Source organism: Pseudoalteromonas sp. RB2-MNA-CIBAN-0110 (assembly GCF_040309305.1).
In the GTDB taxonomy this organism is placed as follows: domain Bacteria; phylum Pseudomonadota; class Gammaproteobacteria; order Enterobacterales; family Alteromonadaceae; genus Pseudoalteromonas; species Pseudoalteromonas arctica.
Map to the genome: position 1 here is coordinate 1 of NZ_JBEOOQ010000017.1, position 57,671 is coordinate 57,671.

At 40.1% G+C, this 57,671-nt stretch carries 44 protein-coding genes (1 of these 44 running past the window's edge); 21 read left to right on the forward strand and 23 right to left on the reverse strand.

Annotation, left to right across the window (positions count from 1 at the left end):
• Nucleotides 1-5,829 (reverse strand): beta strand repeat-containing protein (locus AAEY68_RS10120; protein WP_350585882.1); only part of this gene is annotated, 5,829 nt, incomplete at its 3' end.
• A gap of 359 nt (nt 5,830-6,188) precedes the next feature.
• Here AAEY68_RS10120 and AAEY68_RS10125 point away from each other — a divergent pair.
• Complete coding sequence (locus tag AAEY68_RS10125; RefSeq protein WP_024594096.1) at nt 6,189-7,439, forward strand: TMEM143 family protein; 1,251 nt, start codon at nt 6,189-6,191, stop codon at nt 7,437-7,439.
• Nucleotides 7,440-7,519: 80 nt separating this feature from the next.
• Here the strand turns inward: AAEY68_RS10125 and AAEY68_RS10130 are convergent, their stop codons facing one another.
• The 5 genes from AAEY68_RS10130 to AAEY68_RS10150 all read right to left on the reverse strand — a co-directional run bounded on the left by AAEY68_RS10130 (nt 7,520) and on the right by AAEY68_RS10150 (nt 14,541).
• On the reverse strand, nt 7,520-10,666 hold the full coding sequence (locus tag AAEY68_RS10130) for an efflux RND transporter permease subunit (protein ID WP_024594097.1): 3,147 nt from the start codon (nt 10,664-10,666) through the stop codon (nt 7,520-7,522).
• 8 nt (nt 10,667-10,674) lie between these two features.
• Nucleotides 10,675-11,922, reverse strand: coding sequence for an efflux RND transporter periplasmic adaptor subunit (locus AAEY68_RS10135; protein WP_350585883.1), 1,248 nt, complete (start codon nt 11,920-11,922; stop codon nt 10,675-10,677).
• The gene (locus AAEY68_RS10140; protein WP_350585884.1) at nt 11,919-13,172 is read right to left on the reverse strand and encodes a TolC family protein; all 1,254 of its coding nucleotides are present in this window, start codon (nt 13,170-13,172) and stop codon (nt 11,919-11,921) included. The genes AAEY68_RS10135 and AAEY68_RS10140 overlap by 4 nt, the downstream gene beginning before the upstream one ends.
• Before the next feature lie 149 nt (nt 13,173-13,321).
• Nucleotides 13,322-13,642: a hypothetical protein gene (locus AAEY68_RS10145; RefSeq protein ID WP_008135125.1), complete on the reverse strand. Its 321-nt coding sequence runs from the start codon at nt 13,640-13,642 to the stop codon at nt 13,322-13,324.
• 80 nt (nt 13,643-13,722) lie between these two features.
• A complete protein-coding gene (locus AAEY68_RS10150; protein ID WP_024594100.1) occupies nt 13,723-14,541 on the reverse strand; it encodes an AraC family transcriptional regulator in 819 nt (272 codons plus the stop codon).
• Nucleotides 14,542-14,653: 112 nt separating this feature from the next.
• Here AAEY68_RS10150 and AAEY68_RS10155 point away from each other — a divergent pair, with 112 nt between their 5' ends.
• Complete coding sequence (locus AAEY68_RS10155; RefSeq protein ID WP_350585886.1) at nt 14,654-17,740, forward strand: beta-galactosidase; 3,087 nt, start codon at nt 14,654-14,656, stop codon at nt 17,738-17,740.
• A 61-nt stretch (nt 17,741-17,801) separates the two neighbouring features.
• On the opposite strand, the gene AAEY68_RS10160 is transcribed toward AAEY68_RS10155, so the two are convergent.
• Together AAEY68_RS10160 and AAEY68_RS10165 are read right to left on the reverse strand one after the other, a co-directional pair.
• Nucleotides 17,802-18,248 carry a DoxX family protein gene (locus AAEY68_RS10160; RefSeq protein WP_350585887.1) on the reverse strand — a complete coding sequence of 149 codons (447 nt, stop codon included), beginning with the start codon at nt 18,246-18,248 and terminating at the stop codon, nt 17,802-17,804.
• Nucleotides 18,249-18,465: 217 nt separating this feature from the next.
• Nucleotides 18,466-19,611 (reverse strand): iron-containing alcohol dehydrogenase, encoded by a 1,146-nt coding sequence (locus tag AAEY68_RS10165; RefSeq protein ID WP_007587207.1) that lies wholly within the window; start codon nt 19,609-19,611, stop codon nt 18,466-18,468.
• Nucleotides 19,612-19,795: 184 nt separating this feature from the next.
• On the opposite strand from AAEY68_RS10165, the gene AAEY68_RS10170 reads away from it, so the two are divergent.
• Nucleotides 19,796-20,680 (forward strand): AraC family transcriptional regulator, encoded by an 885-nt coding sequence (locus AAEY68_RS10170; protein ID WP_024589735.1) that lies wholly within the window; start codon nt 19,796-19,798, stop codon nt 20,678-20,680.
• Nucleotides 20,681-20,711: 31 nt separating this feature from the next.
• On the opposite strand, the gene AAEY68_RS10175 is transcribed toward AAEY68_RS10170, so the two are convergent.
• A complete protein-coding gene (locus tag AAEY68_RS10175; protein ID WP_350585888.1) occupies nt 20,712-21,521 on the reverse strand; it encodes a hypothetical protein in 810 nt (269 codons plus the stop codon).
• Nucleotides 21,522-21,715: 194 nt separating this feature from the next.
• Complete coding sequence (locus AAEY68_RS10180; protein WP_010554617.1) at nt 21,716-22,135, reverse strand: VOC family protein; 420 nt, start codon at nt 22,133-22,135, stop codon at nt 21,716-21,718.
• A 273-nt stretch (nt 22,136-22,408) separates the two neighbouring features.
• On the opposite strand from AAEY68_RS10180, the gene AAEY68_RS10185 reads away from it, so the two are divergent.
• The 4 genes from AAEY68_RS10185 (at nt 22,409) to AAEY68_RS10200 (ending at nt 25,670) form a co-directional block, all read left to right on the forward strand.
• Complete coding sequence (locus tag AAEY68_RS10185) at nt 22,409-22,714, forward strand: hypothetical protein (RefSeq protein WP_024594103.1); 306 nt, start codon at nt 22,409-22,411, stop codon at nt 22,712-22,714.
• Nucleotides 22,711-23,100 (forward strand): hypothetical protein, encoded by a 390-nt coding sequence (locus AAEY68_RS10190; protein ID WP_007587227.1) that lies wholly within the window; start codon nt 22,711-22,713, stop codon nt 23,098-23,100. Before AAEY68_RS10185 ends, AAEY68_RS10190 begins: the two co-directional genes overlap by 4 nt.
• 169 nt (nt 23,101-23,269) lie before the next feature.
• Entirely contained in the window at nt 23,270-23,752 is a 483-nt protein-coding gene (locus AAEY68_RS10195; RefSeq protein ID WP_024589733.1) for a DUF3015 domain-containing protein, read from the forward strand.
• 79 nt (nt 23,753-23,831) lie between these two features.
• Nucleotides 23,832-25,670, forward strand: coding sequence for an Lnb N-terminal periplasmic domain-containing protein (locus AAEY68_RS10200; protein WP_024594104.1), 1,839 nt, complete (start codon nt 23,832-23,834; stop codon nt 25,668-25,670).
• An 11-nt stretch (nt 25,671-25,681) separates the two neighbouring features.
• On the opposite strand, the gene AAEY68_RS10205 is transcribed toward AAEY68_RS10200, so the two are convergent.
• Both AAEY68_RS10205 and AAEY68_RS10210 read right to left on the reverse strand, forming a co-directional pair.
• Nucleotides 25,682-26,503, reverse strand: coding sequence for a sterol desaturase family protein (locus AAEY68_RS10205; RefSeq protein ID WP_024594105.1), 822 nt, complete (start codon nt 26,501-26,503; stop codon nt 25,682-25,684).
• Entirely contained in the window at nt 26,500-26,946 is a 447-nt protein-coding gene (locus AAEY68_RS10210; RefSeq protein WP_024594106.1) for an SRPBCC family protein, read from the reverse strand. The genes AAEY68_RS10205 and AAEY68_RS10210 overlap by 4 nt, the downstream gene beginning before the upstream one ends.
• A 97-nt stretch (nt 26,947-27,043) precedes the next feature.
• Here AAEY68_RS10210 and AAEY68_RS10215 point away from each other — a divergent pair, with 97 nt between their 5' ends.
• The 3 genes from AAEY68_RS10215 (at nt 27,044) to AAEY68_RS10225 (ending at nt 30,377) form a co-directional block, all read left to right on the forward strand.
• The gene (locus AAEY68_RS10215; protein WP_024594107.1) at nt 27,044-28,057 is read left to right on the forward strand and encodes an AraC family transcriptional regulator; all 1,014 of its coding nucleotides are present in this window, start codon (nt 27,044-27,046) and stop codon (nt 28,055-28,057) included.
• A gap of 92 nt (nt 28,058-28,149) precedes the next feature.
• Nucleotides 28,150-28,923, forward strand: coding sequence for a substrate-binding periplasmic protein (locus AAEY68_RS10220; RefSeq protein WP_024589728.1), 774 nt, complete (start codon nt 28,150-28,152; stop codon nt 28,921-28,923).
• A gap of 356 nt (nt 28,924-29,279) precedes the next feature.
• On the forward strand, nt 29,280-30,377 hold the full coding sequence (locus AAEY68_RS10225) for a polysaccharide lyase family 7 protein (protein WP_024594108.1): 1,098 nt from the start codon (nt 29,280-29,282) through the stop codon (nt 30,375-30,377).
• A gap of 9 nt (nt 30,378-30,386) precedes the next feature.
• Here AAEY68_RS10225 and AAEY68_RS10230 read toward each other — a convergent pair whose 3' ends face one another.
• On the reverse strand, nt 30,387-30,782 hold the full coding sequence (locus tag AAEY68_RS10230; RefSeq protein WP_024594109.1) for a nucleotide triphosphate diphosphatase NUDT15: 396 nt from the start codon (nt 30,780-30,782) through the stop codon (nt 30,387-30,389).
• 186 nt (nt 30,783-30,968) lie between these two features.
• On the opposite strand from AAEY68_RS10230, the gene AAEY68_RS10235 reads away from it, so the two are divergent.
• From AAEY68_RS10235 to AAEY68_RS10245, 3 genes are all read left to right on the forward strand, one after another.
• Complete coding sequence (locus tag AAEY68_RS10235; RefSeq protein WP_350585889.1) at nt 30,969-32,852, forward strand: propionyl-CoA synthetase; 1,884 nt, start codon at nt 30,969-30,971, stop codon at nt 32,850-32,852.
• Nucleotides 32,853-33,066: 214 nt separating this feature from the next.
• Nucleotides 33,067-33,924 carry an MBL fold metallo-hydrolase gene (locus tag AAEY68_RS10240; protein ID WP_024592263.1) on the forward strand — a complete coding sequence of 286 codons (858 nt, stop codon included), beginning with the start codon at nt 33,067-33,069 and terminating at the stop codon, nt 33,922-33,924.
• A gap of 483 nt (nt 33,925-34,407) precedes the next feature.
• Nucleotides 34,408-34,641: a hypothetical protein gene (locus AAEY68_RS10245; protein ID WP_024592262.1), complete on the forward strand. Its 234-nt coding sequence runs from the start codon at nt 34,408-34,410 to the stop codon at nt 34,639-34,641.
• A gap of 93 nt (nt 34,642-34,734) precedes the next feature.
• Here AAEY68_RS10245 and AAEY68_RS10250 read toward each other — a convergent pair whose 3' ends face one another.
• The 7 genes from AAEY68_RS10250 to AAEY68_RS10280 all read right to left on the reverse strand — a co-directional run bounded on the left by AAEY68_RS10250 (nt 34,735) and on the right by AAEY68_RS10280 (nt 44,687).
• A complete protein-coding gene (locus tag AAEY68_RS10250) occupies nt 34,735-35,718 on the reverse strand; it encodes a hypothetical protein (protein WP_024592261.1) in 984 nt (327 codons plus the stop codon).
• A gap of 254 nt (nt 35,719-35,972) precedes the next feature.
• A complete protein-coding gene (locus AAEY68_RS10255; RefSeq protein WP_024592260.1) occupies nt 35,973-37,265 on the reverse strand; it encodes a sensor histidine kinase in 1,293 nt (430 codons plus the stop codon).
• On the reverse strand, nt 37,262-37,942 hold the full coding sequence (locus AAEY68_RS10260) for a response regulator transcription factor (protein WP_024592259.1): 681 nt from the start codon (nt 37,940-37,942) through the stop codon (nt 37,262-37,264). Before AAEY68_RS10260 ends, AAEY68_RS10255 begins: the two co-directional genes overlap by 4 nt.
• 2 nt (nt 37,943-37,944) lie before the next feature.
• Nucleotides 37,945-41,133 carry an efflux RND transporter permease subunit gene (locus tag AAEY68_RS10265; RefSeq protein WP_350585890.1) on the reverse strand — a complete coding sequence of 1,063 codons (3,189 nt, stop codon included), beginning with the start codon at nt 41,131-41,133 and terminating at the stop codon, nt 37,945-37,947.
• Nucleotides 41,133-42,278, reverse strand: coding sequence for an efflux RND transporter periplasmic adaptor subunit (locus tag AAEY68_RS10270; protein WP_024592257.1), 1,146 nt, complete (start codon nt 42,276-42,278; stop codon nt 41,133-41,135). Before AAEY68_RS10270 ends, AAEY68_RS10265 begins: the two co-directional genes overlap by 1 nt.
• Nucleotides 42,275-43,636, reverse strand: coding sequence for a TolC family protein (locus AAEY68_RS10275; protein ID WP_024592256.1), 1,362 nt, complete (start codon nt 43,634-43,636; stop codon nt 42,275-42,277). Before AAEY68_RS10275 ends, AAEY68_RS10270 begins: the two co-directional genes overlap by 4 nt.
• 133 nt (nt 43,637-43,769) lie before the next feature.
• The gene (locus AAEY68_RS10280) at nt 43,770-44,687 is read right to left on the reverse strand and encodes a LysR family transcriptional regulator (RefSeq protein ID WP_024592255.1); all 918 of its coding nucleotides are present in this window, start codon (nt 44,685-44,687) and stop codon (nt 43,770-43,772) included.
• Nucleotides 44,688-44,767: 80 nt separating this feature from the next.
• Between AAEY68_RS10280 and AAEY68_RS10285 the strand changes: the two genes are divergently transcribed.
• The 4 genes from AAEY68_RS10285 to AAEY68_RS10300 all read left to right on the forward strand — a co-directional run bounded on the left by AAEY68_RS10285 (nt 44,768) and on the right by AAEY68_RS10300 (nt 48,367).
• Nucleotides 44,768-45,907, forward strand: a complete 1,140-nt coding sequence (locus AAEY68_RS10285; protein WP_165727268.1) for an alkene reductase — start codon at nt 44,768-44,770, stop codon at nt 45,905-45,907.
• A gap of 386 nt (nt 45,908-46,293) precedes the next feature.
• Nucleotides 46,294-46,551: a hypothetical protein gene (locus tag AAEY68_RS10290; RefSeq protein ID WP_024592254.1), complete on the forward strand. Its 258-nt coding sequence runs from the start codon at nt 46,294-46,296 to the stop codon at nt 46,549-46,551.
• Nucleotides 46,552-46,930: 379 nt separating this feature from the next.
• On the forward strand, nt 46,931-47,695 hold the full coding sequence (locus AAEY68_RS10295) for a DUF6515 family protein (RefSeq protein WP_024592253.1): 765 nt from the start codon (nt 46,931-46,933) through the stop codon (nt 47,693-47,695).
• Between the two features lie 171 nt (nt 47,696-47,866).
• Nucleotides 47,867-48,367: an RDD family protein gene (locus AAEY68_RS10300; RefSeq protein WP_024592252.1), complete on the forward strand. Its 501-nt coding sequence runs from the start codon at nt 47,867-47,869 to the stop codon at nt 48,365-48,367.
• 103 nt (nt 48,368-48,470) lie between these two features.
• Here the strand turns inward: AAEY68_RS10300 and lptG are convergent, their stop codons facing one another.
• Together lptG and lptF are read right to left on the reverse strand one after the other, a co-directional pair.
• Nucleotides 48,471-49,538 (reverse strand): LPS export ABC transporter permease LptG, encoded by a 1,068-nt coding sequence (lptG, locus tag AAEY68_RS10305; RefSeq protein WP_024592251.1) that lies wholly within the window; start codon nt 49,536-49,538, stop codon nt 48,471-48,473.
• Nucleotides 49,535-50,647, reverse strand: a complete 1,113-nt coding sequence (gene lptF, locus AAEY68_RS10310) for an LPS export ABC transporter permease LptF (protein ID WP_002962016.1) — start codon at nt 50,645-50,647, stop codon at nt 49,535-49,537. The genes lptG and lptF overlap by 4 nt, the downstream gene beginning before the upstream one ends.
• A gap of 309 nt (nt 50,648-50,956) precedes the next feature.
• Between lptF and pepA the strand changes: the two genes are divergently transcribed.
• From pepA to AAEY68_RS10325, 3 genes are all read left to right on the forward strand, one after another.
• Complete coding sequence (gene pepA / locus AAEY68_RS10315) at nt 50,957-52,468, forward strand: leucyl aminopeptidase (RefSeq protein ID WP_007587283.1); 1,512 nt, start codon at nt 50,957-50,959, stop codon at nt 52,466-52,468.
• A 150-nt stretch (nt 52,469-52,618) separates the two neighbouring features.
• Nucleotides 52,619-53,065, forward strand: a complete 447-nt coding sequence (locus AAEY68_RS10320) for a DNA polymerase III subunit chi (protein WP_007587285.1) — start codon at nt 52,619-52,621, stop codon at nt 53,063-53,065.
• A gap of 53 nt (nt 53,066-53,118) precedes the next feature.
• Complete coding sequence (locus tag AAEY68_RS10325) at nt 53,119-55,974, forward strand: valine--tRNA ligase (protein WP_024592250.1); 2,856 nt, start codon at nt 53,119-53,121, stop codon at nt 55,972-55,974.
• Between the two features lie 113 nt (nt 55,975-56,087).
• On the opposite strand, the gene AAEY68_RS10330 is transcribed toward AAEY68_RS10325, so the two are convergent.
• Nucleotides 56,088-57,338: an outer membrane protein transport protein gene (locus AAEY68_RS10330; RefSeq protein WP_024592249.1), complete on the reverse strand. Its 1,251-nt coding sequence runs from the start codon at nt 57,336-57,338 to the stop codon at nt 56,088-56,090.
• A gap of 283 nt (nt 57,339-57,621) precedes the next feature.
• Here AAEY68_RS10330 and AAEY68_RS10335 point away from each other — a divergent pair, with 283 nt between their 5' ends.
• Nucleotides 57,622-57,671, forward strand: partial view of a hypothetical protein gene (locus AAEY68_RS10335; RefSeq protein ID WP_033012404.1) — the 5' end (the start) only. 274 nt of this gene lie beyond the right edge of the window; only the first 50 of its 324 coding nucleotides appear in the window; the start codon lies at nt 57,622-57,624; its stop codon lies off the right edge, out of view.

Sequence of the window (57,671 nt, forward strand, 5' to 3'; positions counted from 1 at the left end):
TGTTAATGTGCCGTCGTTTAGGCTGCTTGCATCAATTGGATCGGTGACATATTCACCGTTTTGAACGGTTGCCTGTACTTCAACGGGCGGGTTAACGCCATCGCTAATTGTTACAGTAACCGTTTGACCGTCTTCAACGTCAGTAACCGTACCGCGCACTACTATTGCAGCGCTTTCGCCGTTACCATTAATAACTGAGTCGGCTGTTTTATCTATAGTTGTGGTGATGGCTGTTGTATTATCAAGCTCCACTGAATCTTGTGCTGTTACAGGATTTCCTGCTAAATCAGACGCTGTTGCAGTGGCTATTAATGTGCCGTCGTTCAAACCGCTTGCATCAATTGGATCTGTTACATATTCACCGTTTTGAACGGTTGCTTGTACTTCAACAGGTGGGTTAACGCCGTCGCTGATTGTTACAGTAACTGTTTGACCGTCTTCAACGTCAGTAACCGTACCGCGCACTACTATTGCGGCACTTTCGCCGTTACCGTTAATTACGCTATCCGCTGTTTTATCAATACTGGTGGTGATGGCTGCGGTGTTATCAAGCTCAACCGTATCTTGTGCCGTTACAGGATTGCCTGCTAAATCAGACGCCGTTGCTGTGGCTGTTAATGTGCCATCATTTAGGCTACTTGCATCAATTGGATCGGTTACGTATTCGCCATTAATTACGGTTGCTTGTACTTCAACAGGTGGGTTGACGCCGTCGTTAATAGTCACCGTTACGGTTTGACCATCTTCAACGTCGGTAACCGTACCACGTACAACCACGGCGGCGCTTTCACCATTACCGTTAATAACACCGTCGTCGGTTTTATCAATGCTTGTGGTGATAGCGGCGGTATTATCTAGCTCGACACTATCCTCTGCGCTAACAGGGTTTCCTGCTAAATCAGACGCTGTTGCAGTGGCGGTTAATGTGCCGTCGTTTAATGCGCTTGCATCAATTAGATCTGTTACATATTCGCCACTTTGAACGGTTGCTTGTACTTCAATTGGAGGATTAACGCCGTCGTTAATAGTCACCGTTACGGTTTGACCATCTTCAACATCAGTAACCGTACCGCGTACTATAATTGCGGCGCTTTCGCCGTTGCCGTTAATAACACCGTCGGCTGTTTTATCAATGCTGGTAGTGATGGCTGCCGTGTTATCAAGCTCAACAGTATCTTGCGCTGTTACCGGGTTGCCTGCAGCATCTGATGCCGTTGCTGTGGCTGTTAATGTGCCGTCGTTTAATGCACTTGCATCAATAGGATCGGTGACGTATTCGCCGTTTTGCACGATTGCTTGTACTTCAACGGGCGGATTTATTCCATCGCTCAATACGACAGTAACGGTTTGACCATCTTCAATATCCGTAACTGTGCCGCGTATCACCATGGCTGCGCTTTCGCCATTGCCATTAATGACACCGTCGGCTGTTTTATCAATGCTGGTGGTAATGGCTGCCGTGTTATCAAGCTCGACTGAATCCACAGCGCTAACAGGGTTGCCTGCTAAATCAGACGCCGTTGCTGTTGCTGTTAATGTGCCATCGTTCAATGCGCTTGCATCAATTGGATCTGTTACATATTCGCCATTAATTACGGTTGCTTGTACTTCAACTGGAGGATTAACGCCGTCGTTAATAGTCACCGTTACGGTTTGACCGTCTTCAACATCAGTAACTGTTCCGCGCACTACTATTGCGGCACTTTCGCCGTTACCGTTAATAACTGAGTCGGCTGTTTTATCAATACTGGTGGTAATGGCTGCGGTGTTATCAAGCTCAACTGAATCCTCAGCGCTTACAGGGTTGCCTGCTACATCTGATGCAATTGCTGTGGAGGTTAATGTGCCGTCATTTAGTGCGCTTGCATCAATTGGATCTGTTACATATTCGCCGTTAATTACGGTTGCTTGTACTTCAATTGGAGGATTAACGCCGTCGCTGATGGTTACAGTAACGGTTTGACCATCTTCAACGTCAGTAACCGTACCGCGTACAACGATCTCTGTACTTTCGCCATTACCGTTAATTACTGAATCCGCTGTTTTATCAATGCTTGTGGTTATTGCAGCGGTATTATCAAGCTCAACCGTATCTTGTGCTGTTACAGGATTACCTGCCACATCTGATGCAGTTGCTGTGGCGGTTAATGTGCCATCGTTTAATGCGCTTGCATCAATTGGATCTGTTACGTATTCGCCGTTAATTACGGTTGCTTGTACTTCAACTGGCGGATTAACGCCGTCGCTGATTGTTACAGTAACGGTTTGACCATCTTCAACGTCAGTAACTGTACCGCGTACAACAATTGCGGCACTTTCGCCGTTGCCGTTAATAACACCGTCGGCTGTTTTATCAATGCTGGTAGTGATGGCTGCGGTGTTATCTAGCTCGACAGAATCCACAGCGCTAACAGGGTTGCCTGCTAAATCAGACGCCGTTGCAGTAGCGGTTAATGTGCCATCATTCAATGCGCTGGCATCAATCGGATCGGTTACGTATTCGCCATTTTGAACAATTGCTTGTACTTCAACTGGCGGGTTAACGCCATCGCTGATAGTGACATTAACCGTTTGACCATCTTCAACATCAGTAACTGTTCCGCGTACAACGATCTCTGTACTTTCGCCGTTACCGTTAATAACTGAGTCAGCTGTTTTATCAATACTGGTGGTAATGGCTGCCGTGTTATCAAGCTCAACCGTATCTTGTGCTGTTACAGGATTACCTGCCACATCTGATGCAGTTGCTGTGGCGGTTAATGTGCCATCGTTTAGTGCGCTTGCATCAATTGGATCTGTTACGTATTCGCCGTTAATTACGGTTGCTTGTACTTCAATTGGAGGATTAACGCCGTCGCTGATGGTTACAGTAACGGTTTGACTATCTTCAACATCAGTAACTGTTCCGCGCACTACTATTGCGGCACTTTCGCCGTTACCGTTAATAACTGAGTCGGCTGTTTTATCAATACTGGTGGTAATGGCTGCGGTGTTATCAAGCTCAACTGAATCCTCAGCGCTTACAGGGTTGCCTGCTAAATCAGACGCCGTTGCAGTAGCGGTTAATGTGCCATCATTCAGGCTACTTGCATCAATTGGATCTGTTACGTATTCGCCGTTTTGCACAATTGCTTGTACTTCAACAGGTGGGTTAACACCATCGCTGATTGTTACAGTAACCGTTTGACCGTCTTCAACGTCGGTAACCGTACCACGTACAACAATTGCGGCACTTTCGCCGTTGCCGTTAATAATACCGTCGTCAGTTTTATCAATGCTGGTGGTGATCGTTGTTGTATTATCAAGTTCAACTGTATCTTGTGCTGTTACCGGGTTGCCTGCTAAATCAGACGCCGTTGCGGTCGCGGTTAATGTGCCGTCGTTCAATGTACTTGCATCAATCGGATCGGTGACGTATTCGCCATTAATTACTGTTGCTTGTACTTCAATTGGAGGATTAACACCATCGCTGATGGTTACAGTAACTGTTTGACCGTCTTCAACGTCGGTAACCGTACCACGTACAACAATTGCAGCGCTTTCGCCGTTACCGTTAATAATACCGTCGTCAGTTTTATCAATGCTAGTTGTAATAGCTGCGGTACTGTCTTGCGAAAATGAATCTACGGCTTGGATAGCGTTTCCTGCGGTATCAGCTACGTTTGCCGTTGCTGTTATTTCACCATCTGCTAATGATGAAATATCTATTTCTGTTAATTCATATTGTCCGTTTTCAACAATAGCAGTAACTTGAACTTCATTACCTTCGCTATCAGAAAGTATAATAGTAACTTCTTGACCATCTTCAATACCGTCCACGGTACCGCTTAAAGAGAGATCTGTATTCTCAGAATTTCCATTTACAACGCCATCATTTGTTTTATCAATATTTAGTGTAAGCGTATTTTGAGTGTCTTTTACGAGCGCTACATTTTTTGTTACTTCGTTGCCTGCTGCGTCAAAAATACTTACTTCTGCTGATATTTCGCCATCAATAAGTGACTCTATATCACCACTTATTTGCCAATTTCCGTTCTCGTCAACTTCAGTATTTACAATAACTTGCTGACCATTGCTATCAATAAAGGTAACCGTTACTTGTTGACCTGGCTCAACATCAGCAACAGTTCCGCTTAAAGCTACGTTACTTTGTTCTGCGCTATTTATAACGCCATCAGTATCTTCTACTGTAAAAGTGGTATCAATTAAATTGTCATGTTGGACTTCATCTAATGAAGTTGCAGAATTTCCGGCTAAATCTTGTGCGGTTGCGGTAGCTGTAATCGTTCCATCGTTAAATGTTGAAAGATCTATACCTGTAATTTCGTATAAACCATTAACAACAATTGCTGTTAGTGTGAGCGGAGCATTTACACCGTCGTTTATAACAACGGTAACAACTTGACCATCTTCAATACCTTCAACTGACCCTCTAATGGTAACGTTTGTGTCTTCTGCATTACCGTTTAATACACCGTCGCTGGTTTTATCTATTTCAACATTAATTGATGCGGTTTTGTCTTGCTCAACAGTATCTTGTGCTGTAGCGCTATTACCAAGTAGATCTTGGGCTGAAGCTGTAGCTGTAATAGTGCCATTATTCAAAATAGAAATATCAGCTTCGAATTGATACATACCATTTTCAACAATTGCATTAACGGTAATTTCATTGCCGTCAGCATCTTGCAATATCACTACAACCGTTTGACCGTCTTCTATACCTACAACCGTACCCGACACCAACACTATATTTTCGGCAGAGTTGATTACGCCATCGTCAGTTTCGCTTATTTCAACGGTAATAGTTGCAGTTGTATCTTTTGTAAATGATTTTTGAGTTTGCGTGTCATTGCCGGCTATATCAATAGTACTCACTTGTACCGAATAATCGCCATCGGCTAAATCTGCAAATGGCTGAGAACCAATACTCCACTGCCCATCGATAATGGTGGTTTCGTATGTAGCAACAACAGCACCTGATGCGTCTAATATTGTTACAGTAACTATTTGTCCGTCTTGGACATCTTCAACTTCACCTTCAATTTCGGTAGCTGAATTTGTATTTAGACCATCTTCAAAATCAATGAAAATGTTAGCTTCGGTGTCTTTTATTTTTGTTTCACTTGCTGCATCTTCTTCATTGCCGCCAACTAACGAAACGGTTGCAGTTATTTGACCATCATCCAATGTAGTAATATCGACATTACTTACTGACCACATACCATTTTGAACTACTGCGGTAACAATAATTTCGTTGCCACTTTGATCACTTAGAATTATTTGTACAATTTCACCGTCGGCAACATTTTCTACAGTGCCAGAAAACTCTAACGCAACAGCTTCGTATTTATTAATAAATATATTATCGCCACCAAAGCGATCAACGGTAAATATGGGATCAGGAATAAATTCAATAAAGTCTTCGTCTTGCCCTTCACTTAATACATCGGGGGTTGTTTCATAACCAGAGTCAGGGATCAGCTTCTGTGCATGACGCGATATTAATTCAAATGCGACTTCGGCTTGGCTTCCGTCAATTTGGCTAATTTTTGTATTGTTATTATTTTGGCTGAGTGGACTATCTGAAGGATTTTGACTTAAATCGGTTACGAGTTGTGCAATAATATCTTGCGGTACCGTATACTCTTTATTGCTTTCAGGGAATATAAGTTCATTACCTTCAAGTTCAATATCGTTACTATTTAATACTGGTAAGTCTCTTAATTGCTCAGGTACTGAGTCTACTTCGACCCAATCTCCATTTTCCATTACAACCCAGATATTATTAAGTAGTTCAACAATCGCAACAGCTTGATTTAAAATTTCCAAAGTAGATCCTAAACAATTGATAACGTTATTATTAAATTAACAATAACTTATTTATTATGATTTTACACAAAAGCAGTATTAAAACCAAAACATTTTACAAAAAAGTAACATTGATTTTTATATTGATTTAGCTAAATTTAAACTAATATAAATGCTTTTATACTATAAATAGCATAAAGATCAATACTAAAATTGTTACTAACAAATAAATACTCTTAAACTTATTTTTTAAAAAATATATACAAAAACAAATGGTTAATAACTAGACTAAAAAAATGTTAACATATTAACTATAATTTATAGGTTGTTTTATGTTCTCAAAATGCAGCCCCTTTCACGCAAATAGTAGTTATTAATTTATGCAAAACGCGCGTTATATTCCATTCAGAAAACACGATATTGTAGCCATGTGTAGCGAAGAGCTTAAAAGCAGTACACAACAAGCATCGTTTAAACAATTTTGCGACTTACTGGCTAGCCTTATTCATTACGATTACCACTCAATACTTGAGTCACTTAAAAACAACTATGCGCCGTTTGATCCTAATAGCGATGTCCGTCTAATGACTTTAGTCTCTATTGAGAAAAAAACACAATGCCAACACGATTTCGCTAAAGATTTTGCTAAAGTATTAAACGCAGCTAATTTTGAAGTGATCACCAATGAAGACCTACAAGATGCATTAAACGAAGAGTCACTATTTAAAGTGCGCCTTGAAGTTGAGTTTGACGACTTTGAAGAAGTGGTATTTTATCGCCGTGGCGAGTCGCAACTCACTGAAACCATTACCAGCTTTTGGGGCTTGCGTAAAAAGCCACTGCACTTTACTAATTACGACCGTGTTGCCGTGTTTATTCGCTTTAAAGATAGCGCTTATTTTTCAGCTAAAAATAAAACGCCTCTGGGGTTTGAGCCAAGTTCAACCATAGTAAAGCTGTTTCAAAATGTGCCAAAGGCCGATCTTGAAATGCTATTTCCTAATAGCGAAGTACGCATGCGCCCTATCGATAAGGTTATTATTGGATCGTCTGCTTTAGTTGGCGGTGCAGTGGTACTTATAACTAAATTGGGTGCATCAATCGTATTATTACTTGCTCTATTTGCTTTTTGGGGTGGCTTTAGAAGTGAAGCCGTCGAAATGACTCAACAACACTTTATTACCTTTGCTATTGGTATGGGCGTATTTGGCAGTTTTATTTTTAAAGAATGGAGTAAATTTAAAAATCGTAAAATTAAATTTATGAAAGCCCTTAGCGATAACCTCTATTTTAAAAACCTCGATAATAACGCGGGTGTTTTTCATACGCTTATTGACGCCGCCGAAGAAGAAGACATAAAAGAAGCCCTGCTTGCGTATACCTTTTTACTAAAATCAGAAAGCGGCTTAACCGCACAAACGCTTGATGAACAAATAGAGCATTGGTTTAAAAATAAATACCAGTGCGATCTTGATTTTGAAATTAGCGACGCACTTGAAAAGCTGGTACGTATGCGTTTGGTAACGTGTAGTAACGAAATAGAAGGTAGTGAAGTGTATAGCGCACTGAGTTTAGAACACGCAAAAACGATATTAGATGAGCGTTGGGATAATCTGTTTCAGTATAATTAACCTAAACTCTGATTAATTAGTTTATAAAAAGCAGCTGTAAGTACAGCTGCTTTTTTGATTACATTATTAATAGCTAATATTTAAGCTAATTCAGCTTCTGCTTTTTTAGTAAATTTAGAATGCACTAATTTATAAAGTGCAGGCAATATTAATAGTGTCAGTAGAGTTGATGAAATAATCCCGCCAACCACTACGGTGGCGAGAGGTTTTTGCATTTCAGAACCCGTTCCCGAATTAAGCGCCATAGGTATAAAGCCTAAACTTGCCACCAGCGCCGTCATCAGTACTGGGCGCAAGCGCTGTAATGCACCGCTGTGAATTGCATCAAACAAACTTAAACCATCGCTTCGTAACTGCTTAATAAACGACAGCATAACCACGCCGTTTAATACCGCTACACCACTTAGGGCAATAAAGCCGACACCCGCTGAGATTGACAGCGGCATATCGCGCAGCAATAAAGCAAGTACACCACCCGTTAATGCCAGTGGCACACCACTAAATATAATCAATGAATCACGAAGCGATCCAAAGGCGCTATACAGTAAGCCAAATATAAGCAGTAAAGTGACCGGCACAACCAACGACAATCGCTTACTTGCCGATTGTAGCTGCTCAAACGTGCCGCCGTATTCAAGCCAATAGCCACTTGGTAAGTTAAGTGATTCATTCATGCTTGCTTGCGCATCACTTACGAAGCTTGCTAAATCGCGCCCTTCCACATTGGCAGTTACCACTACGTTACGCTTACCGCTTTCGCGGTTTATTTGATTAGGCCCTTTTTCAATGCTAATTGTTGCCACTTCGCCAAGCGGTACAAACGCAAGTTCTGGGTTACTATCTTTAGGTAAAGCAACTGGCAAACGAGCAAGTGCTGATACATCGCTAGACCAACGTTTATCAAGGCGCACAAATAACGAAAAGCGTTTATCGCCCTCGTAAATTAGCCCGGTTTGCACGCCGCCAACAGCGGCGGCAAGTGTTTGTTGAATATCGTTTACGCTTAAACCCAGTAACGCCATGTGGTCGCGCATTGGTGTTACCGAAAGTGTTGGCAATCCTTCCATTTGCTCCAAACGTACATCGGTAGCGCCTGCAATATTACGCATTAGCCCTGTGGCTTTTTCGCCAAACTCTTTAAGTACGCTTAAGTCGTCACCATAAATACGCAGTGCCACATCAGCGCGCACGCCAGCAATTAACTCGTTAAAGCGCATTTCTATTGGTTGTGTAAATTCGTAATTATTACCCGGTACATCGTTAACACGGGTACGAATTTGTTGAACCAACTCTGCCTTAGTAAGTGCTGGATTAGGCCACTTTTCTTGCGGTTTGAGTATTAAAAAAGTATCGGCAACATTGGGCGGCATAGGATCGCTTGCTACATCGGCAGTACCAATTTTTGAAAATACGTTAGCAACCTCAGGCTGATCTAATATGGCTTGCTCAAGCTCTTTTTGCATTTGCACAGATTGCTCAATACCAGTGCCAGTAATGCGCAGCGCGTGCATAGCAATATCGCCCTCATCAAGTTTTGGTAAAAATTCTGCGCCCATGTTTTTAACTTTAAAACCAAGCACTAATACTAATGCAGTGGCAATACCCACCATCAGCCACGGTAATTTAAGCGATATACCAAGTAATGGCTTATACACTTTTTTAACGCCGCGCATGACTGCGTTTTCGGTTTCATCAACCTTACCGCGAACAAACACTGCAATAGCAGCCGGTACAAAGGTAACGCCAAATATAAGCGCGCCAATTAACGCCGCAACTACAGTAAATGCCATTGGCTGAAACATTTTGCCTTCAACGCCGCTTAGTGCAAATAAAGGTAAGTAAACCAGCATAATAATAACAATGCCAAATACAGCCGGTGTAAATACTTCTTTGGTGGCTGCGGTCACTACATTTAAACGCTCGTTTAAGGTAAGTAGCCTGCCATGTTTATGCTGAGCTACACCGAGTTGGCGCAGGCAGTTTTCAACAACAATTACAGCGCCATCAACAATTAAACCAAAGTCGATTGCGCCTAAACTCATTAGGTTACCCGATACGCGATTACCCACCATACCTGTAACAGCAAACAACATACTCAACGGAATAACCATTGCCGTAATAAGCGCGCCCGTTACATTGCCCAGCAGTAATAGCAAAATCACTATCACTAAAACGGCACCTTCAAATAAGTTGGTTTGCACGGTTGCTATGGTTTTATCAACAAGAGTGGTACGGTCGTAAACCGCTTCAACAATAACGCCAGCGGGTAAGCTTTTTTGCACATCAACTAACTTATCAGCCATAGCTTTTGCCACTACGCGGCTGTTTTCACCAATTAGCATCATCGCGGTACCGAGCACAGTTTCCTCACCATTATAAGTGGCTGCGCCGGTTCTAAGCTCTTTGCCTAAATGCACATTTGCTACATCTTTAATGCGTACCGGTGCATCATCGCGCTTAGCTATAACGGTATTGGCTATGTCATTAATGGTTTTTAACTGCCCAGGCGAGCGTACTAAATATTGCCCATCAAAGCGCTCAATATAGCCTGCGCCTCGGTTACTGTTGTTTACCTCAAGTGCGGTAATTACATCGCTAATAGTAAGCTTATAGGCAATGAGTTTTTCGGGCACTGGCGCTACTTGGTATTGACGCTCAAAACCACCTTGGCTGTTTATTTCGGTTACGCCTTTTACTTTTAAAAGCTGCGGACGAATAACCCAATCTTGCAAAGTACGTAAGTCTTCGGCGTTGTAGGCAGTGCCATCTTCTTTTAACGCATTAGGCGCGGCGTGCACACTATAAGTAAATATTTCGCCTAAACCACTGGCAATAGGACCCAAGTTTGGCTCTACGTTATTAGGTAAGTCGGATCGAATACTTTGAATACGCTCACCAATTTGCTGACGCGCCCAATAAATATCGGTGCCTTCATTAAAAATAACCGTTACTTGCGAAAGCCCATAACGCGAAAGCGAACGGGTGTAATCAAGCTTAGGTATGCCCGCCATGGCGGTTTCTACTAAGTAGGTAATGCGTTGCTCTACCTCTAATGGCGTAAAGCCCTGCGCTTTGGTATTAATTTGCACTTGTACGTTAGTTATATCGGGTACTGCGTCTACTGCTAAATTTTGAATGTTGTATACACCAAATCCAGCAAATAAAAATGTAAGCGCAAGCACCAGCATGCGGCGTTTAACCGCAAAAGAAACTATCCAATTAATCATGGTGCCTCCTAGTGAGCGTGGCTTGCGCCGCTTTTTAAAATATCAGCTTTAATGACATAACTATTGTCTGTTACGTATTCGCTACCTGCGTTTAAGCCTGTAAGTACTTCTACCCACTCGCTATTTTTTGCACCTAAGGTAACGGGACGCACTTCAAATACATTATTTTTACGAACAAACACACTGGGTTGACCGTTAAATTCTTGAATTGCTTGTGGCTTAACACGCACGCTGGCATTTATTTTAGCCACACTTACATCGCTATTTATATGCATGCCTGGGCGCCAATGCCCGTCTGGATTATTAAGCTCTATACGGGCGCGCGCTATGTGCCCGCCAGTCATCATTGGGGCTATAAAAAACACTTTTCCTTGCGTATTTAAATGATGATGCAAGTCGTACACTTTAGCGCTTTGACCAATGGCTAGCTTTTCAATGTTTTCAGGAAAAGCCGACAGCTCAACCCATACTTTATCAAGGTTAACTACCTGCATTAGTGCGCTGGTGCTTGCAAGCTCGCCACGTTTTAAGTATTGCTCGGTTACAACGCCGCTAATTGGGCTTTTAATAGGGTAGTTTTGCAGTGTTTCGCGGTTGGTTACATTGGCAAGTACTTCGCCTTTTTTAACGTTTTGACCAATGCTTACAAAAATATCACTGATCAATCCGGCATACGGCGCCATTACTTCTACCGTGCCGTGCTGCGTTGGTGCAATAACGCCAAAAAGCGTATCGGTAATATCCACTTCACCACTTTGCGCTATCTCGGTTTTAATGCCTGCGCGCTCAATAGCTCGCTCTGTTAACGTAGTTTGCCCTTCGTGTTGGTCGAATTCATAGCTAATGCTCTCACCGTTATAATTAGCAGTAACGGTAAGTGCAAACGAATGCGGTTCGTTAATTGATTGCGTGCTCACAAGGTAGTCGCCCTCAGCTGTAAACTGTATATTTTGCGGGGCTTCAACTAAACGTTTTAAACTCATTGTTATGTTTAAGTCGTTTATATTAATTGGCTTATTTTGTTTATAGCCGTATACACGTAGCTCAACATTACCTGCAAATTCTTGCAATTTAAGCTCAAGTGTTAATTTAGGGTCAGTTAATAAAAAGCCGCCGTGTGGACCTTGTTTTTTCTCGTGTTGCTCTGTTTCTTTATGACCTGACTCGCCATGCTCAGCAGAGGCAAATACACCTGTGCTTACAAAGCTGCTGGCAAACGAAAGTGATACTAATAATGCGATTATATTTTTATTCATGATTGATGAGTCTCAATTAAAGATTGGCCTGTTAAACGCTCAAGAGTAAGTAGCACTTGGTACAGCTCTGCGTGAGTGGTAATAAGTGTGCGTTTAGAATCAAAAAGTGCTTGTTGAGCATCAAGCAATTGCAACACCGAAATTTGTCCGCGTTGATAACTTTTTAGGCTTTGCTCAATCAATGTTTGTGCCTGAGGAATAATTTGATCAGATAATAGCTTTGCCTGATTAGCTCGACCTTGATAATAAGCGTACAAAGTACGTACTTGCTGGCGTAGCTGGATGCGCAATTGCCCTTGCTGCTCATTTAAAAGCATGAGCTGACTATTTGCAGCTGCAATATTGCCGCTATTAGAATTGCTTAATTGCAGTGGCATAGAAAACGAAAACACTAACGAGCTGGAGTCATTTTGCTGGTTATAGCGCACGCCTCCCCCTACGTTAATATCGGTTTGTCCGTTTGCTTTTTGTAGTGTTAAGTTGGCTGTTTGCTGTAAATATTGCTGCTGTAATAATGCAAATTCAGGAGCTTGGTTAACCGCATCTAAAAGTGCTTGCGCTGATTTAAGCGCAGTAATTACATTAATATTGCCAGCAAAAGTATCGTAGGGTTGCTCCTCACTCCACAGCTCGTTAATCGATAAACTTGCTCGCTCAAATTCACTATTAAGCATGGCTTTATCAAGCTCTACTTGGCTAAGTGCATAACGCATGCGCGTTACATCGGCTTGCGACGCAGCACCCGCATTAGCTCTTTGTTCAATCGCTTTAAGTGCTTGGGTTACGACCTGTTTACGCTCGTTGTTTAAACTTAATAATGTTTGAAATTTAAGCCCTTGGTAGTATCGCTCAGCAGTGGTTGCTAATAAGGCTAAACGGGTATTTTGATACTGTATTGCTTGGGCTTTAATATTGGCGGTTGCGTAATTAATACGGCTTTGGCGCTTATCGCCCAGCTCTATTAGTTGGCTAAGCCCGAGCGTTATTTCAGCGCCTTGAATGTCACGCGCCTTGTTTGTGCCCAGTAAGTTTTCAGCTTCAACATTCAATACAGGATTAGGCGAAAGTGCAGCTTGTGATTTAAGCGCACTCAATATTTTTTGATGATACGGGTAGCGTTTTAATACCAGATTTTGTTGTTCGGTATTACTCAGTGCCTGCTTAAGGGTTAATGTTTTAACATTCGCCAAAGTACTAAAAGCAGGTAGCGCGCACATTAGCGCCACCAGCATAATTGGTTTTTTATTCATATAGCGTGTCCGTTTTTTAACAAACAGAGTTAACTTAATCACTGCGCCTATTTTAAAAACAAGCGCGATCAAGCAACCTAAATATGTAAATAACTAGCCTAATAGCGCACAAGCGCAGGCAGTTTTTACAAAGTATTTAAAATTAAAAGCTAGCTATAAAAATTTGGTGGCGGTACATCTGGCGGGTAATTTAACCCGTTATAGCACGCAGGCGAAGTTGCTTTACTTTGCTCTGGACTTATTGAATGGCTAGAGGTGCTGTTGTAGCCACAATGGCAATGTTGGTGGGCATGAATCTCGGTAGTTGATGTTTTATCGCTTTGGTTATCATCGGCTGTGGAGTCGCCTTGCGATAACGAACTGGTTACGTGATCAACGTCTTCTTGCAAATGATACGCAGCACCATCACAGCTAATAAAGCTATGTACAAGCACTAATAATATCACTATTAAAAAACGGTTTGAGCGCATTACCTACCTAAAACTCTAAAATGCAATTTAAGAAATCGCACAATACCTTAAATTTATTCAAATGTAGAGAGCCGCTAACGTTATTTTCTAAATTCGCTTGGCGACACACCTACCGACTTCTTAAAACGTTTGGAAAAATTAAAAATATTAGAGTACCCCACATAACTTGCCACATGCGAAATTGGCCAAGCCGTGTTTAACAGTAAGTTTTTAGCTCGCTCAATGCGTAAATAAATAAGTTGTTGTATTGGGCTTTTACCAAATTGGGCTTGGCATAAACGGTGTAAATGCGGCGATGAATAATGCACATGTTCGCACATTACCTCTATTGTCCAATCAAACTGCAAGCGCTTGTCTACCTCTTCAAACAGACTAATTAAACGGTTATGCGCCGCACCCTGTGAGTTATTTTGCAGCGTAGCATTTAAGTAATGACTTAAAATAGGCGTTACGCTTTCGCGTAAATTAGCATTAGGCTCGCTGTATAAAAGCTCCATAGCAAGGTGTAACGGTTCAAGTTTTTGCTCGGTTAGTACCAGTGCTTGCGCTAAGTTTAAATGCTGCCAACGTTTAGTATTTGCAAGGTTTAACCAAATAACATCCCAATGTTCAGCATCAATTTTCACTTCAAAGCTTTGCTTTGCTGGTAGCACAATAAGTGTATTGGCATTAAGTGTATACTGCTCATTTTGTGTTGTTAATTTACCCTGCCCTGCAAGCGTATAAAAAAGTGTATGTTCTAGCGGTGCTGAGCGTGCTACGCAATAACGACCCGATAGGTTTGAGCAACCCGCAAGTGCTATTTCAAGGTTTGCCATTTGCGCGAGCGTTTGTGAATCAATAAAGCGCTCTATACAACGCGGACCAATATCGAGTATGTCTTTAATGTTATAGCGCATAATTACAATGATAGTTTTGGACAAATAAAGGAGAGCTTTAAGCATAACCCCTGCGATTATTTTTAGCTATATTTAGCGCATTATAATTGCCCGCTTATGCAATAGGATAAACATGACCTCTTTACAGCACATAATTAATCGCCGAGATTGGGAAAACCCAATTTCAGTACAAGTTAATCAAGTAAAAGCGCACAGCCCACTCAATGGTTTTAAAAGCGTTGAACATGCTCGCACCAATACACAGCCACAAAAACAGTGTTTAAATGGGCAATGGGACTTTAAATTATTTGATAAACCCGAAGCGGTTGATGAGTCATTGCTAAGTGAAACACTAAACAGCAACTGGCAAAGTATTACAGTGCCTTCTAACTGGCAATTACACGGCTTTGATAAACCTATTTACTGTAATGTTAAGTACCCATTTGCAGTTAACCCGCCTTTTGTACCAAGCGACAACCCTACAGGCTGTTACCGCACTGAATTTAATATAAGCGAAAGTCAGCTAACTCAGCGTAATCATATTATTTTTGAAGGCGTTAACTCGGCGTTTCACCTGTGGTGTAACGGACAGTGGGTGGGTTATTCACAAGATAGCCGTTTACCGAGCGAGTTTGATTTAAGCGAACTGTTAGTTGCAGGCACTAACCGTATTGCCGTTATGGTTATTCGTTGGAGCGATGGCAGTTATTTAGAAGATCAGGACATGTGGTGGCTAAGCGGTATTTTTCGCGATGTTAACTTACTTACAAAACCACAAAACCAAATACGTGATGTGTTTATAACCCCCGATTTAGACGCTTGCTATCGCGATGCAGCACTACATATAAAAACGGCGATTAATGCGCCGAATAACTACCAAGTAGCAGTGCAAATTTTTGATGATAAAACACCACTATGTGAGCCACAAATTCAAAGTACTAACAATAAACGTGTTGATGAAAAAGGTGGCTGGAGCGATGTTGTATTTCAAACAATTGATATACAAAGCCCTAAAAAATGGACCGCCGAAACCCCGTACTTATACCGCTGCGTTGTAAGTCTGCTTGATGAGCATGGCAATACCGTCGATGTTGAAGCCTACGACATTGGCTTTAGAAAAGTAGAAATGCTTAACGGGCAACTGTGTGTAAACGGCAAGCCGCTACTTATTCGCGGTGTTAACCGCCACGAACACCACCCAGAAAACGGTCATGCAGTTACTACCGCCGATATGATTGAAGATATTAAGCTGATGAAGCAAAATAACTTTAACGCCGTGCGTACTGCTCACTACCCTAATCATCCCCGTTTTTATGAGCTATGTGACCAGCTAGGTTTATACGTAGTTGATGAAGCAAATATAGAAACCCATGGCATGTTCCCTATGGGGCGTTTAGCTAGCGATCCGCAGTGGGCTGGTGCATTTATGTCGCGTTATACACAAATGGTTGAGCGCGATAAAAACCACACCTCAATTATTATTTGGTCACTAGGAAACGAATGCGGACACGGCGCAAATCATGATGCCATGTACGGCTGGTCAAAAAGCTTTGACCCTTCTCGCCCAGTGCAATACGAAGGCGGCGGTGCAAACACAACGGCTACCGACATTATTTGTCCAATGTACGCCCGTGTAGATACCGATATTAAAGACGATGCGGTACCTAAATACTCTATTAAAAAGTGGCTAAGCCTACCGGGTGAAACTCGCCCGCTTATTTTATGTGAATACGCCCATGCAATGGGTAACAGCCTAGGTAGCTTTGACGATTACTGGCAAGCATTTAGAGAATATCCGCGCTTGCAAGGTGGCTTTATTTGGGATTGGGTAGATCAAGGTTTATCTAAAACTGACGAAAACGGTGAACATTATTGGGCTTACGGCGGCGACTTTGGTGATGAACTAAATGACCGTCAATTTTGTATAAACGGGTTATTGTTCCCAGACCGCACGCCGCACCCTAGCCTGTTTGAGGCTAAATACAGCCAGCAACATTTACAATTTACATTGCGTGAGCAAAATCAAAACCAATACACCATTGATATATTAAGCGATTACGTATTTAGACACACAGATAACGAAAAACTGGTTTGGCAATTAATGCAAAATGGCATCTGTGTTGAGCAAGGCGAGCATGTACTTAATATTGCTCCGCAAAGTACGCACACGTTAACTATTAAAACTAAAACAGCGTTTGAGCAAGGTGCGCAATATTACCTTAATTTAGATGTAGCATTAGTTAACGACTCACACTTTGCAAACGCTAATCACGTTATGGATTCAGAGCAGTTCAAGCTTATAAATAGTAACAATTTAAGCAGTAAGTTATTTGTATCATCATCTGAGAAAAACGCTATAAGTGTTAGCGAAACCGACTCTCAACTAAGTATTGAAAACGATAAATTTAAACTTGTTTTTAGCAAGCAATCAGGGCTTATAGAGCAGTGGTTACAAAACGATACTCAGGTTATTAGTAGCCCACTGGTTGATAACTTTTATCGTGCCCCACTTGATAACGACATTGGTGTAAGCGAAGTAGACAATCTAGACCCCAATGCATGGGAGGCTCGTTGGTTGCGTGCAGGTATAGGGCAATGGCAGCGAACATGCAGCTCAATTCACGCAGTGCAATCAAGCGTTGATGTACGTATTGCTTGTGTATTTAATTACGAATTTAATGGCGTGCTACAGGCTCAAACACAGTGGCTATATACACTAAATAATACCGGCAATATTAGCTTAAATATTGAAGTGCACTTAAACGATACTCTCCCACCAATGCCGCGTATAGGGCTAAGTACAACACTTAACAAGCAAAGCGATACAAAAATAAACTGGCTAGGTTTAGGGCCTTTTGAAAACTACCCAGATCGTAAAGCCGCAGCACGTTTAGGTTATTACAGCTTGAGCTTAAATGAGCTACATACACCGTATATATTCCCAACTGATAATGGCCTGCGTAGTGATTGCCAATTACTGAGTATTAATAACTTAACCGTGACTGGCGCGTTTTTGTTTGCAGCCAGCGAGTATTCGCAAAGTACGCTAACGCAAGCAAAACACACTAACGAACTAATTGCTGATGATTGCGTACATGTACACATTGATCATCAACATATGGGTGTAGGTGGCGATGATTCATGGAGCCCAAGTACTCATAAAGAGTATTTACTTGAGCAAAAGCAGTACAGTTATTCTTTAACTTTTTCAGCTAAATAATTTAGTAGTTAACCTACAAAAACAGCGGCCAAATTGGCCGCTATTCTTCAATTAATAAACTCTATTTTTTAGCTAGCTTTTTAACTAATACGTTATCAAGCGAAAAGCTTCCCGCTCCTTGAATAGCTAAAACTACAGTTACTACAAGTAATGTTAATGCGTATTCATAGCCATTGTTTGCCATAAATAAGCCATTACTAATATGTACGCTAAAAATAGCAATCAGCATAGTAAAGCCGGCAACTACAGCAGCTGGGCGAGTTAAAAAACCAATTGCTAATGCAATGCCACCAAAAAACTCAGCGCTACCTGCCATCATTGCTAACCAATAGCCAGGCTCTAAACCAATACTCGCCATCCATTGGCCTGTACCTTCAAGCCCGTAACCGCCAAACCAAGCAAATAGTTTTTGTGCACCATGCGCCGCTAAAATAAGGCCAACTGGTACTCGTAAAATTAATGCTGCTACGCCTGCTTTTGAACTTAATAATGTATTTAGTAATTTCATGAGTTTAGTCCTGTTTTAATTTATTTAATCGTTAGATTTTTCCTAACCGTTGAGCACAGTTTACTATCATCATTCAAAAACATTAATACGGAATTTATTGGTTAATTAGCAACACAGTATTTATAATAAACCATAAAAAAACCGCCAACCTAAAGGTTGACGGTTTTTTATTAACGCTAAAACTTAGTATATTTAAGTAAGCGCTTAGCTTTGAAAATTAAGCAACTGCTTGCTCTAAAATTTCGCGGCTTTCTTTAAGCGTAATAGCTTGGTTTTCACCAAGTGCCAGCATGCCGTGTGCTTCAAGTTTGCCAATAATATTGTCAATAGCAGCGGCTTTATCATCGCCATGTTCAGTAAGCTGGGTCGCTACGTCAAGGCTGTGGTAAAACGCTTCGATTGCTAAAATTGTTTTCTCAGCTAAATCGTCAGATTGCTCAAGACCAAATACGTTTTTACCCATTTGCTCTAGTTTTGCTTTTTTAACTGCAAATTGGTTGCGTAGTAAAGAAGGCTGAACAATAGCAAGTGAACGAGCATGATCAACGCCGTAAGCAGCTGTAAGCTCGTGGCCAATCATGTGTGTTGCCCAATCTTGCGATACACCAGAACCAATTAAACCATTAAGTGCTTGGTTAGCTGCCCACATAAGGTTTGCACGCCATGCGTCGTCTTGGTTTTCAAAGTTATCGCCCAGTGTTTTAAGCGTTCTTAAAAGTGCCTCTGCGTAACCTTCTTGAACCAATGCTGTTTCAGGGAATGTTAGGTACTGCTCACAGGTATGTACCCATGCATCTACTAATCCATTCACAAGTTGGCGCTGTGGTAATGTTTTCATTACATCAGGGTCCATAATCGCAAATTTAGGAAGTACTTCTGGTGATGCAAACGGTAGTTTTTGCTTTGTTGCTTCTTTGCTCACAACTGAGTTTTGGTTAGACTCTGAACCCGTTGCAGGCAATGTTAATATTGCACCAATTGGTAGTGCGCTAGTAATAGTGTGCTTACCAGTAGGAATATCCCAACCTTCGCCATCATAAACTGCAGATGCTGCAATGTATTTAACGCCGTCGATTACTGAACCGCCGCCTACACCTAGTACAAAGTCGATGCCTTGTTCTTTACAAATTTTTACTGCTTGGTCTAGTACTTCTATAGTTGGGTTAGCGCCTACACCCGAAAATTCAACCCAGTCAAAGCCTTCAAGTGCTGCTGCAACTTGGTCGTACACGCCGTTCTTTTTAATTGAACCGCCGCCGTACACTACAAGTACCTTTTGATCCTTTGCGATCAAATCAGTTAGTGAGGCAATTTGTTCTTGGCCGAACTGGATAAGTGTTGGGTTTACGTAGCTAAATTTCATTATTTTGCTCCTAAGTGACGGTTAAATACTAAATATAATGCTTAGTTACTAACTAAGCTAAACTTCAATGAGTGCATATTAGTGGCAAAACAAACATAAAAAAAGCCCAATAACTCGCAAAAGCTTGCCTAAAACTGTCAGGATTGATATTTTACGCAAAATTCGTACGATAGTAGAAGTTTTAATGTCCTCAATAGCCAACATGATGCAAAAATTTGCAGAGCACAATAATTTACTTAACTTTGAAGGCAACATGGAAACCATTATTCCAGGTGTGTATTTTCATCGTGCAAGTAAAAGCTCGCCGCGCCAACCACTTATATATAACTCAGGTATTATTATTGTTGGGCAAGGACATAAGATAATTCATTTTCCTGATCATCAAATAAAATATGGTGAAGGCGACTACCTTGTTTTAGGTGTACCTGTGCCACTTGAATGCGAAGCTTTTACCGATAACAACCTGCCTGTTATGGGGATTGTTATAGATATAAACCCGGTAATGTTACATAAATTAGTAAACCAAATTGGTACACATAAGCCATTCACCACTGGGCAAATGAGTGGCGTTCAATCGGCTAAAATAGATGGCGCAATGGAGCAAGTAACCCACCGTTTACTTAGCGTGCTTAATAACCCCATTGAGGCTGACGTTTTTGGCGAAGATATAGTAAAAGAATTGGTATATCGTGTACTTTGTGGTCCACAAGGACATACTTTAATAGGGCTTGCTATGCATGATGGGCATTATGCGCGTATCGCCCGTACGCTCTCAACTATGCACAGTAGTTATGCCAATCAAATTACAGTTGAGGGGTTGGCTGAAGATGTAAACATGAGCGTATCGTCGTTCCATCGTGCTTTTAGGCAAGTAACATTTGAGTCACCTTTGCAGTATTTAAAAAAAGTACGCTTAGCTAAGGCTAAAGAGCTTATAACCAGTAGTGGAAGCAAAGCCAACGAAGCCGCATTAAAGGTTGGCTATACCAGTCCATCGCAATTTAGCCGCGAATTTAAACGCCACTTTAATAAAACCCCCAGTGAAATGTTAATTCAACTACATAACTAGGTAATAGTTTTAGAGATGTAAATTAACCGAGCTAGTCAATCTTAAGCACTGCTTTTTTGGTGCTTAGCATAGCTTGCTTGGTAAATTGGCGATTAATAAATTGGCTAAAAATAATAGTAAATAACGTTGAGAAAATGGCAGCTGTTGCGTACACCTGCCAAATCATAAAGTTATGTTTTAACATAAACGCAATCACCGCAAAAAATACACACCCACCTAATGAACCAATAATACCGCCATTAAGAATTTTAAACGTTGAGGCTTGTTTGTCACTAAAATGGGCAACACTGCCCATTACCGCTAAAATAACCGGAAAGGTAGATATTAACCCGCTCCATGCAGACCCTATATGCTGCGATATAAACGTAACAAGCACGATAAAGCTCGTCACTAATATCATTTTTACCGGAAGCTCCCAGCGGGCATTTAATGGTTTTGCATCAACTGATATATTTAGCTTTGTAGAGATAATAGTTAAACCGAGTAAAATACAAAGCGAAACCACACTCGCCACAATAATATTCACTGGTAAAAATAAAGTAATAACGCTAAATACGCACCAAATACTCAACGCTGTAAAAAGCGATTTAAGCATTCCAAATCTTCGTGATACAACCAAGTAACTAAAACAAAATAAGCCTATACCGCTCATACCATAAAGAGAGGCCACCGCTGAGTTAGCTGCAAATAATTTACCTTGCTCTAATGCTATAAAATAAGAAATAGGCCCAGAGGTAATAGGCAAGCCAGGAATTATGCCGCTAACAAAACTACCAAAGCGTTTTTGGGCGAATGTTATTAGTAAAATAAGCAAAGGTGCAATTATGAGTTTAAGCAGCATAAATAACAATAAAGTATGAGAATTGAAATTAAGTCTACGTGTCTATACCTACATTGTAGAGTGAATAAAAATCATGCATGTAGCGTAATTTTTTTCACCTGTAAATATTAACTAATTTATCAAAACACTGATTAATAGTTATAAAAAAACCACTTATTAAAGTGGTTTTTTTAGCTTAACTTAAACAACAGCATTTATACTTTTTTAAATAAAACCTCTGGGTTTACCATGGTTTTCATTTCAAGCACATTGCCATTTGGATCTTCAATAAAAAACGTTTCTTGCTCAAACTCATCACCAATAAATCGGCGGTATGGTTTATCTAAGTATTCAATACCCGCATCTTCAATACGTGTTTTTAACCCGTTAAATTCATCTTCAGATAGGTGAATCCCAAAGTGAGGTACCGCTACAGCTCCCATATCTACATCATGGCGAACTGTTGGTAGGCGCTCAACACTTTGGTGCAAGGTAAGTTCATTACCCCAAAAATCTATATCTACCCAACGACCTTCTTCACTGTTACCCGTTTTACAGCCTAGTACGTCACAATAAAACGCTTTAGCCACTTTTAAATCGCCAGCCGGAATAGCCAGATGCAAACAGTTAGACATAAATAACCCTTGGTTAACACTTTAATACATTAAATTATCGCCATTATACATAACTTGTGATTTATAGAACATTAACAGCGGCACTATTAAGCATATTTAATACCTAAAATCCGTTTAAAAAACACGTTTTTAAAGTTTGTAATTACTTATAACATTTATTTGTTAGAGAGTATTAGAAAGCGCAAAAGGATTAGTTTAAAATGCGCCGCTATGATTAAATTCTTATTTTTAAAATTCATCACTTTCTTTTTAGGCTTTGTAGCTTGCTTTGCTATGCACACTACTTTTGCATTACCTTTAGTGATTTCTGCTGCGCTAACGGGGCTTATTGGCTCGTTTATTCCTTTTCCTGCACTTTATAAAAACCATCCGTATGCTGCAATTTATGCTGGTAGCTTTGCAGGTATGTGTTCAACTCATTTAATTACCAGTTACTGGGAAATTGCTATTATTTCGCTTATTGGCTCAAGTTTGTATGTGCTTACTATGAATATGTTTACAGGTTTTGGTGGCAAGCTTGGCAGCGTAGCTTTTGCAAGCGTAGCACTTTTTGTATTAGCCAAAGGAATTGTATTATGAGTATTGAATACCCATTACTTGTACTGCTTGGGGCTTTTTTAACATTTTATTTAGCTAAGCATAGTCGCTTTGACGGGGTTAGAGCGTCGTCTTCACTTTCTATTATTGCTTATTTAATTTTTAGCGCTTTAAATTTGAACCCCGATTTATACGCAATTGTATTTTTTGGCGGCACATTCATAGGTATGAGCGCCCCACATCGATTTGGTATTTATACTGTAGCAAGCTCATCTATTTTATTTTCAATCTTATTTGAATTTCTTGTACCAAAACTTGACGGCTATGGCGGTGCATTGGGTATTAGTGCATTTTTATCTGTATGTATTTGCCATACTTGCATTTTATTAGGTGCCCCAAGAAGTAAAAAACCGCCACCAGTTCAATAAAAAGTGGAAACTAGGCTGATTTTTATCCTGACATTAACTTTAATATATTTAAAAATTAGAGTGTAAAATATTCATGTTTTAGCCTGTTCCTTTTTTCTGCAAGTCTGTTAGAATCTTCCGCGAACTTTATTTACCCTAAATAAAGACAATCATATATGGATTTATGAAAATGAAAAAACTAATCGCAGTAGCAGCTCTATCTTTACTTCCTTTCTCAAACGCAATGGCTGACCAAGATATTGGTTGTGGTCTTGGTTCTATGTTATTTGCTGGTCAGCAAGGTAAAGGCGTTAAAATTTTAGGCGCTACAACAAATGGTACATCTGGTAACCAAACTTTTGGTATCACTTTTGGTACTCTTGGTTGTGATGGTACTGGTACAGTAACTTCTTCAGAAAAAATCGCTTTATTCATTGACGGTAACATGGAGCAACTTGCTCGTGATATGTCAAAAGGTGAAGGCGAAACTTTAGCTACTCTAGCTGAAGCTTGGGGTGTTGCAGATCAAGATAAAGCAGCGTTCAATAAGCTTGCTCAAGCACAGTTCTCTTCAGTATTTACTTCTGAAAACGTGACTTCACAAACAGTTTTAGAAAACCTAAACACTGTTCTTGCAAGTAACGCACAACTTGCTTCTTATACTCTTTCTTAATCAGCTAAATTAGCCGGTTTTATACGTATAAATAAAGCCGCTGGAGTATTTCTCTAGCGGCTTTTGTAATTTAGTGATTATGAAAAAAATATTATTTGGTTTACTGCTCGCTCTTTTTAGTACTTACTCAAACGCTCAAAGTATTGAAACAAATACATTAGCAACACACCCTTACTGGCTTAAATTAGGTCACTACCGCTTGGCCACATTAGGCGATTGGAAAAGTGAAGTAGACAGTGCTGAGTTTTTTTTATCTCCTGTAGGTAAAACAAGCCCATATGACGAACTTAAAGCCACTATAGCCGCATTTAGTGGTAAAAATACTGACCCAAAAACAACACAATATCGTTGTCGGTTTCCTGCACGTTATAAATGGCTAAAAACAAAAATTGAAAATAACTGGCCCGAACTTAATTGCCCAGAGCTACAGGCGTGGCAAAAAATAATAAACCCTAAAGGGGTTACGTTAGTTTTTCCAACTGCATTTATGAATAGCCCATCATCAATGTTTGGCCACACTTTACTTCGTATTGATGCAAAAGATCAGACTCGCCATAAAGAGTTGCTCGCGTTTGCCGTTAACTTTGCAGCAGAGCCTGATGGCTCAGATAACGCAGCTATGTATGCACTAAAAGGCTTGATTGGCAGCTACCCAGGTAAGTTTTCGCTTATGCCGTACTATAAAAAAGTACGCGAATATAATGACTTAGAATCTCGTGATATTTGGGAATACAAACTTAATTTATCAGAGCTACAGGTAGAGCTTATTTTATTGCACTTGTGGGAGCTACAATTAGCTACATTCGATTACTTTTTTATTGATGAAAACTGCTCTTACCAATTACTTGCATTATTACAACTTGCACAAGAGGACCTTGATTTAACATCGTCATTTAATATGCAAGCTATTCCATCAGATACCGTTGCAGTACTAAGAAATAACAACTTATTACAAACACCTAATTACCGCCCTGCTTTTGGTACTAAGCTATACCATTACTCTACTCAAATGACTGACGAACAACTTGATGATGCAAGAGAGTTAATGCAAGGTGGCTCCCTCAATACTCGTAATTACTCACAGTCGCAATTAGTCGCTATATTAGAAATGGCGTATGAATGGTTAAATTTTGAATTTTACGATAAAGCGTTAAATCGTGAAGAAATTGCCCCGCGACTAACTAAGCTACTCCTAATGCGCAGCAAATATAATGTAGCTTCGCCATTTACTAAGCCAAGCCGCCCTATTGCTTCCCCTGAGCAAGGTCATGGTTCTTCTAAAGTATCGCTAGGTAGGGTACAAAATAATAACCAAGCAAACCTTACAAATTTTGGTTATAGGCTTGCGTACCATGACTTACTAGATAGGCCTGAAGGTTTTATAGCGGGTGCACAAATTAGTTTTTTTGATTTGGAAGCCGCTATTACTGACGAAGGAAATGCAGATATTGAACATTTTTACTTATTAGATGCTATGTCGCTTGCACCCGATAACCGCGTATTTGATAGCTGGTCGTGGAACTTTAAAATGGGCTTTGACCGACAACCAAGTGACAATAAACGTTTAGGCCGCTTTTTTACAAGAGGAGGTTATGGTAAATCTTATGGCGATCCTAATAATCTACACGGCTATATTCTTGGTCAATTTGAGCTAAATACAGGCGATATAACCGACCGACTTAGTGCTGGAATAGGCAGCGAAGCCGGTGTAATTTGGCAAATAAACAATAAGCATAAACTCGCTTTAACTGGCAATATATTATGGCTAACTGATAACGCAGCAAGTAAGCACAGCGAAATAGCTATAACATGGAATTACGCTGTTTCTCGCAATTTATCGCTGCGCAGCAAAGTACAGCATGCTCAATGGCATAGCCATAATTCATCAATGAGTTTAGCTATGCAGTTTTACTTTTAACTTTCTCAATATTATTTATATTTAATGCTACTTGTAGGGTAGCCAAATAGCACTCTACATTTAGCTTTTATTCCCGATGCCTTATAAACACTTTTCAATAAGTGCTCCCACTGATGAAACGTAATAACGACTGGGTTATTGCTATTAAGCTGCCCTATAATGCCGTATTTACAAGGCTTTGATTTATCTTCTTCTACAAAGGTGCCAAATAACTTATCCCAAATAATAAGTACACCTGCAAAGTTTTTATCAAGGTAGCCTGTATTTATTGCGTGATGAACTCGGTGATGCGAAGGCGTATTAAATACTTTTTCAAACCAGCCTAACTTACCCACTATTTGAGTATGTACAAAAAATTGATACGCCAAATTTAATGCAACCACGCTAAATAATGTTAGCGGTTCAAATCCAATTAAAATCATAGGTAGCCAAAACACCCACATACCGGCTAAGGGGTACATTAAGCTTTGCCTAAATGCGGTGGTGAAATTCATTTTAGTTGAGCTGTGGTGCACCACATGTGCAGCCCACAACCAATGAATATGATGCGATGCTTTATGAAACCAATAATACAAAAAATCTTGCAGTAAAAATGCAAATGCAATACTTAATACACTCACTTCAATATCAAACAATCTATAGTCATACAACCAATTAAATAAAGGCATTAACAGCAGTAACGCAATAGCATCTGCGCCTTGGTGTAATAGCGCTAACACTGTATTTGCTAGGCTATCTTTTATGTCGTAATAGCGCTTAAACTTAATAAACTCACAGCAAACAAATATCAAAAATAACGGGCTAAGAGCGAGCAAAATAATTTCTGAGTTCATACTTTACCCGCCAAAAAATAATTATTTAAATTGTTTAACGCTTGGGTTATATCTTTTGTAATAATATATTTAAGTAATGCATTTGGCATCCACCATGGAGCTGAGCAGCTTATGCAATAGTTAAGTTCGGTAACTAAAGTATTGATGTCTTTATTTGCACTGAGGTATATATCGCCTCGATGATTAGCTACTGGTTTATCGCCTACTATTTGGTAACTGATCTGATTTTGATCGGCACTGATTATTTGCTCTGAAAAAGTTATTTTACCTATTTTAACTTGCCTAACAGCTCCTTTCCCGCCTTCTATTTGCCCTTCGTTTTGTGCTTGTAGCAGCTTAAATTTGGCATTAAAAAATCGATGCAACTGTTGATGATCCAATAGTGTGCTTATTATTTGCTTTGGCTGTGCATTAAGCGTTTGTTTAATTGTTATAAGTATCATTTTTACAGCAAGAGGTTATTAGGCATTCAACTAGCATATAAAAATTTAACGTGGCAAACTTGCTAATACACGACTATTTTTTAGCTTTAGATGACAAATGCACACATTAGCTGATCATTACTTTTCAAGTATTCTTGATTACTTACAAGCGCAAGGCATTAGTACTAAAACGGCTTTGCACGCTATTAGCTTTGACGAATTTAGTAATCAACGTACCCATCAATTAGCGCCGCGTATTAGTTTAAATAGTTACAATGCTTTATTAGTTTATGGCAAGAAAACACTTAACGATCCTCTTTTTGGTTTTACCCTAGGTCAGCAAATTCGCACTGCTGACTACGGCGTTTTAGGTTACTTAATTGAATCAAGCGATAACTTAAGCAGTGCCATTAAAGCATTGTTAAGCTACGACAGCTTGGTGGCTGATATTGGTAAAGCCAAGTTTGAACTAAATACTGATACAGCAACTATTCGTTGGATTGCTCATCAAAGTTGTAATGAGCATGTTGTTTTACGAAACATGACCGCGTGGGTAAGTGTGATTCGCCAGTTAATAAATTTAACGCTTTCGCCAAGTAGTATTAGTTTCACTTATAATTGGTTGCCATCGCAAAGGCGCGCCCTTGAATCATGGTTTAAATGCCCTGTAAAAAGCAGTGCTGAATATAATCAAGTTAGTTTTCCGAGCCATTATTTAACGCTGCCCTTTAAAACCGATAACGCCATTATTAATTCTACCTTTAAGCAATTGTCAGAGCAGCAACTCTCTAACTTTAAAAGCCAGCAGTGTATTGACGATAAAGTTAATCAGTTACTTACAGCTAAAACTACTTTGCAAAACTGCAACCTAATAGGCATAGCTGATGCGCTTAATTTAACACCCCGAACGCTACAACGACGCTTAAAACAACAAGACTTAACCTTTGCTCAACTACTTGAAAAAGAACGTAAAAAACGTGCAGATACATTAATAGCCAGCATGCCACTTGCTGATTTATCTAATATGTTAGGATTTAAAGATCAAAGCTCTTTTAATCGAGCTTTTTTACGCTGGCATAAATGCTCGCCATTACAATTTATAAAATACAAAACAGCAAGAACAGCCAAGTAAGTGCAAATTATTTACGTTATATAAACATAATATATATATGTTTTAGTTAATACTCTCTACACTAGGTGTATTATTGCTTTAAAAGATTTTTTATGTTTTTGCGTGTTTTATTAAGTGCTTTTGTATTTATTTTATATAGCCCCCTGTGTAACGCCGATTCGGTTACTTTTATAGCTGAAGACCTTCCTCCTTATCACTTTAAAAATCAGCAAGGTGAAGTAAGCGGCGCTTTAGTCGACATTGCTAAAGCAGTTGTGAAGCAAACAAACTTAACCGCTAATTTTGAAATAATGCCTATGGCCCGCGTTTTTAAGGAGCATAAAACAAATACCAACGCCATAATGTTGTCTTTGTTAAAAACCCCAGAGCGGATTAATAAATATACGTGGTTAGGCGAAGTGTATTTTGCAGATGCTTATTTAATTAGCTTAAAAAGCCATGTAGATGAAGTTGTTCACTTAAATTTTGCTAAAGAGTATAAAGTAGCAACCATTCGTGGCTACCTGAGCGAAGCCTACTTAAAACAAAAAGGCTTTACCGAAAATAACAATTTAATACTGGTCAGTTACTATAATCAACTTTGGCAAATGCTTTATAAAAACCGGATCGACTTTGTAGTAACTAATACACTTACACTTAATAACGAGCTAAAAAGCCTAGGACTCGATCCTAGCCTAATAACAAAACGAATTCATTTAAGCGATCTTCCCTCCTCACTTAATTTTGCAGCAAGTAATCAACTTAATCCTAAAACAGCTAAAGCACTCTCTGACGCATTAAGTAACATTAAAGAAAATGGTGAATACCATGCCATTTTAAACAAGTGGCAACTTTTATTACCAAACACGACTAACTTGCAGCACTAACCATAGTTAAAGCCCGACATTAGTTATTGGCAGTGGTTATTTAGTTATTTGCTAAACGCGGCAAAGCAAACTACAAAATTAAAAATCTCCTCTCCCCCAAAATAGACTACACCTTAGCGCCAAAATCTACGTTAAACATCACTAAATGAATAGCCAAGCACATAAAAAATACATACCGCAAACACTTCCATAAAAGCCGTTAAAAAACACCTAAACCAAATTGGTATAACAAAAAATCATTTAAAAAATATTTAATTTTACTAATTGGTAAGTTTTAATTGTTAAATTGGTATGCTAGATTGAGATTAAGCGATGCCTGTACCGCACAATTTTTACTTCATCACACAGAGACAATAATGATAAAAAATACATCCACATTTAAACTTACGGCTTTAGCCGTTATCACCCCTTTACTTTTTACCGCTTGTTCAAGTACCCAAAGCACTAATCAGCAAAGCGATGCGCCGGTACCTGCAACAAAGTTTGATTTATCTCACTGGAAAATAAATGTACCAGTGGATTTAAACAACGACGGTAAAATTGATGAAATAGATGTAGAAGAAATTCAGACTTACGCACACCCTGATTTTTTCTATCTTGATGATAAAGGCTACATGGTATTTACCTCCCCTAATAAAGCGCTTACAAGTGCTAACTCTACTAATACCCGTAGTGAACTTAGACAAATGATCCGTGGATCAAATACTAAAATTAAAACTAAACACTCTAAAAACAACTTTGCTTTAGCTGTTCACCCGCTATCTGACCGATTTGGTTCTGTTGGTGGAAAAATGGAAGCAACATTAAAAGTAGATCACGTTGCGCTACGTGCTACCGACCCTGATAAAAAAGCGGCTTACTCGGTTGTTGTAGGACAAATTCACGCAGGTAAAGATCAAGCACTTATTGATACCAAGCTTGGTTATGGCTGGGGTAATGAGCCACTTAAAATATATTACAAAAAATGGCCAGGGCACAAAACAGGCTCAGTTTTTTGGAACTACGAACGTAACTTAGCTAAAACGAATCCTGACCGTACAGACATTACTTACCCTGTTTGGGGTAATACATGGGAAAACCCTAACGAGCCAGGCGGTGCAGGTATTGCACTAGGTGAAGAATTTAGCTACACGGTAAATGTGTATAAAAATGTTATGCACCTTACATTTAGCGCACAAGGCAAAGAAGACGTTAACTACTCTATTAACTTAGGTAATAACGTAGATGCTTATGGCAAAGTGGACGAAAAAGATCATCCACATGGTTACGCTGCAGATTGGCATTACTTTAAAGCCGGCGCTTATAACCAATGTAGTACTAAAAGCGCCAAAGGTATTTGGTACCCAGGTTGTTTAGGTACTGGCGATTGGACTACAGATAAACAAAATGGCGATTACGCTCAAGTAAGCTTTAGTAAACTGGAGTTAAGCCCAGCGACACCGCCAACAAAATAACTTATTAGGCTAAACAGCTTCAGATAAGTAATTTTTTAGTGATGTAAACAATGGCGTTGGTAGATTATTAATATCGCACCAGCGCCACTTTAAACATTTATTAGGCTCTTTAAGCTCAGGCTCTCCGCCTTCAAAATCAGCTTTTACATACAGCGTAATATAGTGTTTGTTTTCAGCTGTAAAAATATCATTGGTAAAATCAAGCTTAGTAATTTTACTTACCTTTAAACCTGTTTCTTCAAACACTTCTCGTATTGCACATTGCTCAACACTTTCACCAAACTCTAAATGTCCACCAGGTGTTGCCCATGTATTAGCACCATGCGCGCCAATGCGCTCACCTAGTAAAATTGTGTTTTGATGCTTTATGATAACCGCCACACCAACTCTTACTACGTTACTCATATCGTATTTTCTCTTATTTTTACTGCCCGCCATGCTGAACCACACGCTTTGTATTGTCAATTTTGTATTTTTAAAACCAGTGTGTTGATTAACTTTTAACCGACCAAGGTCGAATAGCTTGCTTGCTAAAAAAAGCCTACATTTTGTAAGGTCTCTCACACATAAATTTAGCTTTAGGAGCCTTACATGTCAGGCAAATATAAACAGCAATATAATGCCTTTAAGCAAAACCCAGCCCAATTTTGGCTCGAACAAAGTAAAAATATTCCGTGGTATAAAACCCCCACAAAAGCATACACACAAGACGACGACGGGCTTTATCATTGGTTTAGCGACGGGCAATTAAACACCAGTTTTTTAGCGCTAGACCAACACGTTATTGCCGGGTTTGGCGAGCAAACTGCACTGATTTACGACTCTCCAGTCACTAATACAAAGCAAACTTATAGCTACTCACAACTACAACAAGAAGTTGCTAAATTTGCAGGCGTAATACAATCGTTAGGTGTTACAAAAGGCGATCGCGTTGTTATTTATATGCCAATGATCCCACAGGCGGTTATTGGTATGTTGGCGTGCGCTCGCCTTGGTGCTATTCATTCGGTGGTATTTGGTGGGTTTGCTGCACACGAATTGGCTGTACGCATTGATGATGCCAAGCCCAAACTTATACTGAGCGCCTCATGCGGTGTTGAAGTAAACAGCGTTATTGAATACAAACCACTTATTGATAACGCAATAGACTTAGCTGCGCACAAAGTAGAACACTGCGTTATTTATCAGCGCCCACAAGTAACCGCCACTCTTAAGCCTAAACGAGACATAGATTGGACTCAGGCAATGCAAACGGCTGCAAGCGCAGATCCGGTGCCTGTAAATGGTAGCGATCCGCTTTATATTTTATATACCTCAGGCACGACAGGCACACCCAAAGGCGTAGTGCGCGAAAATGGCGGTCACGCAGTGGCAATGCAATACAGCATGGAAACCGTTTATGGTATGAAGCCCGGCGACGTATTTTGGGCAGCGTCTGACATTGGCTGGGTAGTTGGGCACTCTTATATAGTTTACGCGCCGCTAATGTATCGCTGCGCGACCGTATTATATGAAGGTAAACCGGTTAAAACCCCCGACGCCAGTGCATTTTGGCGCGTGGTTGAAGAATATAAAGTAAATGCATTATTTAGTGCCCCCACCGCCTTTAGAGCAATTAAAAAAGAAGATCCAAATGCCGATGGTTTTAATCAATACGATACCTCAAGCTTAAAACGTTTATTTTTAGCTGGCGAGCGATTAGACCCTCCCACTTACGAGTGGCTTAAAGAAAAAACCAAACTGCCAGTGCTCGATCATTGGTGGCAAACAGAAACCGGCTGGGCTATTGCTTGTAACCCTGTAGGGCTTGAGTACTTAGCAACAAAACCTGGCAGCTCTACCGTGCCTACTCCAGGTTTTGACGTGCGAATATTAGATATGGATGGCAATGAATGCGCAGCTAACGAGCAAGGCGCCGTGGTAATTAAACTGCCACTTCCACCAGGTTGCCTACCAACTATTTGGCAAGATACCTCGCGTTTTAAAGCAAGCTACCTAAATGAATACGAAGGTTATTATTTATCTGGCGATGGCGGTTATATTGATGAAGACGGCTACCTATTTATTATGGGCAGAACCGACGACGTTATAAATGTAGCAGGGCATAGGCTTTCTACTGGCGAAATGGAAGAGATAGTAGCCGCGCACCCTGCTGTTGCTGAATGCGCTGTTTTTGGTGTGAACGATCCCCTCAAAGGGCAACTCCCTATGGGAATGATCGTGCTTAAAAATGATTTTATGGGCTCAAGTACCGACGTAGAACAAGCGCTTGTTTTAAGTGTTCGTAATCAGATTGGCGCTATTGCGTGTCTTAAAAATATAGTTAGCGTAGAGAGGTTACCTAAAACACGCTCGGGTAAAATACTGCGTAAAAATTTGCGCCAACTGGTTGATGGCGAAGAGCTACAAATACCTTCAACCATAGACGATGCCAGTATCTTTGAAGAAATAAACCAACAACTAACACAAAGATAAACCCAACCAACCTATCTAAAGCCATTTTTATAATGGCTTTTTATTTATGCCTTATATTTGATCATTTTACTTAAGTTTAGGCTTAGGCTTAGGTTTTAGGTTTTAGGTTTTAGGTTTAAGCTTTAATTTAACTAACAGCTGAAATTTTTTACAGCTTTGTACTTTCTTCTTTTAATAGCGCTATTAATTTAATCAATTTAAAAAGGAATGGTGTATGCCCCGCTTGCTACAAAAACTATTAACTACAGCCCTATTATTTATAGGCTTTGCCACACAAGCCTATGAAATAGAAGACTTAGGAGATGGCTTACACCGCTTTATAGACGACAGACACCGCTCAGTATTTTTAATCACTCCTGAGGGCGCAATTGTTACCGACCCACTTAACAAAAAAGCCGCCACCTGGTTAAACGAGAAAATTAAAACTCGCTATAACGTGCCTGTAAAATATGTAATTTATAGCCATAATCACAGCGATCATATTTACGGCGCTGAGGTATTTAAAAGCCCGCACACCACTTTTGTAGCGCATAAACTCGCTGCGCAAGATATTAAAAATACACAAATGAAAACGGTAATGCCCAGCCTTACTTTTGATGACGAGCTACTACTTACCCTTGGTGATTCTACAGTAAAGCTTAACTACCATGGTCCAAACGATGGTCGTGGTTCGGTTAGTATATTATTCGAAAAGCAAAAAACGTTGTTTGTAGTTGATTGGATTGTTATTGGCAGAATGCCGTGGCAAAAACTGTGGAGTTACGATATTCAAGGCATGATTAACTCAACCCAAGTGGTACTCAAATATGACTTTAATACCTTTGTAGGCGGACATGCCGATATTGGCAGCAAGGCTGATGTAGCGCGCTATTTAACTTATATAGAGCTTTTATATAGCCAAGTAACAGCAGGTGTTTTAGCTGGTAATACGCTTGACGAAATTAAACAAAATGTAAAATTAGACCAATTTAGTGACTTTAAACAGTTTGATGCATGGTTACCGCTTAACATAGAAGGCGTGTACGAGCGTTTAATGGAAGAGTCTGGTATGGGTTGGCGCAGCGATTTATAAGTTTGAACTCAGCGGACTAAGCTCTGAGCTCTAAACTCAATATTATAAGCATTGGTATTGGCGTATTTAACGCAGTACCAATGTACTTATTAATTAGTTAAATAGACGTCAAAAGCCATATAAACCACCTTTACAATATCCTTACGTTTGCTTACAGCACTATACAAAAAAAAAGTTTATCCTAGGCTTAGGGCGTGTTGATCTTTGTGGATTGAAATTTGTTCAATCTAGGGGCGATTAAATCGCGGCGCGAGGTTTGTAACCTAGTGGGCTAAGTAAAAACCGAGTAACAAAGAGTTAATCGTCCCTAGAAAGAACCCAAAGGGCAGCGCATGTTTGGTCTTTATGCTGCGTTATCACCTATTTATGGGGAATAACCACACTACATAGGCTCTGCCTTGCCTAAAAACCAAACATACTGCTGCAAATTCAACCACCAAAGTTCAACACGCCCTAGTGTTAAGCTATATAGGACTAATAAACATGAACTTATCTTTAAAAGTAGTTTTAGTAATGACGACCGCGCTTATTATGAGCGGCTGCACTGTATATCAACATGGTCCCAGTGCGCATAAACCACATAAAAAAGCAGTTAAAGTAATTACGCCTGTTTTAGTAACTGAGCACAACTCTCCAAACATTATTATCGTAAAAGCCAAGCCCACAAAACAAGCCTGCACTAAACACGATGATCATTGGCATTGTAAGGCTCGATAACAGATGCCAGTATTTACTGCATTCCGATTTTTTTAAAAATCGGAACCACCAGTTTTAATCGCAGTGAAAACTAATCTAACAATATTTAAGTTATTATATTTTTACCCATGCTTCACCTTCAATGTATTTATGAAGCTCTAAAAGTACTTCCAAATTCTCACCCCGTATATAAACTTCATGATCTGGTGCAACATCAGGGGGCAACTGTATTATAGATTGGATCACTGAGCTAAAATCCTCGAGGGCATGAAGAGTATTGAGAATCGCGTAAGATACAACAGACCGAACAGAACCAAGACCATTTGCCTTCAAATCTGAAGACTTCCAAATATGTAGATCAGCAAACGGTTCAGTATCAGTGGATATGGCAAATCCATCATCCATTATGTATAGAGATTTTATACTATTGCCACCGTGTGAAATTTTGTCTCTATATGATCTCAGCCATGAAAAAAACACACCATTTCGTGTGTAAAACTCAGCTAATGGCATCGGGATTTGAAATCTTTTAGCTACCTCTTCTGCTGTAGAAAGTTTATTGTCTAGGAATACCATCTTGGAAAAAGTTGGTTTCAACTTCTTAGTAGTAAGATTGGGATCTATATACTTAAACCTAGACCATATTTTCATTATAACTTCTTGAAGAAGATCAAATAAGCTCCTGCAAACCTTAAAAATGTATTCCATTTCTGTAGTTACAAATCTTCGTGTAATTTTTTTATTGTCGCTACGCCATATTTCATGGAAGAGATTTATTTTAGTAACGCTAGCAGATAAATTGTTTATATCTTCTTGGATCCCATTTTCGAAATGAACTAGGTCTTTGAAGTAAGCTCTCTTCATTATTAAACTGATAAAGCCTATATGAATATCTGTAGCTTTGGCTGGCTCCTTTGAAAAGTAACACGCGTCAGCCACATCAATCATTTTCATAGGAAGTAAACCCTTCTCAGTTAAGATCCAAGCTTCCCAATTTGATTCACCCAGATAACATGGCTGCATTGGAATTACTCGATCGTCAAAAGATTCTACTTTTATGTATGACACTTTTTCCATGTCAGCCGCTGATACTTTCATATAACTTCCTAGATTATAAAAATTTAAAAGCCCGCGAATCGCGTATGTTCCTTTCACGCGTCACGCTCCTATCCTTTCTTATTTATAGTTTTAGCAAATTACTTAACACATTACTATCACTAAGTTTTTTATATTCTCAGCGTTAAATTAAATATTTTTGAATGTAAAAAAACCGCGCTAAAGCTTTTTTAAAAGTGCCTTAACGCGGTTTTTATATTTCAAACCTAAGTATTCTAAGTATTAAAAAAAGCGTATTAACTAAAATCGACCACCACTTCATAACGCCCTGGCATGTCGTTTACCTCGTATACCCAACCGTGTCGTTTTATTATTTTTTCGCTTAACTCCAACCCTAAACCGTAGCCAATATTAGCAGGCTTGTTTGTGTTATTAATCGCGTGTGGCGTATCAGTTTGTTCGCTGCTATTTACTATAATTACACGGCTACCCTGCTGAGTAATTCGCACTTGCCCTTGTTGCGTATGCTGATACGCATTACGTATTAAGTTAGTAAGCACAATGTGGCATGCGGTGGCTTCGGTATTAATAGTCGTATTTTGGTTATCGGTATTTATAAGTACATCAACTTGTTTTGAATTGAGTAAATAATCGAGTTCGTTACCCAAGGTCGTTATTTTTTCGGCTAGGTTTACAGGCTCTGGTGCACTTTGCTGGTCGTCATTTCTGCTAAGCCACAATAACGTCTCGGTTAAATCGCTCATGGTTAAACCAGCGCGCTCTATTCGCTGCAGTGTAAGGTGTTGTTTATCGCTTAAAGGGGCTTTTTCGCTTAAGCGGTTAAGTAATTCAACGTTGCTGCGAATAACCGAAATTGGTGTACGTAACTCGTGGCTCGCATAACTTAAAAAGCGCTGTTCTCGCTCAAGGCTGTCGTGAGCAGAAAGCAAGCTACTGCGTATTAACGTTGCCAAGGTATTTAGTTCGTTATAGGTAAAGTCGGGCGGCGTGTTTTGTAAATTCTTTTGATTTAACGACTTAGCCCAACCACGTAGTGACTCTACTGGCTTAGCTATTTTTTTCATTACCATAAACAAAAAGAAGGTAAATAAGGCAATGGCTGCAAAACCAGTAATGGCTATCAATGTCATGCGGTGTATTGGTTTTACACTTCCCATTCTTTTAGGGCGATTTTTTTCAAGCATAATACGCGATATATAACGCGCCTCACCATTTGGGTTTTGATAGTAAACAACAAAAAACAAGTCTGCAGGCATAGTAAACAATGAGGTGTTATCTTTCACTTTTTGTAGTACACCGGCTTCATTTGGCGCTACTTCAAATTTTTGCTGTATTATTTCTGGCATGTCTTCCCAACGGCTCGCCACATTAAATCCAACAATATTTTTTGGCTGTCCATCTTCAATCTCAGTGGTTTGCGAAAGCTCAAACATAACTCCGTTTAGCCCTCGGTCTAAGCCATCAATAAAATAATTAACACTTAAAAACGAAAAGCCAATTGCCATTAATGAACTTAAAAGCACCATGGTGGCAAAAAAATACAACCTCAGGCTGGGTCTAATTTTCATGCTTGTGTCTCATTTTTTAATTTTAGCGCAAACCCTACACTGGGTATTGTTTCTAGTACGGCTTGGCAATGTGCTTGCTCTAGCTGTTTACGCAAATGATGAATATGCACTTTTAAGCTATTGCTGTCTGGCTGATCGTCTCCCCATATTGCTTGCATAATTACTTGTCGGGTTACCGGTTTTTGCTGCTCTCGTACAAGCACTTCTAATAACTTAAAAGTAATGGGTGATAACTTTAAACTGTGCTCTGCCACTGTTGCTGTATGCGCGGTTAAATTAAGTGTTAAGTTAGCAAATGTAAGGCGCTTTACCTCACCACTTTTACGCTTTGCTAATACTTGAACCCGCGCTACTAGCTCTTTCATGGCAAATGGTTTTACTAAATAGTCGTCACTACCGGCTGCAAACCCCTCAAGCTTATTGTCGAGGCTATCGCGCGCTGTCAGCATTAATACAGGTATATCAATGCCTTGCTCACGCAATGTTTTACACATGGTTAAACCGTCCATTTTGGGCATATTTACATCTAATATAATCATTTGATATTGATTACGTTCTATTAAATTTAAACCCATTACGCCATTGCTTGCATGGTCACACTCTATTGACTCTATTTCGAGATAATCAACAATGGTAGTTGCCAAGTCTATGTCGTCTTCAACCAGTAGTACGTTTATCGTTAAGAGGCTGTTTCCTGCGTTTTATTTTTAGCACCTAGCGATTTTAGCATAGTAGCTATACCGCGTTTAGCGTCGGTTTGAATCATCAACAACGCAGGTATAAGAATTAAGGTAATAACCGTGGCAAACAAAATACCGTAACCAAGTGATGCAGCCGCAGGGATTAAAAATTGTGCCTGAATTGAGGTTTCACTAAGAAGCGGCACCAAGCCTGCGTAAGTTGTAATTGAGGTTAGTAAAACAGCACGCAGACGACTCGTACACGACTCAACTATGGCATCATGCGTATTCATATCCTCTTCTTTTGTTAGTTCGTTAAAACGCGAAACAAGTAATAGGCTGTCGTTTACCACCACACCACTGAGCGCCAATATACCGTTTAATGACAATATGCTAATGGTTAAGTCGTTCCACCAATGCCCAAGTATTGCACCAACTACACCAAACGGAATTGCTACCATGATCAACATAGGTTGAACATACGATTTAAGCGGAATAGCCAACAGTACATATATAACTAATAAAGCAGCGACAAACATGCCGTACATTGACCCTGTTGTTTCGTCTTGCTCTTCAGCTTCACCCGCAAAATGAATATTCAAAGTAGGAAATTGCTGAGTTAATTCTGGTATTAAGTCGCGTTGTAAATCAGCCACTAATTCGTTTGGAGCAATCACATCTTTATCTACTTGCGCACTTAAATAAATTGCACGAAGTCCATCAATGCGGGTTATTTCATCTTGCTGATATTCACTGCTTACTGTGGCTACGTTAACTAGCGGTACAACGGTGCCATCAGGCAGGCGAATACGCGACTGCATTATATCCGCAGGTGTTTTACGGGCGTTCTCTGGATAACGTACACGTACTTTTATTTCGTCTTTATTACGTTGATAACGCTGTACAATTGCGCCGCCAAAGGCTTGCAGTATTTGCTTTGATAAGCTGGCTGTATCCATTCCAAGTGCACGCCCTTGTGCATTTAGGGTAAATTTAAGCTGTGGCTGACCTGGGTTTAAGTTGTCGTCTATTCCGTTAACGCCTGCGGTATTTTGTAAGCGCTCCTTAAATAGTGCGCCCGCCGCCATTACGGTTTCGTCGTCCCACGCTTTAAGCTCAACTTTAAAGTTATCAACCATTTTTCGCGTGGCTAATATTTGTAATTTTTTACTGCCCTCAAGGCTACCTGCTACGCGCTGCCACTCTTGAGCAAATTCGCTTGCTGTAAAAGCGCCTTCGTTTAATAGCTCAACGCTTACTTCACCGCTGGTGTCGCTGCTACTAATGACTTGTAGGCTGGTTATTTCGCTTTTATCTGAATTAAACTTAGTCATTAAGTTTTGCTCTGCTTGTAATGCACTTTGCTCAAGCGTTAGTAAATTTGTGTTTGTTTGCCCATAAGCAGCGTCGTTTTGCATAACTAAATCGGCTGTTACGGTGTCGCCTGCAATACTTGGGAAGAAACCAACCTTTACTGTGCCTGTCATTGGCATGCCAATAACTAATATAAAAAAGGCGATAAACGCAGCGACTACGGCGTATCTAAAGCGCAGTGAAAATTCAATAACCTTGCAGTAAATGTTTTTACTAAACCAGTTTAAGCCACTATCAGCACCATGTTGTATTTTTGACCACAGACCTCCTAAGCCTTTTTTAACTTGGCGTTTAGTACTAATGTGGGCTAGATGCGAGGGTAAAATAAGTTTTGATTCAACAACTGAAAGCAGTAAACAAATGGTCACTACGGTAGCAAATTGAGAGTAAATTTTACCTAAGTTGCCTGACACATTCGAAAGCGCCACAAACGCGGCAACGGTGGTTAATACCCCAAATATTGTCGGTACAGCTACTTTCATTGTACCCAAAACCGTGTTGTTTATTGTATCGCCATGTTTTTTACGTGTAGTGTAAATACTCTCGCCGACAACAACGGCATCGTCTACCACTATGCCCAGCGCCATAATAAAGCCGAAGGTGGTCATTTCGTTTATGGTCAGTGCGGTGTAGCCATCGGTCATAAAATACAGCGTGCCAAAAAATACAAATGGCAAGCCACCAGCAACCCATAAAGCCACACGTACATTTAAAAATATGGCTAGTATTACAAACACCATAATAATACCGGTCACCGCGTTTTTAGTCAGTAGCGATAAACGTTCGGTGATCATGGTGCTTTTGTCATTCCAGCTTTCTAGCTCTACATTTTGAGGTAATAGACCACTTTCGTGCCACGTTTTTATTACATTATTAGCCTGCTCAACAATGGTGATTATGTCGCTGGTATCACCCATTAGAATTTCAACGCCGACTGCATTTTGTTGGTTATAACGACTTAGTGAGTTGTTATCTTCAGAAAAGCTGTCGCTAACAATAGCAACATCACCTAATTTGATTTGTGCGCCAGATGCGGTAGTGAGTAAAACGATATTGGCAAAGTCGCGCTGCCAGTAAGCTTGGTCAGCCGCTTTCAGACGTATAATTTTACTGCTATCACGTAAACTAGTTGATAGTGGGCTTGATGACTCGTTATTAATCACCTCACTTATGTCACTAATGGTTAATCCATAGGCTTGTAATTTACCTTCATCGATTTCTACTGACATCATCGGATCGAGAACACCCGACTGAGTTACATCAGTAATACCTGATTGCGCTAATAAATCGGCTTTGAGTTTTTCACCTAGGTTTTGTAATGTATGGCGATCTGCATCCCCAAAAAGCTGTAGTGTTAATGCATGATCTTGCCTGCGCGCTTTATCAATAACAGGTTGCTCAGCATCAACAGGGAAGTTGTTAATTGCATCAACTTGATTTTTTACATCAAAGAGTCGCTCATCTAGTGAATAATCTGTTTCTTTTTCAATGCTAACATGACTGCCGCTAGCATCGGAGGTAGAGGTAATGCGCTTTATACCTTGTACTGTTTCAAGAGCTTCTTCTATTTTGAGCGCAATCCCCTCTTCAGCTTGTAATGCATCACCACTGTCATAAACAACTGACACCGAAACAGTATCAGGCTCCAAACTCGGAAAAGCTTCTTTACGCAACGTAGAAAGCGACATAATCCCCATTACAATCACGCTTATTAACAATAAATTAGCGGCAACAGAGTTATTTGCAAACCAATTAATAATACCGTGCAACGGGTTATTACTGCTAGGTACTTGAGGTGGTTGATGAGGGCTCATTATTGTACCCCTTCAACAATTGGATTTACCCTCATGTCGTTTAAATAACTAACAAGTGGGCGCGTTACTACTTTTAAATTACTAACACCCTCTATTGGTGAAATGTATACGTAATCTCCACGCTCAAATACTTTATTGGCTTGTGTGCTTACTAAGTTGTTTTTATCATTCACGTACCAAATTAAGCCATCTTGCGATACCGCTGAAGCAGGCAGTTCAATTACGTTACTTAATTGTTTACCGGCAATTTCAACCGCTAAAAATGTACCTGGTAATAATGGTGTCGCTTGTTCAAACGGTTTATCTAAGGCGACAATTACGCTGCGCTGACGCGAACTGTCATCGAGGTGTTGCTCAAAACGTGCAATATAACCATTCCATTTAGTATTAGTGGTTACATCACTTAAAATAACCTCGCCTGATTTATTATTTGCCAGATTTTGCCACTGATTCAATGAAAGCGGCACGTTTATTTCTACTTTGTCAGTGCTGTTTAATGTGGCAAGCGTATCGCCAATACCAACATAAGTACCTAAATCAATATCTCGCGATAAAATAACACCATCAAACGGAGCACTTAACTGGGTATTATTTACATCACGCTGTGTTGTTTTAAGTGCATATTGAGCGTCATCAAGCGTGGCTTGCGCGGCTTCTAGCTGCAAGGTTCTAAATACCAGTGGTGAGCTTGGCGCCTGCGTAACGCCTGAGCGTTCCCATTCACGTTTTGCTTGCTCCCCTAAATCTTGCTCTTCTTGCAGTGCGAGTTTCGCATCAGCGAGTGTGGCTTTGGCATTTGCGAGGGCTTGTAAGTATTCAGTATTATCTATTTGTGCAAACACCTGCCCTTTAGATACAAAGTTTCCGGTTGCAAATTGCTCACTCATATTAGTCACTTCGCCTTTAACTTGTGCTTTTAAGGTCAGTGTCCAATGCGCCTTTGCTTGACCATGTCCGTTCACATAAGCTTGGTAAGTGCTCGGAGCTGCATTAATTACCGATACATTTGGTGCAATAGCTCTAACCGTGACAGATTTTGAGCTATTAGCTTGTTCATCCATTTTTTTAGCGTTATACGCAACAGCAAGCCCTATACTAATAATTGCAACAAGGGTTACAATAACAGGTGTTGGCGAAATTCTCATGACGATACTCCAAGGCCCAAAGCAAGGCCTAAATCTATGCGGTTAGTTAAAAGGGTGTAGTTTATTTGACTAAGTTGAGCTTGCAGGTCGTATACTTTTTGTTGCACTGTTAGCAAATCTAAAATATCAACCAAACCTTGTTGATATTTACTTTGATAGTTACTAAAACTGCTTTTAGCGCTGGCAAGCGCATTGCTTATTTGTACTCGTTGCTCGGTTAATGACTGCTCCTGCCCGAGTGCATTTTCAACTTCGTTTACCGCACTTAGCAGCGTATCTTGGTACTGCCAAAACGCTTGCTCGGCATTTAATTTTGCAATATCAACTTGCGCACGCAGTGCTCCACCTTCAAATAAAGGGGCACTTAAACTCCCCAATAAACTCCACACAGGGCTAGTTAATAATGCTTGGCTTGGCGTGCTTGCTAAATCACTCAGTGATGCCGAAAGCGAAATGCTCGGTAGTAGCTCTTTGTACGATACATCAACCAAGTAATGCTTTGCCTGAATGTTGTAATAGGCACTTTGTAAGTCAGGTCGGCGCGCTAAATCTTGCTCTGGTAATGTACTTAATGGCTCAATAACGCTTGGCAGTGTTAATGTACTTGGCAGGTTTTGAAGTTTATCAGTGCCTACAATTAGCATTAAAGCACGCTTTGCTTTTGCTATTTGCTCTTGATAATCGGCAATGGTTGCGCGAGTAGATGCCGTGCTAGTACGGGCAGTATCAAGCGCTTCTAAATCACCTAACCCATATTGGTAGCGCTCTACAATACTTTGCTCATTATTTTGTAAAACAACTAAACGTTGCTGCTCTATATCGAGCAAATTTTGCTGCAAAATAATATTTAAATAAGTACGAATAACACTCGCTACTAATGTGTCTTTAGCACCTTGATAAGTAGCTTGGTTACTGGCAATAGTCATATCTTGCGCGGCTACGTTGTCAGCAATTTTTTGCCATATATCGGCTTCCCAACTTATACCTACTGATGAGCTATATTGCGTGCCTTCGGTTTCACTGCGCTGCGCGTCAAATCCTGCATCTACACTAAACCACTGACTTGCAGCGGTTACATCACGCTGCGCATAAGCTAGTTTTAATGCAACATGCACTTGATTAAACGATGGGTTATTAGTAACAGCTTGCTCAATAAGCGAATCAAGCCCTTCTATATTCACCAAATCGGTAATGTAATTTACTTGCTGTGCGTTACTTTGCGTGTACTGCCAATTTGCATGTTGCTTTAGCGACTGCTCAGTACTATTACCTTGATAGCTTGGCTGACTACTACATGCAGCAAGTGTGCAACTAAGTGCAAGTAAAAAACCGGTTGAGTGCTTTTTAAAATAAACCATTTAACTATGCCTAATTCGTACTATTACACATAGCTTATTAGGTCGAGGGTTAAGGAGGGGTTAAATGATTTAATCTAAATGTTGGGTTATTAATTTAACAGTAAAAAGTAATCACTTTAGATTTTTTACATCGTTATAAATTTTGCAGCTGCTCTATCAACCATTTATGGATTGGGCTGTTATTGGTACGCGGATGCCATGCGGCTATTACTTTAAATGTAGGAGGCAGAGCTTCTATTTTTAGCTGTTTAACTTTGCTATTTGGTAATAATCTTGATGGGTAAAACGCTAACATATCGGTTGTATGTAAAATGTCGGGCACGGCTGAAAAGCTCGGTACCGACATTACAATATTACGTTTTAGCCCCTGGCTTTCAAACCACTGATCGTGCGAACCACGCAAATTAGCGCGCGATGGCGACACCACTAGCTGTGAATGCTTTGCAAATTGCGCCAAACTCAAAGGTTCAGTGTAAGTAGTATTACCTATACCGGTAATACACAAATGCTGCTCTTCAAACAAAGTAATATAAGAAAGATTGTCGGGTATAAATTCCGGAAAGCTAATCAGCAAATCAAGCTCGCCTGCTGTTATAAGTTGATTAACGTTATCGGATGCAAAGTCGCGCACAATCAACTTTAAACCCGGTGCTTCGCGGCGGGTAATATTAAATAATTGCGGTAGTAAAGCCTGCGTGGCGTAGTCGGTTGCGCTTATGGTAAACACACCTTTATAAGTTTGCGGACTAAACAGTTCGGGCTCTAGTAACGATTCTAATTGCTTTAAAATATGGTTAACAGGCGCCTTGAGTCCTTGCGCTTTAGGAGTAGCAACCATGTTATTACCTTGGCGAATAAACAAGCGATCGTCAAATAAGTCTCGTAGCTTTCGTAGTTGCTCACTAATAGCTTGTTGCGTTAACCCCATTTTTTTGGCTACTTGCGAAAGATTTTGCAGTTCTAATAAGCTACTGAGTACTCTTAACTGTTTTATATCGAGCCGACTAATACCATTCATAATTGTATGCTGCACAAAAAGGTGTTGTTTCAAATTGTATCTTTAAATCTCTATGCTGCCAATGTTGCTTAACCACTATTTAAGCCTTTGTTTGCTTTATAAGAGAATTTAAAATGAAATCAGAATCAGTTAATACCGCCCCTTTATTCTCATCAATTGAGCTTGGCCCTTTTACTCTTAAAAACCGTATTGTGATGCCTCCTCTTACTCGCTCTCGTAGTACACAACCGGGCAATATTCCTAATGAATTAATGGCTGAGTATTATGCGCAGCGCGCATCGGCTGGCTTTATGGTTACCGAAGGCACACAAATAGAACCTCGTGGACAAGGCTACGCTTGGACCCCAGGTATTCACTCACAAGCACAAATTGAAGGCTGGAAAAAAGTAACACATGCAGTACATGCTAAAGGCGGTGTTATTTTTGCTCAGCTTTGGCATGTAGGGCGCGTATCGCACGCCACACTACAACCAAATTCAGGTAAACCGGTTGGCCCTTCAGATATTATTGCTGACAATGTAAAAGTATTTATTGAAACCGCACCTGGTGAAGGCGCATTGGCTGACCCAAGTGAGCCTCGTGCACTAACAACAACTGAAGTTGGCGAACTGGTAAACATGTATGCGCAAGCTGCACGTAATGCTCTAGAAGCAGGCTTTGATGGCGTAGAGCTTCATTGTGCTAACGGGTATTTAGTTAATCAGTTTATTTCTGAACATACTAATAACCGTGACGATCAATACGGTGGAACGCTTAGTAATCGCCTGCGCTTTTTAAAAGAGATAGTTGAAGCGGTAAGTGACGTTGTAGGCTCTGATCGTTTAGGTGTTCGCTTTGCTCCTTTATTTGAAAGCACAGATGAAACACGAGTGTATTTAGGACTTGTTGAATCAAACCCTCATCATACTTATGTACAAGCCGTTAAAGTGCTTGAGCAAGCGGGTATTGCTTACTTATCAATAGCGGAAGCTGATTGGGAAAATGCTCCTGATTTACCACAAGAATTTTATAAAGCAGTACGAGCTGAATTTTCAGGTCGCATCATTTATGCTGGTAAATACACAGTAGAAAAAGCGGTACGTATTTTAGGTGAAGGTTACGGTGACTTATTTGCATTTGGTCGCCCATTTATAGCTAACCCTGATTTACCAGAGCGTATAGCGAATAATTGGACGTTTAACGAGGCCGATGCAGCCACTATGTATGGCGGTACTGAAGTCGGTTATAGCGATTATCCTTTTTATCAAAAGTAGCCAACCTAGACTCTAAACGATATATGGAATTGGTATAGAACCGATACGGTTTTATACCTGGTAGCTTAATCAAGCTACCTGTTTTGAGGTAAGAAAACGGTGTTGATAACACAGCTAAAATTTTGTTATTAGTTGTTCTCGACAATTGCTCTTTCATTGCCCTACCCTCTGCATTTATGCAGCCATATATCAGTCATTTTTTAATAGAGTTAACGTTAGATTTAATCCCTCAAATTGATTAAGTATTACTGCGGATTGGTATTAGCGTCAAGAATAGTAAAGATAAGTAAAAGGGTGTAAAGCCTCCCTAAAGTTGCCCTGCATGCAGTTGGCATTCAGTTTCAAACGTCAATACTAGCCATATTAACCACAAACGAGGCAATATTATGAAACTTACATTTATACTACCTGCACTATTAGTTATTGGCACTTTATCTAGTTCTGCATTTGCAGCACCACATGATAGATATACAAAGCAAGAATATAAAAAGGTTCAGCTAAAACGAGAACTGAAAAAAATTAACCAAACTAAGGTAATCAAGTATGTTCCAGTTAAAGTTGCTAAAAGAAACGTTAATAACACAGCATTTGTTAAAGTTAATGTCATAACGTATCACCCTAGCCTTAAATTTATTAAAAGATAAATGCGCACTTTAAAATATAAAGTCATGTTTGCGGCAATAAATAACGCGCCGCAAACTTAGCTTTTTACACCATTTAAACTCTGTTATTGGTATTACCCCATCTTAAAATGCAAGGAAATAACGTTTTCTAAGCACAACAAAAAAGTCCAAATACATAATTTAATAGCAATATTATTAAAATATCTCTCGTAATAAATATACTTACAAAGAACAGGATTACCCTCAAAAATCGTCAAAAATAACTAAGTATGTCAATAACTGTCAGTAAAATGTAAAAAGCTGTAAGCATAGCTCCGTTTGCTGTTGTATGTCAGTTAACATTCAGTTTGAACCGCTAGTATTGAACCCAGTTATGTAAAAACATAAACGAGGCAATACTATGAAACTTACTTTTTTACTACCTGCACTGCTCGCCATTGGCGCAGTATCAGGCTCTGCGCTTGGAGCACAAAACGAGCGAGAGAATGATAAAAGCTTTAAACGTGACCACGACAAACGTGTTGAATATAAACGCGATGAACGCCGCCATGAAAAAAAGCAGCGTATTGAGCATAAAAAAGAAAAACGAGAAGACCGTAAGCAAGAAAAACGTAAACTTGCTAAGTACAAGCAGGAAAAGCGTGAACAATACCGCTACAACCAGCGCAAATATAACTACTTAACAAGCCATAATAATTCAGTCGCTTACAGACAAAATCGATTTATAAACCATTTACCACGCAATAGCGCATCGATTAGATTTAATGGTATTTCGTTTACGTTTAACGACGGCCTTTACTACCGTAAAGCTAAAAGAGGCTACCATGTAGTTACGCCACCTAGAGGCCTGCGTATAAATACGCTACCAAGAAATTACAGGCATTTTAAGCATCACAATACCACCTACTACACATATCAAAACGTGTATTACGTCGCAAATAATTACGGTTATACAGTGGTTGATGAGCCACCAACCCGTCTTAATCAGGCAATAAAAGTGGGGAATGTGAATGATTATAGCTTGGGCCAAACTTACGATTCATTGCCTCAGGCAGCACAGGCCGTAATAATTAACTCGCAGCAGTATTTTAAATACGGCGATATTTATTTTTTACCGCAAATAAGTGGTGACGACATAAAATACCTTGCTATCAAGCTAGGTTAAATCCGCTATAAATTAAAAGGCCTTGCTACCAATAGCAGGGTCTTTTTCATTTCCCCTGTAGGTAATAACTTAAAGCAATAAAATCAATTCCCTCTCTAAACATTAACATGTCTTAGTATTTGTAAGCTTTTTTGCTAAACTAGCTCGCATATTAATAGTGAGAGTGTATTTATGTCGGGTGAGTTTCCACGTGCTGGTTTTTGGCGCCGTTTTGCGTCGTTAGTTTACGATACGTTAGCCATTATTGCGTTTGCGATGTTAACTGTAGTGCTGTATTTATTTGCAGTACAAGGGCTTATTTCTCTCGATGTAATTAGTTTAAATGGCGCAGAGGATGTATCTGCCTTTATTCAAAATTCAAATCTTCTTTCGGGTATTCGTACCGCCCTTTTAATTATTGTTACCTTAGTATTTTTTGGCTACTTTTGGACTAAAAGCGGGCAAACCATTGGCATGCGTGCATGGCGTTTAAAAGTACAAACTCTTGAGGGGAATTTAATTAGCTGGCCGCAATCAATTATCCGCAGCGTTAGCGCTTTACTCGGTTTAGGTAATTTGATGGTGTTAGTCGATTTTAAAAACAAAAAAGCACTGCAAGATTACATCTCTAAAACAGAAGTTATTGCGCTTACTAAAGAAGAAAACAGACGTATTTATAGTGAGCTTGATTAATACTAACTTTTAAAATCGTGAGTTAAGCGGTAGTTAAGAAGTAATTAAAAAGCAAAAAGGGTGACCAGTGGTCACCCTTTTTTCATATTTTGAATAAGTAAATTTATACCCGCTTATTCATCAAATAGGTCGCAAAGCCTATAAATATAATACTGGGCAATACCGCACCTATAATGGCAGGTATTTGGTAAACCATAACTACAGGGCCAAATATTTCATTAGTTAAGTGAAACACGATCCCTGTAACAACTCCCATAATAATACGTGCGCCCATTGTTACTGTACGCAACGGGCCAAATATAAACGACAGCGCCACCAGCAGCATAACCGCTACAGATACAGGCTGCATAAGCTTACGCCATAGAGCCAATTCGTAGGTACTTGTGTCTTGTTCGTTTTGCTCTAAGTAACTTAAATATGACCAAAGCCCAGTAAACGAAAGCGACTCTGGTTTTACCGAAACAACCCCTAACTTTTCCGCTGTGAGTTGCGAAGGATAAAACTCTTCAGGCAGTTGCTCTGTTGTCGTTTTTTCGCTAGTAATAATAACTTTGTTAACGTCACGAAGTAACCAACCATCTTTTCGGCTCAGTGCATCCCTTGCTTTAGTAATTTGGGTAAGCTCTAACGATTTATCAAAGTGGTACATATGCACCCCGTTAAGCCTGCCGTTTTCATCAACATCTTCAATATTAATAAAATTATTGCCGTCTTTAGCCCATACACCTTTTTGTGTATTAAACACATCGCCGCCATGTATTGCTTGGTTACGCATTTCTTTAGCGTGTAATTGTGCTTCAGGTGCGCCCCATTCGCCCAATGCCATCATACAGATAGCCATAAATACGGCGGTTTTCATCACTGAGCCAATTATTTGTAAGCGCGACATACCAGCGGCTTGCATCACTACCAGCTCACTGTTTGAGGCAAGCGCCCCTAAACCTGTTAAGCCACCTATTAGCGCAGCCATCGGGAAAAACACTACTAAATCGCCAGGAATTGTATAAAGCGTATAAAGCATTGCAGTCATTAAATCGTAACTGCCGCGCCCTACCGACTTTAACTGGTCGATAAACTTAATTAAGGTGCTAATACCAACAAGTACCAACAATGCAAAGCCAGTAGTTTGTAAAATACTGCGGCCTAAATACCAATCAAGCGTTTTCATCATGAGCCTAACTCCCGCTTAGTTACAACGGCTTTAAGCCAAGCGCCCAGTGGTCGCCCTTTTATAATTAATAACCCACCTATAAACAGGGCACTTAGATGAATCCACCACAAGCCGATTGAAGGCGGGATTTTGCCATCTTCAACTGCAAATTTAGCGGCATTTAGTAAAATAAAGTAGCCTAAGTACAAGCTAATAGCAGGCACTAGTTTTGCAAATTTACCTTGGCGAGGATTAACCACACTTAGTGGTACTGCCAGTAAGGTAAGTAGCGGGATTGATAACGGAATAGCGAGTCGCCATTGCCATTGAGCAATAGATTCAGGAGTATTAATGGCGAGTAATTGATTAGTAGGCACAGCCTCTAACTTACGGCGTTGATGCTCTATTTCTTGTTCTCGTATTTGTACGCTGTAACCATCAAATTCTGTTAAGTTAAGTGCAGGCGTTGTGCCATCTGTTTCATAGCGTTTACCGTCTGTTAGCACGAGCTGTTGCTCACCATTTACGGCTTCAACCACAACACCTTGCTCTGCATATACTAAGCGCGCTAGGTTGCCTTTTTCGCTATCGGGTAACTGTGCAACAAATACCTTATTGAGCTCTTTGCCACCCTTTTCAATATTATGAATAAACACCACTGCTTTTTCGTTACCGGTTTCTTGGAACCGCCCAGCTCTGAGTGCAGATAACCCCGCATCGGCTTTGGCTTGCTCTTTTAATTGATACTCTTGCTCGCTTGCCCACGGCGCTATATACATAGTCAGTGCTGCGGCTAATATAGCAAGCCCTACACTTGATATAAGTGTTACGCGCACAACATACCATTCACTTACGCCACAGGCTTTAAGTACGGTCATTTCGCTATCAGCGTAAATACGGCTGTAGGCTAAAATAATGCCTAAAAATATACTCAGTGGAAGTATTAGCGAGGCTAGTTGTGGAAGTTTTAGTGCAATCATCGATAGCACTAATTTAGCAGGAATGCTGCCCTCAGAGGCATCACCTAAAATACCAACTAACTTTTGTGACAAAAATATTGTCATCAAAGTTAAAAATACGGCGACCTGCGATTTTAAAACCTCAGCGGTCAAATAACGGAAAATTAGCAATGCTCGCCCCTGTTAAACATGGAATTTCACTACGATAGTGAGAATTGAATAGTTAAATAGCTATTTTACCCAATTAATACCGGCAAATAGGCTATTATTATAAGCCATCAAAATTAATTATCCTACCTAAGTGCACGATATAATGTTGCATTAGTAGCCCTTAAGCATATAAAGTTCAATTACACAGTAAGAGTCTAGCAAAATCAGCTAAAATTAAAATTATCCGCACATAAGTTACGTAGATAAGACTAGAAAATACTTTTTTAGCCCCAACTTACTAACTTAAATGACTCAAAATCAGGAGTGACAATGGAATTTAACGTAAAAAGTGGTAGCCCAGAAAAACAGCGCAGCGCATGTATTGTGGTTGGCGTTTACGAGCCACGTAGGTTATCCCCCATTGGTGAACAACTCGATAAAATTAGTGATGGCTATATCTCTAATTTACTTCGCCGTGGCGACTTAGAAGGTAAGCCAGGCCAAGTTTTATTATTGCATCATGTACCTAATGTATTAAGCGAGCGCATATTGCTTGTTGGTTGTGGTAAAGAGCGCGAGCTTGATGATAAGCAATATAAACAAATTATTTCTAAAACTATTAATACCTTAAACGAAACAGGCTCTATGGAAGCAGTCTGCTTTTTAACAGAGCAACACGTTAAAGGTCGCGACACTTACTGGAAAGTTCGTCAAGCAGTAGAAACAACACAAGATTGCTTATATACGTTTAACCAATTAAAAAGTAAAAAAGTAGACCCTCGTCGTCCGCTTCGTAAAATGGTGTTTAACGTACCAACACGACGCGAACTAACGATTGGCGAAAGTGCCATTGAGCATGGTTTAGCCATTGCTGCAGGTAGTAAGCTGTGTAAAGACGTGGCTAATATGCCACCAAATATTTGTAACCCAGTGTACTTAGGCGAGCAAGCACAAGAGTTGGCAACTAATTTTGACAACATCACTGTTGATATTATTGGCGAAAAGCAAATGGCAGAACTAGGTATGAATTCTTACCTAGCTGTTGGCCGAGGTAGTGATAACGAATCAATTATGTCGATTATTAACTACAAAGGCGCCGCTGACGACCAAGCCCCTATTGTACTTGTTGGTAAAGGCTTAACGTTTGACTCAGGCGGTATTTCATTAAAACCAGGCGAAGGCATGGACGAAATGAAATACGACATGGGCGGCGCTGCAGGTGTTATTGGCGCAATGCGTGCACTTGCACAAATGCAATTGCCAATTAACGTTATTGGTGTTTTAGCTGGCTGTGAAAACATGCCTGGCTCAAACGCGTATCGCCCGGGTGATATTCTAACAACAATGTCGGGGCAAACAGTTGAAGTGTTAAACACCGACGCTGAAGGTCGTTTAGTATTGTGCGACGCACTAACGTACGTTGAACGTTTTAATCCAGATACGGTTATTGACGTAGCAACACTTACTGGCGCTTGTATTGTAGCCCTTGGCGCGCATGCGACTGGTTTACTATCAAACCATAACCCACTTGCACACGATTTATTAAAAGCGTCTGAGCAAAGTGGCGACCGCGCATGGCAGTTACCGTTATGGGATGACTATCAAGATCAACTAGAGAGCCCATTTGCTGACTTTACAAACTTAGGCGGACGCTCTGCGGGTACTATTACTGCGGCATGTTTCTTGTCTAAATTTACTAAAAAGTATCATTGGGCGCATTTAGATGTTGCCGGTACAGCTTGGCGCAGTGGCGCTAAAAAAGGCGCAACGGGTCGTCCTGTTCCTATGCTTACTCAGTATTTATTAAATAGAGCTGGCGTAAGTGAAGCCGCTCAAGATTAAACACACTGTTTAGCTACTTATAAGGCGCCATTTGGCGCCTTATTTATTTGTGTATTAATTGAAGCAAACCCCGTTATATGGCAAAATCTGCCTCTTAATTTATGTATATCAATTTGGTATACATTCAATGTCATGGGAAACCCCGATACAATGAACATGAACGCTAAATTTTTCGTTCTAAAGCAACAAGATGAGTCTAAAGCGAAGGCTGACGATCATTTTGCTTTGGCTGCTCAAATTGCGGCCGATCAGTATCGAAATGGGCAGCGTGTGTTTATTTGTGTTAACGATAACGAAGCAGCCTGTGCCATTGATGAAATAATTTGGGCATTCGATCCAGATAGTTTTGTGCCACATAATTTACAAGGTGAAGGCCCTAAAGGCGGCGCACCTGTAGAAATTGGTATTACGCCACCTGTTGGCAATCGTAAAGTTTTAATTAACTTGGCTACTCAGTTACCGGATTACATTCGTCGGTTTAACCAAGTTTTTGATTTTGTACCCGTAGAAGCAGCGGCTAAACAAGCAGCCCGCGAGCGTTTTAAAAAGCTACGCCAACTCGGTGCCAATCTCACCACGCAAGATATTAATAGCTAGCCAATCAGGCAAACTAACCAACTAATTTAAGTACTTATTTAAGGTTCTGTGTAATGGATAAAACCTACAATCCGCAAGATATTGAACAGTCTCTATATCAAGACTGGGAACAAAAAGGCTACTTTAAGCCATCTGGTAAAGGCGTACCATATTCAATTATGATCCCGCCGCCAAATGTCACTGGTAGCTTACACATGGGCCACGCCTTCCAAGATACAATAATGGATACCCTAACGCGTTTTAAACGTATGCAAGGTAACAACACATTATGGCAAGTAGGTACTGACCACGCAGGTATTGCAACGCAAATGTTAGTTGAGCGTAAACTGCATGCCGAAGAAGGCAAAACACGCCACGATTTAGGCCGCGAAGATTTTATTAATAAAATCTGGGAATGGAAAAAAGAATCGGGCGGCACTATTACCAAACAACTTCGTCGCCTTGGCGCATCGGTTGATTGGGATCGTGAACGCTTTACCATGGACGATGGCCTATCTGAAGCCGTTAAAGAAGTGTTTGTACGCCTTCACAAAGAAAACCTAATTTATCGTGGTAAACGCCTAGTAAACTGGGATCCTAAATTACATACGGCTATTTCTGATCTTGAAGTTGAAAACAAAGACAAAAAAGGCCACATGTGGAACTTACGTTACCCACTGGCTGATGGCGTTACAACGCAAGACGGAAAAGACTACATAGTAGTAGCAACAACTCGTCCAGAAACCATGCTTGGCGACTCAGGTGTTGCAGTAAACCCTGATGACGAACGCTACATAGATTTAATCGGTAAAGAGATTTTATTACCTATCGTTAATCGTCGTATTAAAATTGTTGCTGACGAACATGCCGATAAAGATAAAGGCACGGGCTGTGTAAAAATAACCCCAGCGCACGACTTTAACGATAACGAAGTGGGCAAGCGTCATCAAATGCCGATGATCAACATTTTCGATAAAGACGCCGCTATTCTTACCCAAGGTGAAACATACACCTTTGACGGTAAAGAGCTTGAGTTTGATGCGCCAATTCCTGAGCGCTTGCGCGGCCTTGATCGTTTTGCAGCGCGTAAAGCAATTGTGGCAGAATTTGAAGAACTTGGCTTACTTGAAAAAATTGAAGACCATGGTTTAACGGTTCCTTACGGCGATCGCTCTGGTGTTGTAATTGAGCCACTACTTACCGACCAATGGTATGTACGTGTTGCACCACTTGCTGAGCCTGCAAAAGACGCTGTTAAAAACGGCGATATTCAATTTGTACCTAAGCAATACGAAAACATGTACTTCTCGTGGATGAACGACGTACAAGATTGGTGTATTTCACGCCAGCTTTGGTGGGGTCACCGTATCCCAGCTTGGTACGACAATGAAGGTAACGTATTTGTTGGTCGCGACGAAGCTGAAGTACGCCGTGAAAACAACATTGCAGATAACGTAACGCTAAGCCAAGACGAAGACGTACTTGATACGTGGTTCTCATCAGCGCTTTGGACTTTCTCTACACAAGGTTGGCCTGAAAATACTGATGATTTAAAAACCTTCCACCCGTCTGACGTGTTGGTAACTGGTTTTGATATTATTTTCTTCTGGGTTGCACGCATGATTATGATGACGCTGCACTTTGTAAAAGACGAAAATGGCAAACCACAAGTTCCGTTTAAAACCGTATATGTAACTGGCTTAATACGTGACGACAATGGCGATAAAATGTCTAAGTCAAAAGGTAACGTACTTGACCCACTAGACATGATTGACGGCATTGAACTTGAAGACCTAGTACAAAAACGTACTGGTAATATGATGCAGCCAAAACTTGCCGCTAAAATCGAAAAAGATACGCGTAAAGTATTTGCAGGCGGTATTGAAGCACACGGCACCGACGCCCTTCGCTTTACGCTTGCTGCAATGGCATCTACCGGTCGTGATATTAACTGGGATATGAACCGCCTTGAAGGTTACCGTAACTTCTGTAACAAATTATGGAACGCGAGCCGTTACGTATTAATGAATACAGAAGAGCAAGACTGTGGTTTTGCAAACGGTGCTCAAACGGAGCTTTCATTAGCTGACCGCTGGATTTTAGGTCAATATGAAGCAACCGTTAAAACCTATACAGAGCATTTAGATAACTACCGTTTTGACTTAGCTGCTAACACGCTTTACGAATTCACTTGGAACCAATTTTGTGATTGGTACTTAGAGCTAACTAAACCAGTACTGTTTAAAGGTAATGAAGCACAGCAACGTGGTACACGCCATACGTTAATAACGGTACTTGAAAGCTTACTGCGTTTAATGCACCCAATGATGCCATACATTACGGAAACTATTTGGCAACGTGTTGCACCACTTGCAGGCCTTGAAACAGAGAACACCAGTATTATGGTTCAGCCGTTCCCTGTATATAACGAAGCAAGCGTTGATGCCAAAGCAATGGACGACTTAGAGTGGGTTAAACAATTCATTTTAGCTATTCGTAATATTCGTGGTGAAATGGATATTAGCCCAAGTAAACCGCTTAGCGTATTACTAGCTAATGCATCAAGCGACGACATGCGCCGCATTGAAGAAAACAAATCATTTTTAGCGTCACTTGCAAAAATTGAAGAGTTTACAATGCTTGAAAACAAAGACGATGCACCAGCATGTGCCACGTCTTATGTTGGCAACCTTGAGATCATGATCCCAATGGCGGGCTTAATTGATGTGGAAGCCGAGCTTTCGCGTATTAATAAGCAACTCGAAAAAGCAGAAAAAGGCCTAGCACAAGTGCAGAACAAACTCGCTAACGAAAAGTTTGTAAACAACGCACCTGAAGCTGTACTTGCTAAAGAAAATGCAAAACTGGCTGAGTTTAGCGATGCTAAAACTAAGCTACTTGAGCAAAAAACTAAAATAGAAAGCTTATAAGCTTTCATAAAATGCCTATTAACACTATTTAATAGGCATTAAAAAAGCCGCTCACTTTAATTAAAGTGAGCGGCTTTTTTGTGCCCTGTGATTAACCACAAGACACTTCTACATTAAAACTTGTAGTTGTACTGAGCGCCAATAAGTACTGCATTACCTTCTGACTCAAACTCAAATCCATCTTCTTCAAAGTTCTGAGTTTTACCACGGATAATACTTACACCAAGATCAACGTTAGAGCTTTGATCAATTGTGTAGTTACCACCGAATGAGAACCAAAAACGATCTGTATCTGGGATAGAGATCGACAGGTGATCTTGTGATACTGGAGACTGATCAAATGCTACACCAGCACGAAGTAATAAATCTTCGTTATATTGGTAATCTGAACCAACAGCGAAACGGTATGAATCAGAGAAGCTTTCATCTTTATTAAATGCGCTAAATTTATCGCCAGTTGGAGCTGTAACTTGTGCTTCTAATGAATCAAAGCTACTCCAACCTGTCCATAAAATACTGTAATGAAGACCAAGTTTTTCATCTAACTGATGAGAACCTGAAAATTCAGCTATTGCAGGAAGTGTTATTTCAACAGAACCAGGTAATTCAGTTCCATTTAATCCACCAAAAGCTGTTGGTATTTGATTCGAGTAATCACCTTCGAATGTAATATCTGTTTCTGTACGATAATTAAAACCAAAACGGCTGTTATCATCTAGCTGATACATTAAACCAACATTTAAAGCGTAACCTGTATCATCACCTTCCAAGTTCACAACTTCAGTGCTTGAAGCAAATGGTAAACCAGAGCCAGCATGACGCACAATAGTTGCATCAGCGTAAATTACGTTTAAGCCAATACCATAGCTAAACTTTTCAGTAACTTTATAAGCAACGCTTGCATTTAAGTTAACGGTGAAGATTTCTGTTTTACCAGCAATCTGTCCTGCTGAGTAGTCATCGTCAAAGTCTGTTGATAAGCCAAAGTTTGAAAACGCACCAAAACCAAGTGATACTTTATCGTTGTAAGGCATAGTAAAGTAAGCTGCTGGTACCACTGCACTTGGTGCAATACTATCGTCATCTAATGAAGATTGATCTATACCAGTTGGCGCGCCTTCACCTTCTAAGCTTACATCTGGGATTACGCCAATAGCAGCAACACTTAGTTGCTTTTCTTTAAATAAAGTCATTAGTGCAGGGTTACGTGCAACTACAGACGCGTCGTCTGCGATAGAAGCTTCACCAGCGTATGCACGGCCTAAACCCGATGCATTTTGCTCTGATAATTGAAACGCAGCTGCAAAGCTATCAGCTGAAACAAATGCAAGCGAAGCTGCAATAAGGGTTTTAGAAAATTTCATTGTTGAGTCCTTAACCAAACTGACTGTCTGGGTACTATGTGTGTTGTTATTAGGATTTAAAACGTGATTACACTACCTTAATTTTTTGTAAAAAACTCTATGAATACGTCAAAAGACAGTAAAAAACATGTTTTTTAACGACATTTTAACAACTATTTAAAACTCATCGGATGAGAAGTGTGGTATTAGAGTAAACACTCTAAATGTAATTAATTATCATTTAGATTGACTTGGAATTAGTAGCAACTTACACTCATTATAAAATCGCAATGGAAGTAAAACTGTGATCATTTTATTTATTATTACAGGGCTAATATTTTGTGGAGCGAGTGT

What these genes read in the sequence shown, in the direction of transcription:
- AAEY68_RS10125 (WP_024594096.1), top strand. Translation starts at nt 6,189, where the DNA reads ATGCAAAACGCGCGTTATATTCCATTCAGAAAACACGATATTGTAGCC.
- AAEY68_RS10130 (WP_024594097.1), bottom strand. Translation starts at nt 10,666, where the DNA reads ATGATTAATTGGATAGTTTCTTTTGCGGTTAAACGCCGCATGCTGGTG.
- AAEY68_RS10135 (WP_350585883.1), bottom strand. Translation starts at nt 11,922, where the DNA reads ATGAATAAAAATATAATCGCATTATTAGTATCACTTTCGTTTGCCAGC.
- AAEY68_RS10140 (WP_350585884.1), bottom strand. Translation starts at nt 13,172, where the DNA reads ATGAATAAAAAACCAATTATGCTGGTGGCGCTAATGTGCGCGCTACCT.
- AAEY68_RS10145 (WP_008135125.1), bottom strand. Translation starts at nt 13,642, where the DNA reads ATGCGCTCAAACCGTTTTTTAATAGTGATATTATTAGTGCTTGTACAT.
- AAEY68_RS10150 (WP_024594100.1), bottom strand. Translation starts at nt 14,541, where the DNA reads ATGCGCTATAACATTAAAGACATACTCGATATTGGTCCGCGTTGTATA.
- AAEY68_RS10155 (WP_350585886.1), top strand. Translation starts at nt 14,654, where the DNA reads ATGACCTCTTTACAGCACATAATTAATCGCCGAGATTGGGAAAACCCA.
- AAEY68_RS10160 (WP_350585887.1), bottom strand. Translation starts at nt 18,248, where the DNA reads ATGAAATTACTAAATACATTATTAAGTTCAAAAGCAGGCGTAGCAGCA.
- AAEY68_RS10165 (WP_007587207.1), bottom strand. Translation starts at nt 19,611, where the DNA reads ATGAAATTTAGCTACGTAAACCCAACACTTATCCAGTTCGGCCAAGAA.
- AAEY68_RS10170 (WP_024589735.1), top strand. Translation starts at nt 19,796, where the DNA reads ATGTCCTCAATAGCCAACATGATGCAAAAATTTGCAGAGCACAATAAT.
- AAEY68_RS10175 (WP_350585888.1), bottom strand. Translation starts at nt 21,521, where the DNA reads ATGCTGCTTAAACTCATAATTGCACCTTTGCTTATTTTACTAATAACA.
- AAEY68_RS10180 (WP_010554617.1), bottom strand. Translation starts at nt 22,135, where the DNA reads ATGTCTAACTGTTTGCATCTGGCTATTCCGGCTGGCGATTTAAAAGTG.
- AAEY68_RS10185 (WP_024594103.1), top strand. Translation starts at nt 22,409, where the DNA reads ATGCACACTACTTTTGCATTACCTTTAGTGATTTCTGCTGCGCTAACG.
- AAEY68_RS10190 (WP_007587227.1), top strand. Translation starts at nt 22,711, where the DNA reads ATGAGTATTGAATACCCATTACTTGTACTGCTTGGGGCTTTTTTAACA.
- AAEY68_RS10195 (WP_024589733.1), top strand. Translation starts at nt 23,270, where the DNA reads ATGAAAAAACTAATCGCAGTAGCAGCTCTATCTTTACTTCCTTTCTCA.
- AAEY68_RS10200 (WP_024594104.1), top strand. Translation starts at nt 23,832, where the DNA reads ATGAAAAAAATATTATTTGGTTTACTGCTCGCTCTTTTTAGTACTTAC.
- AAEY68_RS10205 (WP_024594105.1), bottom strand. Translation starts at nt 26,503, where the DNA reads ATGAACTCAGAAATTATTTTGCTCGCTCTTAGCCCGTTATTTTTGATA.
- AAEY68_RS10210 (WP_024594106.1), bottom strand. Translation starts at nt 26,946, where the DNA reads ATGATACTTATAACAATTAAACAAACGCTTAATGCACAGCCAAAGCAA.
- AAEY68_RS10215 (WP_024594107.1), top strand. Translation starts at nt 27,044, where the DNA reads ATGCACACATTAGCTGATCATTACTTTTCAAGTATTCTTGATTACTTA.
- AAEY68_RS10220 (WP_024589728.1), top strand. Translation starts at nt 28,150, where the DNA reads ATGTTTTTGCGTGTTTTATTAAGTGCTTTTGTATTTATTTTATATAGC.
- AAEY68_RS10225 (WP_024594108.1), top strand. Translation starts at nt 29,280, where the DNA reads ATGATAAAAAATACATCCACATTTAAACTTACGGCTTTAGCCGTTATC.
- AAEY68_RS10230 (WP_024594109.1), bottom strand. Translation starts at nt 30,782, where the DNA reads ATGAGTAACGTAGTAAGAGTTGGTGTGGCGGTTATCATAAAGCATCAA.
- AAEY68_RS10235 (WP_350585889.1), top strand. Translation starts at nt 30,969, where the DNA reads ATGTCAGGCAAATATAAACAGCAATATAATGCCTTTAAGCAAAACCCA.
- AAEY68_RS10240 (WP_024592263.1), top strand. Translation starts at nt 33,067, where the DNA reads ATGCCCCGCTTGCTACAAAAACTATTAACTACAGCCCTATTATTTATA.
- AAEY68_RS10245 (WP_024592262.1), top strand. Translation starts at nt 34,408, where the DNA reads ATGAACTTATCTTTAAAAGTAGTTTTAGTAATGACGACCGCGCTTATT.
- AAEY68_RS10250 (WP_024592261.1), bottom strand. Translation starts at nt 35,718, where the DNA reads ATGAAAGTATCAGCGGCTGACATGGAAAAAGTGTCATACATAAAAGTA.
- AAEY68_RS10255 (WP_024592260.1), bottom strand. Translation starts at nt 37,265, where the DNA reads ATGAAAATTAGACCCAGCCTGAGGTTGTATTTTTTTGCCACCATGGTG.
- AAEY68_RS10265 (WP_350585890.1), bottom strand. Translation starts at nt 41,133, where the DNA reads ATGAGCCCTCATCAACCACCTCAAGTACCTAGCAGTAATAACCCGTTG.
- AAEY68_RS10270 (WP_024592257.1), bottom strand. Translation starts at nt 42,278, where the DNA reads ATGAGAATTTCGCCAACACCTGTTATTGTAACCCTTGTTGCAATTATT.
- AAEY68_RS10275 (WP_024592256.1), bottom strand. Translation starts at nt 43,636, where the DNA reads ATGGTTTATTTTAAAAAGCACTCAACCGGTTTTTTACTTGCACTTAGT.
- AAEY68_RS10285 (WP_165727268.1), top strand. Translation starts at nt 44,768, where the DNA reads ATGAAATCAGAATCAGTTAATACCGCCCCTTTATTCTCATCAATTGAG.
- AAEY68_RS10290 (WP_024592254.1), top strand. Translation starts at nt 46,294, where the DNA reads ATGAAACTTACATTTATACTACCTGCACTATTAGTTATTGGCACTTTA.
- AAEY68_RS10295 (WP_024592253.1), top strand. Translation starts at nt 46,931, where the DNA reads ATGAAACTTACTTTTTTACTACCTGCACTGCTCGCCATTGGCGCAGTA.
- AAEY68_RS10300 (WP_024592252.1), top strand. Translation starts at nt 47,867, where the DNA reads ATGTCGGGTGAGTTTCCACGTGCTGGTTTTTGGCGCCGTTTTGCGTCG.
- lptG (WP_024592251.1), bottom strand. Translation starts at nt 49,538, where the DNA reads ATGATGAAAACGCTTGATTGGTATTTAGGCCGCAGTATTTTACAAACT.
- pepA (WP_007587283.1), top strand. Translation starts at nt 50,957, where the DNA reads ATGGAATTTAACGTAAAAAGTGGTAGCCCAGAAAAACAGCGCAGCGCA.
- AAEY68_RS10320 (WP_007587285.1), top strand. Translation starts at nt 52,619, where the DNA reads ATGAACATGAACGCTAAATTTTTCGTTCTAAAGCAACAAGATGAGTCT.
- AAEY68_RS10325 (WP_024592250.1), top strand. Translation starts at nt 53,119, where the DNA reads ATGGATAAAACCTACAATCCGCAAGATATTGAACAGTCTCTATATCAA.
- AAEY68_RS10330 (WP_024592249.1), bottom strand. Translation starts at nt 57,338, where the DNA reads ATGAAATTTTCTAAAACCCTTATTGCAGCTTCGCTTGCATTTGTTTCA.